Raw genomic sequence first — 57,671 nt, 5'->3', positions numbered from 1 at the left:
TTTCAGCGCACCAAAGCACTAAAAGAGGCCGGTTATTTCTTTAACTTTCACACCGAAATGGATTTAGACCGTATCTGTGAACACGTGCTGGCCTACGTGGAAGTTAAGCTCGAATCCAATACCCCTCAGGCCCGTAAACCCTTTGAACAGGCCATTCAGGATATCCCGGAGTTTATGGATTGTTTGAGAGTAGAAGGAGAATTTCACTACATGATGTTCAGTTGCTTTCCCAATATGCAGGCGTTGAACAAAGTTTGTGATGACGTGGCCGGAAATCCAAAACTAGGTATCAGGGAAATGCGTATCAGAACCATTTTAGAGCGATCTAAGTGGTATCTGGGTTATCCTTTGGAAAAACTCAACTGGTTAGAGTGAGACGTTAACGTCCGGCAGATAATTGCAGGTTGTTGCCGACCTTGTGCGTTTGTTGGGCAAGATAACCGGACCAGAAATCGGCACCTAATTCGTTCATCAGGTTGGCCTCGGCGTTCATCAGCATGGCAACTCCAATACCCAGCTCGCTGCTAAACGAGACTTCGGCGCGATAGCCCTTAACCCAGCCACTGTGATAAGCCACCTGCAGACCGTCGATTTCATAAACTCGCCAGCCCAGGCCGTAGTGAGCATTGTCCAGTAAGTTTCGCCATGCGCGGCGTCTTAATTCGCGGGAGGTCCGGATGTGAGGTTGGGTGATCTCGGTAATGATTTCCGGCTCGATAACATCCGGATATTCCCCCAACATGGCCTGTAACCAGATGCCCATATCGTGACTGTTAGTATTAATCCCTGCCGCCGGGGAAACCCGATAATAGGATTCGTTGAGTCGGGTTTTGGTCCAGTTTCTGGCACGGGTAAGTACATGGGGCTTAGCCCAGTCGGCGGCCTGCATCAGCGGCTCACGACCAACACTGGTGTGATACATGTTCAGCGGTGTCAGCAGCTCCTGCTCCAGCACCCGGCCGTAAGAGGTATTTTGTTGCTGAAAGTGGTATTCCAGTACGCCAAACAGGGCATTCTGATAGGTGTAACATTTGCCAGGCTGACACAAGGGGTCCAGATCTTTGAGCTGATCGATAATCTTGGGCAAGGGATATTCGGCTTCAATCAGATTGTCGTAGGCATTGCGCATTAAGCCACTACTTTGACTGAGCAGGTGCTCCAGAGTAATGGTGCGATTGTTATCGCTAAAGGAAAAATCAGGGGCCAGCTCCTGCAACGGTTGTTGCCAGTTCAGTTGCCCTTTGTGCACCAGTTTTGCTGTCAGCCCTCCGGTGAATGTTTTTGATACCGACGCCAGTCGAAACAGGGTTTGTTCGTTAACTGGCTGACCGCCCTTTTCGGTTAATCCGGTATTGAAATAACGCGGTGCATGGTCCTTTTCGATAAATACCATGCTAAACCCGGGGATCTTTTGGCCGCGAATTTTGGAACGGGTGTCCTGCCAAAATTCATCAATAAAATGTTCATCGGCTAATGCAGAAAAGCACATAGCAGACAGCAGGGCAACAATAGACAGACGCAAAAAAATCAACCAAAACTCCGGTAAAAATAACAACTTATGATTGCACACCTGAACCTGTTGGCAGCGTACAACCGCGCTATTATCGCGATTAAGGGCTGTGCTTGCAATGCCACACCGCTCAACAATTAGTCTGATAGTCAGAAATTAACGCAACATTCAGTTCCGGTTTCATCGCATCCGCTACAAAAAATAACGTAAACTGGCGTTAATTCCTTGCTCAAACCCGGAGCCAAATAATGAATTCACAGCAATGGCAACAAGCCAGAATGAGTCGTGATCGACGCTTTGACGGTCGATTTTTTGTGGCTGTGAAAACCACCGGTATTTTTTGTCGCAATATTTGTCCGGCCAATCTGCCCAAAGAAGAAAATGTCGAATACTACCCCCATGCGGCGCAGGCGTTGCATCAGGGCTACCGGCCCTGTTTGCGTTGTCGACCCGACAGTGCCCCCAGCTCCTTTGCCTGGATGGGCGTTGAAACCACCGTGGCACGTGCAATGCGCCTGCTTCGGGAAAACCCGGAATCCGATTTACAACATATAGCGCACAGGCTGGGCATCTCCGATGGCTATCTGCGCAAGCTGTTTCGCCAGCATTTAGGGGTATCACCGAAACAATTCCAGCTGACCGAACAATTGCTGTTCGCTAAAAAGTTGCTGCACGAAACCAACTTAACCGTTGAGCAGGTAGCCGCCACGGCGGGCTTTCAGTCAGCCAGACGATTGCAACAGAATATGAAACAGGCCATGCAACTGACTCCTTCGCAAATTCGCCTGAAGCAAGCTGAGTCTGGTGGGCAATTGCAACTGTATCTCGCTTACACGCCGGAGTATTGCTGGCGTCAGGTACGGGATTTTTGGCAAGTGCGGGCCGTGCCCGGTATGGAAGAGGTTACCGAAACCAGCTATGCCCGAAGCTTCAACTGGCAAGGTCAGAAGGGCTTTTTTAAAGCCGAGATAGAACCTGAGCGGTTTCGTTTTCGGGTTACCCTGAATATGGCCAGTTACGGTGAGTTGCGGGGTATTTTGCAAAATATTAAGCGCATTCTGGACCTGGAAGCGGATCACAGCCTGGTGCAGCAGGCACTACTCAATACCGGTTTAGCTGAGCAGCAATTAACTGTGGGTATACGTATTCCGGGAGTCTGGTCCCTATTTGAAGCAGGATGCCGGGCGGTATTGGGTCAACAAGTGTCAGTTAAAGCGGCAGTGAATAAAGTGGCGCAGCTCACCGAAGTATTGGGCGAAGCTATTACCGTTGATGCGGATTCAGATGACGTTAGGGTTAGTCGCCTATTCCCTACGCCGGAGGCGGTTGCCAACAGTGACCTGGAATTTTTCAGGATGCCACAGGCCCGAAAAAATGCACTCAAGTCGCTGGCGCAGTTTGTGTATGAGCAAGGCGAACATACTTCGCCCGATGAATGGTTGAATATTAAAGGGATTGGACCCTGGACCATCGCCTACGCCAAAATGCGCGGACTGTCTGAGCCGGATATCTGGTTGGGCACCGATCTGGTGATAAAAAATCAGATTAAGCAGTATTCTCTGAATACCGATGCCGCTGCTCCCTGGCGCAGTTATCTCACTTTCCAGTTATGGGACAAAGCCTGATGAACAATGCCAGGACTCGCATTTTTGACTATCTGAAAACGCCTTTGGGCTGGCTGGAAATTGCCGCCAGTCAGGGGCATTTGCAACATATACTGTTTGTGGATGAACCCGTGCATGGTGCATCGTCTGATTCCTTATTAACAGAAGCAAAACAACAGCTTGAGCAGTATTTTGCCGGTAAACGCACCGATTTTGAGCTGCCACTGGCGCCCAAAGGCACTGAATTTCAGATCAAGGTTTGGCAGGCGCTGTTAACCGTGCCTTATGGCGAAACCTGCAGTTATCTGGATATCGCACAAACCCTGGGGGATCACAAAGCGGTGCGGGCTGTCGGGGCTGCCAATGGTAAAAATCCGCTGAGTATTGTGGTGCCCTGTCACCGGGTTATCGGTAAAAACGGCAAATTGACCGGTTATGCAGGGGGATTGTCCAGAAAAGCATGGTTGCTGCAACTAGAATCAGGGCAAAATAGCGCAAAGCAAACCTCTTTCTGGGATGAGTAAAAGGACAGTGATATGCAGGCTAAATCTTATCTGGAACTTTTGATCCTCGGTGCGCTGTGGGGCGCGTCATTTTTGTTTATGCGCACCGCTTCGCCGGAGTTTGGTGCCTTTTCTTTAATCCTGTTTCGGGCGTCGATTGCGGCGGTGTTTTTACTGGTGCTGATGGCCTTTATTCGCCGTCAGGAAATGCAGCAAATTCGCACTCACTGGCGACACCTGGTGGTGCTGGGATTAACCAATACCGCCATGCCTTTTACCTTGTTCGCCTGGGCCACCTTGTCGCTGGAAGCCGGGCTGACCGCCACCCTGAATTCCACCGCGCCCATGTTTGGCGCGCTGGTGGCCTGGCTGTGGTTAAAAGACAAAATAGCGCCTGCCACCATATTTGGTTTGGTGGTGGGCTTCACCGGGGTCTTCATCCTGATGTCAGAGAAGATTTCCGATGACGCGATGTTGCTGCTGCCCATTATGGGGGCCCTGTTTGCTTCTACCTGTTATGGCTTTGCCGCCTGCTATTCCAAGCTCTATGCCGCGGGCATGAAGCCGCTGGCGGTGGCTACCGGCAGTCAGGTTTATGCCGCTTTGCTGTTGATTGTTCCAGGCATTATCACCTGGCCAGAGGCGATGCCGTCGGTCAGTGCCTGGCGGGATGTGATTTGCCTGGGCATTGCCTGTACCGGTGTGGCCTATATTCTGTATTTTCGCATTTTATCCCGCGAAGGTGTCAGCAAGGCCTTATCGGTAACCTATCTGGTGCCACTGTTTGCCTTTATCTGGGGCTGGTGGTTCCTCGATGAGCAGGTTACCCAGAGCATCTTACTGGGTGCAGCGACAATTTTATTGGGTGTGGCACTTACCACCGGTGTGTTTAAGCTGCCGTCGAAATTCTGGTTTGCTAAGCCGGAAACTAAATAATAATCCGTGTGTAACCAAAACTTCTGAAAATCCATATTGACACAGCGCCTGGCGCTACAGTAATTTAAAAGGGAAATTGATACTTCTTGTCGGAGTGCCAGATTCTTCGGTGGTGGGTGATACCCACCGTTGAATTATTCTGGCTGAGATCGCAGTTGCGGGATCCGTGAACCTGACCAAGTTAATACTTGCGTAGGAAACAAGAAAGCAAGCTTCAAAACCCAGGAATAATCCAGTTCGGGCACTATCCAGGGCGTTTGTGGCGGCTTCCTGTCCAGCTTCTTCTTATTTCTGACAAGACCGATTTAACACAAAGAGGTCTTATCATGACAACCAATACAAAAAATGCGCGTCAGCGCCGCGCTGAAGCCGAAGAGTTTATTCAACAACTACGCGGCTATGATTATCCCAATTCCAAAAAGGTTTATGTAACCGGTACCCAACCTGATGTGCGCGTGGGTATGCGGGAAATTCATCTGGCCGACAGCCTGATTGGCGGCAGCGAAGAAAATCCACAATATGAGTCGAATGCACCAGTGCGGGTTTACGATACTTCCGGTGCCTACGGTGAACCTGATGTCGAAATTGATGTGCGCCTCGGCTTGCCAAGGCTCAGGGAAGGCTGGATTGCCCAGCGTCAGGACTGCGAAACTTTACCTGCACCCAGCGCCGGATTCTCTCAGCAAAGGCTGGCGGATGAAGGGCTGGATCACATTCGTTTCGAGCATTTACCCGCTATTCGCAGAGCCAGAACCGGGGCGAATGTCACTCAGATGCACTATGCCAGAAAGGGCATCATTACCCCGGAAATGGAATACGTAGCGATTCGGGAAAACATGGGCAGAGCCAAACTGGCCGATGAGATACGTGCCGCTCAGCAAAAAGGCGAGTCTTTTGGTGCCAGTATTCCCGAACAGATCACCCCGGAGTTTGTGCGACAGGAAATCGCCCGCGGGCGGGCCGTACTGCCCTGTAATATCAATCACCCGGAAAGCGAGCCGATGATCATTGGCCGGAACTTTCTGGTAAAGGTGAACGCCAATATTGGAAATTCCTCAGTGACCTCTTCTATCGAAGAAGAAGTGGAAAAACTGGTGTGGTCAACCCGTTGGGGGGCAGATACCGTGATGGATTTGTCCACCGGTCGTTATATTCACGAAACCCGCGAGTGGATTATTCGCAACAGCCCGGTGCCTATTGGCACAGTTCCCCTGTATCAGGCACTGGAAAAAGTGAATGGTGTTGCTGAGGATCTCACCTGGGAAATCTATCGGGATACCCTGATTGAGCAGGCCGAGCAAGGGGTTGATTATTTTACTATTCACGCCGGTGTTTTGCTCAGATACGTGCCCTTAACGGCAAAACGGGTGACCGGCATAGTATCCCGTGGTGGCTCTATTATGGCGAAATGGTGCCTGGCCCATCACAAAGAAAACTTTCTCTACACCCATTTTGAAGACATTTGTCAGATCATGCAGCAGTACGACGTCAGCTTTTCCCTGGGGGACGGCTTGCGTCCTGGCTCCATTGCCGATGCCAATGATGCAGCCCAAATGGGGGAATTATCCACGTTAGGTGAACTGACTAAAATTGCCTGGCAATACGATGTGCAGACGATTGTGGAAGGGCCGGGGCATGTACCCATGCAATTGATTAAGCACAACATGGAAGAACAACTTAATTTGTGTCACGAAGCGCCGTTTTACACCCTTGGCCCACTCACCACCGATATTGCGCCCGGCTACGATCACATCACCTCTGCTATCGGTGCAGCACAAATTGGTTGGTATGGCACTGCTATGCTGTGTTACGTGACACCCAAGGAGCATCTGGGCTTACCCGATAAACAGGATGTAAAAGAAGGGCTGATCACCTACAAGATTGCTGCTCATGCCGCCGATCTGGCGAAAGGCCACCCCGGAGCGCAGGTTCGCGATGATGCCTTGTCTAAAGCGCGTTTTGAGTTTCGCTGGCACGATCAATTTAATCTCAGTTTAGATCCGGAACGGGCACGGGAATACCACGATCAGACCTTGCCGCAGGAGTCTGGCAAGGTAGCGCACTTTTGCTCTATGTGTGGCCCTAAATTCTGTTCCATGAAGATCTCGCAGGATGTACGCGATTATGCCGCCGGATTGGGTGATGAAGTGATAGAGATCCAGATGCTGGATATTGAGGCTGAAATGCAACAAAAATCCGCGGAATTTAAATCCTCAGGCAGTGAGCTTTATCACCCGGTGAAATAAACCATGCAGATTGCAATATTAGGGTTTGGCTTGTTGGGGCGTTTGTGCGCCCTGCAACTCATGGGGCGGGCCAATCTAACCGTGTTCAGTGCTGATGATCCGGACATGCCGCAAGGGGCAGGTGCGGTAGCGGCGGCCATGTTGGCACCACTGGCTGAAGCGGTGCATTGTGCCGAGCCGCAATTGTTATCCCTGGGAAGGGAGTCGATGGCGCTCTGGCCGATGTTGCTGGCCAATCTGCCCAAACCGGTGTGGCTGCAACAGTCTGGTACGCTGGTGGTGTCCCATCATGCTGATGATGCGCTGTTGGCGGAGTTTCAGCAGCGTACATCCCGGTATCAGGACCAGGCCAACCCCTGGCTGAATCGGCCGGAAATTGCGCAGCTGGAACCTGACCTGCCGGGGCATTTCCGACGCGCCTTGTGGTTGTCGGGAGAGGGACAGTTAGACAATCGCAGCTTTTATCGCGCCAGTTTGCAGGCCTGCCAGCAAGCCGGGGTCACACTGTATTGGCAAACGGCGATGGATAACTTGTCCGCTCAGCAGTGGGCTTCGGAATGGACCAGGGGGCGTCTGGCCGGTCAGGCCTTTGATGCGGTGCTGGATTGTCGTGGTCTGGGGGCGCGCAAAACACTGGCCTTAAGGCCGGCAGTGGCCGTGGCGCATCAGGGCGAGTCACCACAGGTGCAACGAAATTTGCGAGGTGTGCGTGGCGAGATCATTCGCGTTTTTGCGCCAGATGTACAGCTTACCCGTCCGGTGCGTTTTATGCACCCGCGTTACCCGTTGTACATTGCCCCAAAGCCAGAGCAGCAGTTTGTGATTGGTGCCACGGAAATCGACAGTCAGGATGACTCGCCCATCAGTTTGCAATCCAGTATGGCGTTGTTATCAGCAGTCTATGCTCTGCACCCGGGCTTTGCCGAAGCCCGTATCCTCAACGCCCGCACAGGGTTGCGCCCGGCATTTAGCCATCATTTGCCGGTCATTTATCGCCATGGTCGGTACTTTAGTGTCAATGGCTTATTTCGACATGGTTATCTGCTGGGGCCGCTGTTCAGTAAGGCGTTAACTGCCATGGTTCTCGGTCATACCATACCGGAGTCCGTGGCACCATTTATCACCGATTGCAATCAGGAGTCATGATGCAAATTCGATTTAACGGTGAACTAATTCACACTGAGCATCACAGTCTTGATGCGTTTTTAGTCTCTATGGTAGACACCAAACAGGCCTTTGCCGTGTCAGTAAACGGCGATTTTGTGGCGAAACACAACTATCAGCACACTACTCTGCATGAGGGGAGCCAGATCGATGTGCTGTCACCCATGCAAGGCGGATAACAATGCTAAATGGCCACAATGACACCATCAAAAATAAGATTGAATCGTCAGAAATGTCTTACCCGCAATCACTTTTTAAGAACAGTCGCCTGCTTTTAGGCACGGCACAATATCCGTCTCCGAAACTGATGCAACAGGCAATCAATACGGCGCAACCTGCCATGGTGACAGTGTCTTTACGTCGTCAGGGCAGTATTGCCGGCGGGGCTGAGTTTTGGGATTTGGTAAAACAAACCGGGGTTCCGGTATTGCCTAATACGGCGGGCTGTCGCACCGCCAAAGAAGCCATTACGGTGGCGCAAATGAGTCGCGAGGTGTTTGCCACAGAACTGGTTAAGCTGGAGGTCACCGGCGATGATTACAATCTGCAACCGGACCCTTTTGCTTTGCTGGAAGCGACAACAGAGCTTATCAACCAGGGATTTAAGGTATTGCCCTACAGCACTGATGACCTGGTGTTGTGCCAGCGTCTGGTTGAGGCAGGGTGTCAGGTTGTGATGCCCTGGGGAGCGCCCATCGGCAGCGGCAAAGGTTTACTCAATCCCTATGCACTTAAAACCCTGCGGGCCCGATTGCCGGATGTGCATCTGATTGTCGATGCCGGCATAGGGAGTCCGTCGCATGCCTGTCAGGCTATGGAGCTGGGGTTTGATGCGGTGTTGTTAAATACCGCTGTGTCTCAGGCAGCTGATCCGGTGCGGATGGCGGGTGCATTTCGACAGGCAGTACAAGCCGGGCGAGACGCTTATCTGGCAGGACAAATGCAATCCCGGGAAACTGCCAGTCCATCCACTCCGGTATTGGGTACACCCTTTTGGCAACAATCATGAAAAGTGACAACAAACAGGCTTTTATCTGGGCTATTGGTGGTTCTGATTGTAACGCGGGCGCCGGTATTCAGGCGGACATCAAGGCGGCGCAGAAACTGGCAGTGTACTGCAGTACGGTTGTCACGGCGGTAACGGTACAAAACAGTCAGGGCGTGTCAGCCATTAATCCGGTGGCGATGGAGATATTCAGCGGCCAGATACAGGCGTTGGCACAGGATGGTTTGCCACAGGTTATCAAGATTGGTTTGTTGGCCAGCACAGAGCAGGTGTTGTGGTTGAGTGACTGGCTGCAGACGCTTGAGCAGCAAAATAAAAAACCGCAGGTGGTATTCGATCCCGTGGTGGTGGCCGGTGGCGGTGAACGTCTTACTCAACAGGATACCCGCCAGGCGTTGACTCAATTCCTGTTGCACCGCGTGGATGTATTAACCGCCAACTGGCACGAAGCACTTTGGCTGACGGATAGCCAGGGCAACCCGGATAGTGAAACCCTGTTAGGCAGGTTGCAGCAACTACCGGTAAACCGGGTGTTGTTAAAAGGCGGCCATGGGCCGAATTCTGGGCAAAGCATCGACTGGTTGCTGGACAAAAGCGACGTGTTGGCATTGAGCACTAAGCGCATAACAGGCGTCGATGCTCACGGCACGGGATGCACTATGGCCAGTGCACTGGCGGCTGCCTTGGTAAAAGGACTCCCGCTAAAAGAGGCGTTTGTGCTGGCCAAAGCACTGGTTTTTCAGGGGATACAAAACCATTTGTCCATAGGGGACGGCGCGCCAAAGTTGGGCCTGCAAGCGCTGCGTTTTTCTGTTGAAAGCTTTCCGCAATATTATCCAGTACAAGAGGCGATACTACCAACCGCCGCTTTTGCCCGTTGCAACACAAAACAATTGGGGCTGTATCCTGTGGTGGATTCGCTGGTATGGGTCGAACGACTGTTAAATTATGGCGTTAAAACTTTGCAGCTGCGCATCAAAACCGGGGATATGCAATTTATCTCTGAGCAAATCCGCAAGGCCAATCAACTGGCCCGTGCTCACCAGGCCAGATTGTTTATCAATGACTACTGGCAGCTTGCCATTGAACATCATTGTTACGGCGTACATCTGGGTCAGGAAGACCTGGACTCGGCTGATTTAACCGCTATTCAAAAAGCGGGGTTACGTCTGGGTATTTCTACTCACGGCTATTATGAAATATTGCGGGCCATGTCGTTACGGCCCAGCTATATTGCCATCGGCGCGATATTTGCCACAAACACCAAAGATATGTCGGGACAGATTCAGGGGACAGAAAAACTGCATCATCTGGTGCAATTAGCGAAAGACTATTCGCTGGTGGCAATAGGGGGCATTAATCTGGCAAGAGCGCCTGAAGTATTGTCTACGGGAGTTGGCTCTGTCGCCGTGGTCAGCGCCATTACTCAGGCGCACGATCCGCAAGAAAGCGTTCGCCAGTTCCGGTCACTGTTGCAACAACAGGGTATCGCAAATGAGCCAGAGCAGTACTGATAAACGTTACGTGCGGCAAATGGTGTTGCCGCAAATTGAGCCGGAGGGACAGGCATTGATTGCAGCCAGTCATGTGCTGGTGGTAGGCGCAGGTGGCCTGGGGTGTGCGGCATTGAGTTTTCTGGTGGCTGCCGGAGTGGGGCAGATCTCCATCTGGGATGCGGATACTGTCAGTGCAACCAATCTGCCCAGACAACTCTTGTATCGCGCCGAAGATATTGGCCGTTTTAAGGTGGAGGCGGCAAAAACCCAATTACAGGGAATCAACCCCGATTGTCTGATTCAGGTGCAAAACCGGGCTTTTACGCCAGACGCTGACATAGTCGTCAAACCTCAGTTAGTACTGGATTGCTCGGACAATTTTAAAACCCGCTTTGACATTAACCAATGGTGTTTCCGAAATCAGGTGAACCTGGTGGGGGCGGCAGCATCGCAGCTGAGCGGGCAGCTGTGGTTGTGCCATCATGCTCAGCAACAATCCCGGCGAGGATGTTATCAATGCTTGTTTGGCGAGGGTGAATTGCCGGTCGAAAATTGCCTCAACCAGGGAATTTTAGGGCCCGTTGTGGGTACGATGGGCACAATGCAGGCCACGCAGGCGTTGTTAATCCTGGCCGGAAATAAATCAGAAAACCAATTTGTGCAGGTAAACTGGCAAACTCTGCAATGGCAAAACATGCATATTCATCAAAATACGCAGTGCTCCCTCTGTGCTTAGTTCTCCGGATTCATCAGCACTTACACGGGGTAACATAAAACTGTGGTTTCGGGAATGGCGGTTTGCTTCTAAAATCAGTATAGACCCAACACCTGAGGATTCTGTCGCGGCAGAACTGTTTTCTGACGCACTATTACATGAGCAACCAGCTTTATCAGAAGTTTACTATTGCCAGTGAACGCGCCTGGATCGTGGGGGATATCCACGGCCAGTACGAACTGCTGATTAAGCGTCTCGCGCAATTGGGGTTTGATCCACAACAGGGGGATCGCTTGTTTAGTGTTGGTGATCTTATCGATCGTGGACCTGACTCACTGAAAACCCTGCAGCTTCTGAACAAACCCTGGTTTTATGCGGTAATGGGCAATCACGAACAAATGTTGCTCAAAGGACTGGATGCCATGGCAGGCAAAGGCAATATTGCTGATATTCTCAACTGGCAAACCTTCAATGGTGGCGACTGGTACCATCCTAAATCCGATATGGCACTCAAAGTGGCTGCCATGTTGGAGAAAGTAAAATCCCTGCCCATGGCTATCGAGCTGGAAACCGAGTCAGGACGCATTGGTATCGTGCATGCGGCTGTGCCGGGAAATCAGTGGCTCAGACAGGACAGTTTAGCCGCTGCAGATATTCAAAAGCACCTGCTATGGTACCGCGACAATGCGTTACTGGCACGCCAGTATCAGCAGCCGGAAGTGACTTCCAGTCCGCAGCAACGGGAAGCTCATCAGGTGTCCGGTATCGACAAAGTGGTGGTGGGGCACACTATTATGACAGGCGGCAATCCGGTGTATCTGGGTAATACTTTGTATCTGGATGTGGGGGCCGCTAATGGCACTACACCGGCGGTGATGTCAGCCCAAAAAGTGCTGCAAATCCACACTCAGGGTTCGGTTACTCTCTCCTGAAAAGTAAGCGAAGGCCGCAAAGCATACCTTATCTGCCAAATTGGCGACGGCTTTTCATTGCAGGGTGAGTTGCATTCGTTACAATAAGCACAATTTTTTGCAAAGGATGAGTTATGTCAGTTTCTGCCGTTGTTTTGGCTGCCGGTAAAGGCACCCGTATGAAGTCAGAGTTACCCAAAGTGTTACATCCCATCGCGGGCAAGCCCATGGTGCAACACATTATTGATACTCTGGGCGAAGTGGGCGCAGCACAAATCAACCTCATTTATGGTCATGGCGCAGAGCAACTGCAATCCGCATTAGCGCATAACAGCCTAAACTGGTGTTTACAGGCAGAACAATTGGGTACGGGCCATGCAGTTATGCAGGCTGTCCCGCATATTCAGGATGACGACGATGTCTTGATTCTGGTGGGCGATGCGCCCCTGATCAAAGCCGAGACCTTGCAGTCGTTGATAGCCACTAAAGCAGAAGCAGATTTGGTGTTGTTAACCGTAGTGCTGGATGACCCGACCGGCATGGGGCGCATTGTGCGTGATGGTGATCAGGTAAAAGCCATTGTTGAGCACAAAGATGCCAGTGCAGCACAACGACAAATACAGGAAATTAACACCGGTATCATGATCATGGGTGGTGCTGATCTGAAGCGCTGGCTGGGCCAACTGGAAAACAACAACGCGCAGCAGGAATATTACCTCACTGACGTCATTGCTATGGCCGCAGAAGAAAACAAGGTGATAAAAGCCACGCAGGCCAGCTCGGCAGTAGAAGTAGAGGGCATTAACAATCGGGTGCAACTGGCCAAGATTGAGCGGGCTTATCAATGGCAACAGGCGCAAACATTGATGCTTAATGGTGTTAGCCTGGCCGATCCTAACCGCATCGACATTCGCGGTGACGTGAGTACCGGCACAGATGTCAGCATCGACGTGAACGTAGTGTTGGAAGGCAAGGTTGTCTTAGGTAATAAGGTAAAAATCGGTGCGAATTGTATTCTCAAAGACTGTGAGATTGCTGATGGTACGGTAATCGAGGCCTTTTCCAGTATTGAACAGGCAGTGGTTGGTACCGACTGTAACGTCGGACCATACGCACGCCTGCGCCCCGGTTCAGTGATGAAGGCCAAAGCCAAAGTGGGCAACTTTGTGGAGATGAAAAAAACCGAGTTGGGTGAGGGCGCCAAGGCCAATCACCTGACTTATTTAGGCGATGCCACTGTGGGCGCGGGCGCGAATATCGGGGCCGGCACCATTACCTGCAACTATGACGGCGTTAATAAATTCAAAACCGACATTGGCGAAGGGGCTTTTATCGGCTCCAACAGTTCGCTGGTGGCTCCGGTGACTATTGGCAAAGATGCGACAGTAGGTGCCGGCTCGGTTATTACCAAGACCGTCGAAAGTGAACAACTGGCCATTGCCCGCGGTAAGCAGCGCAATGTCACTGGCTGGGCGCGCCCGGTCAAAAAATAAGTGCTACACCTTTCAGGTATCAGGCCGGGCTTTTTCAGTCCGGCCTTTTTTAGTGCTTTTCTCACCAGGATGAGAGCATGAATACTTGTTTTATGACCACAAAGTCCAGAAACTAAATATTCCTTTTTTAAAGTAAAGCCAAAGTGACTCTTATATGGATTCAGTAAGGTCAGCGTTTGTTCGAAGTACAAAACCCTATTCCCCTTTACGCGTAGTCGGCGCCCCGACAATGATATTAATTAAATGGTAGTGCTTTAAATTAGACGCCGGCGTCGAAAAAAGCCTATCTACCATTAAACTCAACTAAGAAATCTTAGGGCTGGTTGGTAGTCCCGCCTCAAAATTTCTGGGCAAATCCAAATTAATTAGCTTTTGGCTCTGATTAGAGCTGGCAATGTTCGAATGTTGCTCAAAAAAGTTTTCCAAGTTAACCCCTGTTTTACCTGCCAGTTCGGCTATTTTTGCTTGCATTAAGTTTCGTTTTGAATAATATGTTTCGAAACGAAACTTAAGGTGCTTGTTTTGAAACGTAATACCCAGCAACGTCGTCGCCAGATTGTCTCTGCATTGGAGCAGCGAGGTGAACTCAGCGTTGAACAAATGGCCAGAGAATTTGCCACTTCAGAAGTAACCATTCGAAAGGATTTAGCAGCTCTGGAGCAAAGTGGTTTGGTATTGCGTCGTCACGGCGGCGCGATCCTTTCTCCGGGTGAAAGCAAAGAAGTAATTGAAGAAGTTTCAAAGCGAAAGATAGCGATTGCTAAAGCTGCGGCTGAGTTGATTCAGGATCACGATCGCATATTGATTGATTCCGGTACCACCACTCATGCCCTTGTGCCTTTTTTAAAGAACAAACGCGGCCTGGTGGTGATGACTAACTCCATGAATACCGCACAGGAAGTACTGGAGCTGGAGCCGGAGCCTACGCTATTGATGACAGGCGGTACCTGGGATGTGCAAAGCCAGTCGTTTCAGGGCGCGATGGCAGAACAAATGGTGACCTCCTACAACTTTGATGTGGCATTTGTAGGGGCTTCGGGTGTGGATCTGGCCAGAGGCACCACCACCTTTAACGAGTTTACGCAACTGACCCTCGCCATGACGCGGGTAGCAAAAACCGTGGTGGTGTTAGCGGAATCAGAAAAGTTTGAGCGCAAGATGCCTAATTTAGAGTTGCCGTGGCAGCAAATCTCGCAACTTATAACCGACGATCAACTGGGCGATGATGCGGTGAGTCAGCTACAAAGCAATCATGTAGCGGTAACCCGCGTCGCCGTTTAACGAACAAAATTAACAACGAGAGAAATACTATGTGTGGAATAGTGGGGGCAATTGCAGAACGGAATGTCGTGCCTATTTTGGTGGAAGGTCTGCGCAGGCTGGAATATCGCGGTTATGATTCCGCCGGTGTCGCGGTCATTACCGAAAACAACAGCCTGCAACGGGTACGCCGGGTGGGTAAGGTAAAAGCCCTGCAAGATGCCATCAAAGAGTCTCCGGTAAAAGGTGCGATTGGTATTGCCCATACCCGTTGGGCTACTCATGGCGGTGTGACGGAAAGCAACGCCCACCCTCATTTTTCAACTGACCGAATTGCTGTAGTACACAACGGTATTATCGAAAACTACGAGCCACTCAGTAGCAGGCTGAGCAGTGAGGGTTACACCTACGAAAGCCAGACCGATACCGAAACTATTGCTCATACCATTCACCACAAAATGCAAACCAGCAGCGATTTGCTCAAAGCCGTGCAGGAGAGTGTAGACGGTTTTCACGGTGCTTACGGTACCGTGGTTATGGACCTGGAAGATCCTGAAAAGCTGGTGGTTGCGCGCTCCGGTAGTCCACTGGTTATTGGCCTGGGTATTGGCGAAAACTTTATCGCCTCCGATCAGTTGGCGCTGTTGCCGGTAACCCGCCGTTTTATCTTTTTAGAAGAAGGCGATGTGGCCGAAGTAACCCGTACCGAAGTACGTATCTTTGATAAAGGTGGCGAAGCTGTTACCCGCGAAATCCACGATTCAGAAGTGGAGCACGACGCCGGTGATAAAGCGGGCTACCGCCACTACATGATGAAAGAGATCTACGAGCAACCCATTGTTACCCGCAATGCTCTGGAAGGTCGTTTGTCAGACAATGATTTATCTACTGATTTATTCGGGCGACATTCGGAAGAACTGCTGAGTCAGGTACAACACGTGCAAATCGTCGCCTGTGGTACCAGTTACCATGCTGGCCTGGTGGCGCGTTACTGGTTGGAAGAACTGGCTAATGTCTCCTGTAACGTGGAAATTGCCTCCGAGTTTCGCTACCGCAAATCCCATGTACACAGTAACAGTCTGCTGCTGACCATTTCTCAGTCCGGTGAAACCGCAGATACCCTTGCAGCACTGCGCTTATCTAAAGAGTTGGGTTATCTCACCAGCTTAACTATCTGTAACGTACCGGGTTCTTCTATGGTACGTGAATCGGATCTGGCCTACATGACCAAAGCCGGTGCGGAAATTGGTGTTGCTTCTACCAAAGCCTTTACCACTCAGCTGACAGCCTTGTTGTTGTTTACTCTGAAACTGGGTCAACTGAACGGTTTGGCTAAAGAGAAGCAGCAAAAGATTATTCATGCCCTGCACACCTTGCCCAGCAAGTTAGAAGAAGTGTTAAACCTGAATAGCACCATCGAAAAGCTGGCACCGGAATTTGCTAATAAGCATCACTCACTGTTTCTCGGCCGTGGCGAGCATTATCCCATTGCAATGGAAGGGGCGTTAAAGCTTAAAGAAATCTCCTACATCCACGCGGAAGCCTACGCCTCTGGCGAATTAAAACACGGTCCGCTGGCACTGATCGACGATGAAATGCCGGTGATCGTGGTTGCTCCTAACGACCAGTTACTGGAAAAACTGAAGTCCAACGTGGCCGAAGTACGCGCCCGTGGTGGCATCATGTATGTGTTTGCCGACAAAGACGCCAACTTCCAGAGCGACGACACCATGCGGGTGATTAACGTCCCTCACGTTGACGACATCATTGCTCCCATGGTGTACACAGTACCGCTGCAACTATTGTCCTACCATGTCGCCATCATTAAAGGCACCGACGTAGATCAACCTCGTAACCTGGCTAAGAGCGTGACAGTGGAGTAGAAAAAAAGGCCGAAAGGCCTTTTTTGTTCCAGAGGGCTAAAGGGGGTGATACGATCACCCCAAGATTAAAACACTTTAATCAAGATTCAGGGTTAAACACATTATTATTCAACACTTAGGGGGCAACTGCTCTATGGGTACCGGGCGTATTATTGCCTGTGAAGAATAATTCTTCACAGGCAGGTTCTGCTGGGAGTCCATTGTTATTTCTTCATTTAAACGTTCGTAAGAAACCATGTCGGGAACACAACTATCAACTCCTTTTGCTGGTTAGGTTCTGAAATTCACCTCATTGTTGGTTTTGTCCATCTGTTTTTTGTCTTTGATTTTTGCCACTGGATAAAACGGAATATAACAGTATAATTATTTTAACTTGTACAAAAATTTGGATAATTATGAGTGGTAAGGCATTTTCTCATGCACAAGAATTTAAAGGCGCTTTTCTTGCTCACATGGCAGCACGGCTTGACACGCTGATCTGTGAGCAATGTAAAGTATTATTCGAGGATGCCGGTATTAAAGCACCCGTAACTTCGATGTCTATCTTTGTGTTTTTGATGAAGTATGGAGAGGGGTCTATTAGTGACATTTGCAAAATAGGTGGTCAGTCACATCAGCTTACGGCGAGTCGAATAAAGGCCCTGATCCAACTTGATATGGTGGAACTCAAAAAGGACGAAACAGACAAGCGTAAACAGTTAGTTGCCTTTACGCAGAAGGGTTTGAACGAAGTGGACGCAATCGCAGAGGCTTTGAAATCCGTTTCTTTGGTATTCGAAGATTTAAACCGCGAATTGGGTGTTGATTTGCTTTTAAAGCTTGAAGAAGCTGAAAGATCTCTAACCAGGTTTCCACTAAACGAGCGTATTCAGGAGCTGGAGACAGGTTTATGACTATAGCACGCAACTTATTTGCATTGCTTTTGTCACTGTCAATGAACAATCTGGCACTCAGCAATGAGACCAGTGACTGCCCTACGGGAATATACAAAGGTGACCATACCTTCACCGTGAAATACTTAAAGCAGGTGACTAAAACTAAAATGCACCCAGCATTTGTTTTCCCTGACGGTCAGCGAGGATTGGTTGACCCTGCCACTAATACAGTGTGTACAAACAAACTGATAACGTTTGGCGATGGTGAACACTACGAGTATACGCAACTTGAAGAGAAGGACATTTGGTTTTTTAGTCAACAGACCAGGTTGCGTGGCCGTCTACTTTTAGTCGATGACAATCCGTCGGTACCATTGGTGGTTATCGTCCATGGCTCCGAATCGTCAGGTATGGTTGGTAGCTCCTACATGCCTTATATGTTAGCCGCACAGGGGCTGAATGTGTTTTTCTATGACAAAAGGGGGACAGGCTACTCAGACGGAGAATATACCCAAGATTTTGAACTCTTGGCTGCGGATGCAAGTACAGCAATGTCACAGGCTAAACTTTTGCTCAATAATGTCCCTCAAAGCGCAGGATTTATCGGATTTAGCCAGGGGGGCTGGGTAGCACCTATGGCGGCCAGATTGGCTAATGCAGACTTTATCACAGTAGCTTATGGGCTTATGTTATCTCCCGTAGAAGAAGACGCTGAACAGGTTTATAAAGAGTTAATTGAATATGGATTTAGTGGCCCGGAATTATCTCACGCAAGGTTGCTCACTGATGCTGCGGCAAAGTTGGTCTCCTCCAGATTTACAGAAGGTCAAACTGAGCTTATATCACTACGTAAGAAATATTCGGCGGAGCCGTGGTACAAAGTCATCGAAGGTGAATTCACCGGTGAGATACTCAGAGCATCCAATAATGCACTGGAAACAGGCAATGTCGGTGATTTGAAACATGCACAAATTAACTGGCTGCACGATCCGGTTTCCGTGCTAAAAACCCTTGATGTCAGGCAGGTTTGGTTGCTGGCCGGTGAGGATAGAGAAGCGCCAGTGGAGTTAACAAGAAAACGCTTGCTCAATGTTAAAAAGCAAGGGAAGGATTTGACCTTGTTCGAGTTTCCAGATACCGACCATGGAATGATAGAGTTTACCGAGAATGCACAGAAACAGAGGGTATACACTAACTATGCAAGTGGATATTTCAAATTGCTTGCTGATAGTGCGAAAGGCACTTTCTCCGGTCAATACGGTAATGCGAGACGTTGGGATTAATTTGAACAGGTCAGTATCCGATTTCTTTCATCTAAAGCAGTAGCTTAAGTTCCCTGTAGGGATACGCGGACTGTTCACTATTACCACCTCTTAGCGATTGGTGGCAGGTAATTGGATCTTCATTAAGAAAACAACTCGAAAATGTTATATCAACAGTGCCTGGCTGGCTTCCTGAGATGGACGTTTACCAGACACTGTTAGGAGTATCGGCCCCTGTTACAGGGACTCTTCGCTCCTGTCGGTTGCGATTGGTGGGCTTTCTACAAAACTTGTAATCTGTTGATACTCTAATTCTGACAAGTTAATTTTGGTGGCACCCAGCACCGCTTCAAGTTGCGCCGTATTTTTGGCCCCCAAAAGGGGAGCGGTAACTGCCGGGTTGTTAATAACCCAGGCAATTGCCAGAGCTTCAGGGCTACAACTAGCATCCTTAGCGAAAGCGGTAAATCTTTTAACTTGTTCAAGATACTTCAAATCCTCATAGCGAGCACGATACATAGGATCATTTACTAATCTACCATCTTGTGGATTAACTCTGTCTAAATACTTGCCTGTTAGCATTCCTCCTGCGAGTGGACCATAGGTAATTACGCCCAACCCTTCATGTAACGCCATTGGCATTAACTCTACTTCGCATTGACGCTTTAAAAGATTATACATAGGCTGAATACAGGCTATCTGTATGTGGTTATATTTGGACGCGATAGCTAATGCCTTCATGACTTGCCAGGATGCAAAGTTACTGATACCGACATAAAGTATTTTCCCTTGTTGCGTAAAAAGATCTAATGTCGATATTGTTTCTTCCAATGGCGTTTCGCTGTCAAATGCATGCATGTAGAAAATATCTATGTAGTCGGTTTGTAGCCTCCGCAATGAGTTGTGGAGTTCGTTTCTCAGATTCAATCTGCTTAGGCCACGTTCATTTGGGAGTTCGCTGGTGGGGTAATATGCCTTGGTACTCAGGATAATCTCGTGTCGATGTGAATTTATCAGCCGTCCCAGGATGCTTTCGGATTCACCATTGGCGTATACGTTTGCGCAGTCAAAATGGTTGATACCAGAGTTTCGTGCCATTGCATAAATTTCGCGGCTCTCTTGCTCACTGGCACCATCCCCGAAAGTCATAGTTCCCATGGCTAAAGAAGAGACTTTAAGCCCACTATTACCAAGGTATTTATATTTCATATTTCGATCCTCTCTGGTATTTGATGTTATGAATCATAGGTCGGTTTGTGTAAAAAGATAGCCAGCGCGATCAGAGCGAGTCCGGCGATCTCAAGGGGTGTAGGTATTTGATACAGAACTACTGCCCCAACGAGCGCAGCCACAAATGGTAAAATTGACAGGTAGATGCTGATACTTTCCCGAGGAAGTCGCTGAAGAATCAATTGATCCAGTAAATAAGGAATGAGCGAAGATGCAAGTCCAATTGCGATACACACTAAAATTAACCAGAGTGACACTTCTACTTTGCTGAGGTCGCCGATGCTGAAAGGTAAAATGATTAAGCTGCTAAAACAAAACGACATTGTGAGTAAATGAATATCTGGCATTTTTCGGGAGAGGGAAATGTTTTTAACTATTGATATGTACAGGCCGAAACTAATGGCGTTGGCAATCGCCCAGAAGATGCCTTCAATGTTAGTTTGATATTGCCCCTTAAAAAGGAAATTGACACCAAGCACTGATAAAACAATAGCGATAAAGTTAATGGGCTTTTTAGTCGCGCAGACTGTCAGCAAAACAGGGGCCAGAAACTCAATTGCGGCCACCGTACTTAGTGAAAGGCGATCAATTGCTTTGTAAAAGGAAATATTCATGATTGCTAAACTTGCACCTAAGTAAAGTGCTGAAGACAAAGTTGCCCGGTCTTTTGAGAATACTTTTCGTTTGAAAGTAAATAACAGAAACAACAAGACCAGAGCAGAGGAAAGGTTTCGTATTAAAGCCATACCCATTGTGCCAACCTGGCTAAACAACAAATATGCCAGGCCAGGAGCAACATAATGGAAAAGTGCGCTTATCGTTAAGCATGCGAAGACGCTGTAGTTGGTTATCAACACCGAATAGTGATCCTAAACAAAAACGGTAAATCATTATCTACCAGTGTCTTTAGTCAAAACATTGAGTATCTGTACTTTATTGAGTTTAATGGCTTATTTTGAAAGGCAATTTATAGCATTTCCCTAACCTTACTTTTTTGCTCTAAATGAGCCTGAACAGGTAAAAATTATTGCGTTGCAGGGTAATTTCCTAAGCAGGAAAAAGAGCGAAACATCATCCAAACAGTGGGGGTAACCTCGCCTGGAATGGCGATGCCTGAACTACGGAAGTATGAGTTTTTGCGATAGGGAGTAAGCTATCAATTAGTGATTCCAAATCCTTAATTTCCTTGAAGTGGGCTTTGGCCACAAAGCAGTCGTCGCCTGTTACTCGCTCACACTCGGTAATATTCGGCGATTTTTCGAGAACTTCTACGACCTTGTTTAACAGTCCTGGCAAAGGGTTAATACGTATCCAGACCGAGAACATAAAACCCAGGCACGTTGGGTCTACGGTGATTGTGTAGCGATTGATAACGCCTGCATCTTCCAGTTTTAAAATTCGCTCGGTAGCGCTTGGAGAAGACATTTTGAGTCGTCGTGCTATTTCCGCGGTGGGGGTCCGGGCGTTTTCGACCAGGATATTGAGTATCTGTACATCAACAAAATCAAGCTGTGAAACTACCTTTTTAATTTTCTTCATACTCTTCTCAACTATATGAGCAATCACTTTAAATCAATTTACACAATATAATATACAAATAGTTGTACAAATAAAAATATTTATGCCAACATTTCTATGAAACGAAAGTGCTCAGTTGAAAACAATTGAGGTGTTCATTTGTGATGCTTAGAGAACAAATCCTTATTAACTGACTCAATTCAAATTAGGATAAAAGAGATTGAACTACGACAATTCATTCAAGCCTTTTGAGGTCAGTTATCTTCAGGTTTCAGAGCTTCATACTGTTCGATATCAACTGTACGGCAATCCAAAGGGACAACCTATTTTGTTTCTTCATGGAGGGCCCGGACTGGGCATTTTGCCAGACCACGCGCGATTCTTTGATCCATGTGCTTATTGTGTTGTACTACCGGATCAGCGTGGTGCAGGACTCAGCAAGCCAGTTGCATCATTGGAGTCAAACACTACCTGGGACCTGGTTGAGGATATTGAACGCCTAAGATTACACCTGGGAATTGAGTCCTGGGTGGTTTCCGGAGGAAGTTGGGGTAGCTTACTCGGTCTTGTTTATGCCATAAATTTTCCTGATTCTGTCGTTGGATTGATCCTGCGTGGCGTCTTTCTTGGTCGTCAAGAGGACACCGACTGGCTTTACAGCGGAGGTGGTGCTGCAAAAATTTTTCCTGAAGCCTGGGCGCAATTCAGAGCAATTGTGAAGGAAAATGAAGAATCTCAGACTATTGAGGCGTATCACAAACTGTTGAACCATTCAGATAGCTATATCGCTATGAGGGCAGCAAAAAGCTGGGTTCAATATGCTAATAACACAATGAATATGCTGCCTGATGAAGAAGGCTTAAATAGCACATTAACTGAACATCAAGCTTTAGCCTTGGCGCGAATAGAATGTTGGTATCATAAGAATCACTTTTTTTTACCTACCGGAAACTACGTTTTAGAAAACATCAATAATCTAAATAAGATACGATGCCACATAGTGCATGGGCGATATGACGTTGTATGTAACCTCGGCCAGGCATATCTGCTGCATAACAAGTATTCGGGTTCAACACTCTCAATTGTTCCGAATGGTGGTCACTCGCCATTCGAGAAACCAATGCTTGATGCTTTGACCGGGGCGACGAACGATTTCAGGTTTCAACATTAACCTGTAGTCCCAATTTTTTATTAATTTATGGAATAGCGATGAGCACAATAAGAATAGTTACACCAAATGACCTCGAACTTTTAACATGCTTTTCTTTGATGTCACAGTTACGACCGGGATTGTCTCAGAGCGACTATCTGACAACGGTTAAGAGCATGTATGCAGAAACTAATTATTTATTGATAGCGCTATACGACAATGATGAGGTCGTGTCTGTTGCGGGCTTTAGAGTTTCGCATTGGTTGCACACAGGGAAATATTTGGAAATTGAGGACTTCATCACCTCTGAGCAGCATCGTTCAAAGTCTTATGGAAGTCAGGTTTTTGAGTGGTGTAAGAATTACGCGATACAGCAAAACTGTCGTCAGATACGACTTGTATCTGGAGTCACCAGGGAAAAAGCCCACAAGTTTTATCGCAACAAAGGTATGGAGTTCGAGGCTAAGTACTTCTCCCTCAATTTACAATCTTAGACTCATTGAGATGCAATTGATTTTTATCAGCCAGGAAAAGCTGTTAAACATCAATGTGTTAAATTAAATGTAATTACAATCAATCGCTATTAGCCCTGGCCAGTCATACTGGCAAATGCTTAAAGCCACGGGCTGTTGAAACAAGTGAAACGCAAAATAGCCTGCTTTCCAATGTCAAACCGGCAATGAAAATTACACGCAGCTGTTAATCGGACAAGATTATAGCTCGTTGAACTCGCGCTCTTTGTCTTTCATCCAGATTTCAACGGCTCCCGGTTTAGTCATCAGGTCCTGCATAGACTGCATCGCCTCAATGTGAGGGTTATCACCAGACTTGATTTTCTCGACACAGTGCTCTTTACTCATTTGAGCCAGTTCGGCAAATGAATTTGCAGAAAAAAGCTCGTCGCAAGCTCCGCCTAGTTGTTTACATGTCATTGATTTCATTGTTTTAATCCCAAAGTGTCGTGAGGTAAATACGCGAAACACTGTATCTTAATTTGCGACCAATAAGAGCTAAAAATATGAGTCTAATCTGAAAAATAAACTAATTTTTTTAGGTCATATCTGAAGCATTGAAGTTCTTCCATTGTCCACACGTGTCTTTTCCCGCATTCCCTTATTTTGAATTCAGGGATAGCAACGCCAAACAAGCCTTTATCCGCTAAGTATCTATTTGGGTAAGCAAAAACCCGTGTTAATACTGTCGTGCAAGTTATCCTGAAAATCAGGCTTTTTAACTTATTTGGGAAAATTTTTCTGATTGGTTGGTCGCTGTTGCCTGCGTCAGGTGATATGCTGTTGCCCATATTTCAACGTCAATTGTGTTTTATTTTCTGTGCGCCCATTAGTGATTAGTTTGTTGATCTTGTCTGTATTGTGTCAGTCGCTGTTGGCGGTGGCACAGTCGGTGGATTTGCATACCTATGATGCAGAACACGTGCAAACCTCTCATGATCACAGCCAGGATACCAAGCCATCTGTTGATCAGCATGGTGCTGAAGATAGTGAACACAATGTGGCGGATTGTCATCATTGTGGGCATTGTACCGGCACTCACCTGAACTGGTTATCCGGCACCCTGGATACGCCATTGATCTGTTTTTCTGCCTCTCAGGCAACGGAAATCCCACTTCATAATCTGCCCCTGCGATGGCAGGAGTTTTTGCGCCCTCCTATCTCTTAAACCGTCCTTCAAAACACATACGCAGCGTTACAGCCGCTGCACAACGGTTTTTATTAAGAGAGTTAAATTATGACATTTTCCATTAAAACGATGGCGATCACGCTATGTGCTGCCTGTTTTAGTCTTCAGGCTTTGGCCAACCAGGCGCATCATCATCAGGACGCTGAGTCAGAACATAATCCCGAGGTTTTACCGGCAGATACCCATGACAATCATGGCGATCATCAAACCGATACCCAAAGTATTCAACTAACCGCGCAACAGATGGCAATGGCGCAGATTAGTGTCAATGCAATTTACCCACAGGTGTACGCCTTTGAGGTGTATGCTCCCGCTGAAATCCGGGCCAATGGTTACAGTTCATATCTGATCTCCCCGAGAGTGGACTCGGTGGTGATGAAACGCCATGTTTCGCTGGGTGAACAGGTAGAAAAACAACAGCCGTTAGTGACCCTGTTCAGTGAAACCGTGGCACAGGCGCAGGCCGACTATCGTTTAGATTATGCTGAGTGGCAACGGGTTCGTCATATGCAAACGGCCACGGTAAGCCAAAAACAGCTCAGCGAAGCGCAAACCCGATTTGTGGCGGCCCGGGCTAAATTACTGGCGTTTGGTTTAGACGAACAAGCCCTGACGGAGTTAACCAAAGACAACGCTTCGCCGCTGGGGGAATATACCCTTTATGCCGCTCAGGCCGGTTCGGTTTTAAACGATGATTTTCAACAGGGGCAGCGGGTTCAGGCTGGTGAAGCGCTGCTGACCTTGGCAGATGAAAGCAATTTGTGGGTGGAAGCCCGGTTATCTGCGAATTCCAGATTAGACATTCCGCCGGGAGCCCGGGCCAGGATCAGCATTCAGGGAAAATCCTATGCCGCAAATGTCATTCAGGAAGCGCATACCGTTGACCAGGTAACGCGCACCCGAGTTGTTCGTTTGCTAGTTAGCAATGAAGCACATGAACTGCATTCCGGAATGTTTGCTGATTGCTTTTTTCAGTTTGCAACGCAGCAGGCCGTTATGGCCGTGCCCGATTCGGCACTGTGGCGCAATGCAGAGGGACACTGGACGCTGTTCCTGCAAGAAGCGCCCGGCGAGTTTGTGGCCACGGAAGTAAAACCGGGGCGGCGTTTTGGTGAATACCGGGAAGTCTCAGGCCTGGCAGAAGGTACAAAGGTGGTGACTGAAGGGGCCTTTTTTGTGGCCTCTGAGCAAGCTAAATCGGGTTTCGAACCGCACAATCACTAACGGCAAAGGGAGTTTGTTATGTTACGTACATTGATAATCAGTGCGGTGAAATTCCGGCTGCTGGTGGTACTGGGGTTACTGGTGGTTATTCTGATGGCAGTCAAATTACTGCCCAAGATCAATCTGGATGCGTTTCCGGATGTGACCAACGTACAGGTCACCATCAATACTGAAGCCCCCGGACTGGCGTCTGAAGAAGTTGAACAGTTAATTACCTATCCAATAGAGGCCGTTATGTACGCGCTGCCGGATGTGGTGGAAGTTCGCTCGGTATCAAAAACCGGGCTTTCCGGGATCACTGTGGTGTTTGCCGATGATGTCGATATTTATTTCGCCCGGCAATTGGTGTTTGAGCGGCTGCAAACGGCACAAACCCTGATCCCGGAGGGAGTAGGTGTGCCACAAATGGGGCCCAATACCTCGGGGCTGGGGCAGGTGTTTCAGTATTTATTGTTATCCGAATCGGAAGCCGAAATCAGCAGTGCACAATTGCGCAGTTTAAATGATTGGGTGGTAAAGCTATTGCTGATGCCAGTGGATGGCATTACGGATGTGTTGTCTTTTGGCGGAGCCGTGCAGCAATATCAGGTCAACCTTAACCCCACCCGGTTGTTGTCATATGGATTGCAACAAAGCGATGTGGTGGCGGCACTATCGCGAAATAATAGCCAGACAGGGGGCTGGTACATGAACCGCGGTCAGGAGCAACTGGTCATTCGCGGCACGGGATGGCTTAGCCATGGCGCCGAGGGTTTGGCGCAAATTGCTCAGATCCCGGTAGCCACCATTGAAGGCGTGGTGATCAGGGTTGCCGATGTCGCTGCTGTACAAATGGGCAGTGAAATCCGTCAGGGCGCAGTGTCCATGACACGCCGAACTGCCGACGGCCAATCACAGCCGTTAGGGGAGGTGGTTTCGGGTATCGTGCTAAAACGCATGGGAGCCAATACCAAAACAACCATAGATGCTATCGAGCAGCGCCTGGCACTGATTCAACGCGCATTGCCGGAGGGCGTTACTATCCAGCCGTTTTACGACCAACGCTCGCTCATTGAAGCCGCGGTCAACACTGTGGTCGAAGCCCTGGCCATGGCATTCGTATTGATATTGGTGGTGCTGTTTTTGTTTCTGTTAAATCTTAGCGCTACGCTGCTGGTGATTATATCAATTCCGTTGGCATTGGCGATTGCATTGATGTTGATGAGTTATTATGGCATCTCAGCCAACTTAATGTCGCTAGGCGGGCTGGCTGTTGCGATTGGCATGCTGGTGGATAGCTCGGTGGTGGTGGTGGAAAATATTTTCAGGCGATTGCAACACCAGGAAACGCCCTCGATACAACAGCAGGGGGTGATCAGTCAGCGGGTACGCGACGCGGTGGTTGAGGTGGCTAAGCCGGTACTGTTTGCCACCAGTATTATCATTTTGGTTTTTATGCCGCTGTTTAGTTTTGAGGGCGTGGAAGCGAAATTGTTCGAGCCGATGGCGGTGAGTATTATTTTGGCGCTGTTGGCCGCGGTATTTATCGCTTTGTTGGTGTTACCGGCGCTGGCAACCTTGCTATTCAGACAAGGCGTGAGTGCAAGGCAGACTCCGGTATTGTCTGCGCTGGAGCTGGGTTACCGCAGGGCGGTACAACAGGTTATGCGCGTTCGCGGCTGGTTGTTGGCTGCCGTGCTAATGCTGGTTGTGCTGTCAGCGGGATTACTGACTCAGATTGGCAGCGAGTTTGCTCCGGAGCTGGAAGAAGGCACGATAAACCTGCGGGTGACTCTGGCACCTTCAGCAAATCTGGAAACGGCGTTGGATGTGGCTGCGAAATTGGAGGCACAGTTGCTGACGTTTCCTGAGGTCAGTTATGCGCTAAGTCGCATAGGTCGGGCTGAACTGGGCGGCGATCCGGAACCGGTCAACAATATCGAAATTTACATCGGTTTGTTACCTGTCACGCAGTGGACTTCTGCCCGGACGCGCTCCGAATTACAAGTATTGATGGCCCAAAAACTCAGTGTATTTCCCGGCTTGCTACTGAATTTTTCGCAACCCATTGCTACCAGAGTGGATGAATTACTGTCGGGGGTAAAAGCACAACTGGCGGTTAAACTTATGGGCCCGGACTTATCCCTGTTGGCAACTAAAGGGCAACAAATGGAACAATTGGTATCCGCCATTCCCGGTACCTCGGATGTGGCACTGGAACAAATTCAGGGGGAAGCGCAACTGGTGGTGCAGCCAGACAGGCGTCAGTTGTCCCGTTACGGTATTGCTGTGGCTGATCTGATGGCGGTGGTCAGAGATGGATTAGGCGGTCAGGTGGCCGGACAGATCATCAAAGCGAACGAGCGCTACGATATTTATGTGCGCATCGATGCCCGATACCGGCAATCTCCGGAAGATATCGAAGCGTTGCGACTGCTTTCACCGGGTGGCGCCTGGGTGCAGGTGGGGGATGTTGCATCCGTGCAGATTCAGTCGGGGCCACCGCAAATTCGTCGTGATGATGTACAACGGCGAGTGGTCGTGCAGGCGAATGTCAAAGGCCGGGACATGGGCAGCGTTGTTCAGGATATTCAGGATACCCTGACAACCGGGTTGTCATTACCGCCGGGTTATTCATTCTCCATCGGTGGTCAGTTTGAAAACCAGCAACGGGCTCAGGCAAAACTGTTGCAGATTATTCCCATTTCGTTGTTGCTCATCACCTTGTTGTTGTATTTTGCCTTCAATTCAATGCGCCTGGCCGGTATTGTTCTGCTGAATGTCCCGTTGGCAGCAATAGGGGGGATTTGGGCCCTGTACCTGAGCGGTCAGTATTTATCTGTGCCCGCCAGCGTTGGATTTATCACCCTATTTGGCCTGGCAGTACTCAACGGCGTGATGATGGTGGACAGGATCCAGCGGTTTATAGGAGATGGTCAACCCCTGAATGAGGCAATATTAAATGGCGCGGTGTCGCGATTAAGGCCGGTGTTAATGACAGCCCTGACCTCTACATTGGGATTGATACCCATTGTGCTGAGCCAGGGGGGGGGGGCAGAAATTCAGCGGCCGCTGGCAACGGTGATCTTAGGCGGTATGTTTAGCGCAACCCTGCTGACATTGTTCATCCTGCCGGTAGTTTACGCCATGCTGCCCGGGCAAGGTGGTAAGCTATCATCCTGATAACGTCAGGGAACGGAGCCTTATGGGCTCCACTTTTTCGAAGTGGTCTGTTCCCGGTATTTTATAATCGGGTTTACAGCGCTTATTTTTTGGTGAAAACTGCCATATTGTCATCGCTATTTTTAAAGGAACACCATGAAAACAGGATGGAAAATTGCCATTGGGCTAATGAGTTTTTACGCGCTGTTTGTGTCAGCGACACCGGCCCCTCTGTTGGCGTCAGCTCAGCATCAGGCCTTCTGGCAGAAGGTGTCTGCGTTATGCGGACAGGCGTATGAAGGTAAAATAGTCAAAGATACCGATGGTGATACCTTCGTTGGCAAAAAATTGATAATGCATGTGCGCAAATGTTCCGGACGGGAAATTCAGATCCCGTTTCACATTGGCGAAGACGCGTCCCGTACCTGGATTCTCACCAACACCGGGGCCGGTATTATGTTGAAGCATGATCACCGCAATCCCGATGGCAGCTATCATCCCACCACGATGTACGGTGGTCATACCGTTGCTGCTGGTTGGCCGCAAATGCAGTCGTTTCCGGCGGACCCTTATTCACAGCAGCTCTTTATGACACAGGGACTGCCCGGTTCCGTGGACAATGTCTGGCAGATGCTGATTTACCCCACCGTTTTTAGTTATCGTCTGGTCAGAGCAGCCCGTGAATTTCAGGTAGACTTTGACCTCAGCCAGCCGGTAAGCCCACCCGAAGCGCCCTGGGGCTATGAAAACTAAAGAATACTGTCGTATTCTGTCAGTGTGATTCGTTACTATAGTTAACACAATGGTAACACCAGGTTACAGAATGCTTTTCACTTCGCTACAGTGGCGGCGTAGAATTCGCTTTCTGACAACAGCTGTCACCTGAACAAGACTCAATTTCGCAACGCACTTACAAGGAGAATCAGCGTGAGGAAGTCGATTGCCAATGCTATGGCCAGCGTCGCCATAGCCAGCACCCTCATAGTAACCAGTATGGTTTCATACGCACAATTTGGCCCCACGCCGGTAAATGTGGAGGCAGCACAAATGCGTATGTTGGCCCCGGTAAGTTCCGTATCCGGGGCGATAGTCAGCCAGAACGATTCACAGGTGGCGGCACGGGTGTCAGGGCAACTGGTGCAGGTGGCTAAGGTGGGCACAAGGGTGCAGGTGGGCGAAACTTTTGCCGTTATTCGCGATCCCTCTTTGGTGTTTCGTCACGCTGAACAACTGGCCCGTGTGAAATCCTCCGAATCCAATCTCACATTTCAGAACAGTGAAGTGAACCGGTTGCGCTCACTGGCCGAGAGAGATTTAAGCTCAAAAACCGAATTGGACAGAACATTAGCCGCGCGAGATCAGGCGCAGGCTGAAGTGCAAGAGAATAAGGCGTTGCTGGATCAGATTGAACTGAGCCAGTCCTACCAAAATATGCAGGCGCCTTTCGACGGCGTCATCATGGAGCGGCTGGCAGATGTGGGCGAGCTGGTGGCGCCTGGTACAGCGGTAGTACGTCTGGTGCAAACCACGGATCTGGAAGTCAGCGCTCGTGTTCCGGTGGCGTCTTTAGCCTATGTTACGCCCGGTAAAACCATCAGTTTCAGTTCTTCTGTGGGCAATGGTCAGGCGGTGGTACGCACCACAGTGCCTGTGGCCGATAATCGTTCCCGACTGGTGGAAGTGCGGGCCGATGTTACCGACGATAAATGGCCCGTTGGCCTGGACATCACTGCCAAAGTGCCTTCCGGTGCGGAAAAGCAGGTGCTGGCAGTACACAGAGACGCATTGGTTTTACGTCGTGACGGGGCCCGTGTGTTTCGTATCAATGGTGAAAACAAAGCTGAGCAGGTGATGGTAGAAACCGGAATTGCCACCGAGCGGTGGATTGAAGTCAGTGGTGATATTCAGGAAGGCGATAAAATCGTCATTCGTGGGGCGGAACGTCTGCAACCGGGTCAGCAGGTGATGATCCGCGAAAACAATGAGAGTCTGATAAGTCAATGAAACTAACGGCAGCCTCTTTAAATAATCCAACGGCGGTAGTGGTTGGGATTTTACTGATATTGTTATTCGGGATATTGAGTTTAACCCGTTTACCAGTGCAACTTACGCCAGATGTGGAACAGCCACAAATTGTCATCAGTACCAGTTGGCGGGCGTCAGCGCCGGAGGAAATTGAATCGGAAATCATCGAGCCTCAGGAAGATGTATTAAAGAGTCTTCAGGGGGTTGTGACCATGGAGTCCAGTGCCTCCCAGGGCAGTGGCAGCATCGTTTTGCGCTACAAAACGGGCACCGATCTTAACCGCGCCCTGATTGATGTGATGAACGCCCTGAATCAGGTGCCTTTTTATCCACCTGATGCCAATGAGCCGATACTGGCCGTGGGTGGCGATTCGGTATTTGATGCCATTGCCTGGTTCGGTTTGCATACCTTGCCCGGGAATGACAAACCCATCGAAAGCTACCAGGATTTTGTGGAAGACGTTATACAGTCCCGGCTGGAACGGGTACCGGGTGTCTCACAAACCAATGCCTTTGGCGGACTACCCACAGAAGTACGGGTTACCTTCGACCCATACAAAGTTGCCGCGCTGGGTTTAAATATTCCGGAAATTGCCGCCAAAGTGGGGGGTAATACCGACTCGTCCGGTGGCTTTAAAAATATTGGGCGACGCAAGTATACGCTGCGCTTTGACGGTAAATATGACATTCCGGATCTGGAAGGTATGATCCTCGAATGGCGGGACGATACACCTATTTTACTGCGTGATGTGGCCCGTGTAGAAGCGGTTTTAGGCGAACGCTTTGGGGTACTGACCCTGGACGGCGTGCCGGCCATAGCCATGAATGCTCAGGCGGAAGTGGGTGTTAACGTCATGGACGTTGACGAAGGTCTGAAGCAGGTGGTTAAAGAGCTGAACGAAGGACCGCTGGCTCGCGCCGGACTTGAAATAATTCAAATGTACGACCAGACCATCTACATTGAAGATTCGATGGCGCTGGTGCGCAACAATCTGCTGCTGGGTTTTATCCTGGCGGTCTCTATTTTGTGGTGGTTCTTGCGCAAGTTTAAGGCCACGCTGGCGGTGGCCTTGTCCATTCCGATTTCCCTGACGGTAACGTTTGTGGCGCTGGATTTAATGGGGCGCAGCCTTAATATTATTTCTATGGCAGGCCTGGCGTTTGCGGTTGGTATGGTGCTGGATGCGGCGATTGTGGTGCTGGAAAACATCGTGCGAATGCGGGAGCACGGTGCCAAAACCGGTGATGCTGCATTCCGGGGTACAACCCAGGTGTGGGGCGCGTTACTGGCGTCCACTACGACCACAGTCGCGATATTCCTGCCGATTGCTTTTTTAGAAGATGTGGCCGGGCAACTGTTTGCTGATTTGGCCATAGCCATCTCTGTGGCCGTGGTGGCATCGCTGCTAGTGGCTGTGTCGGTGATCCCGGCGGCATCTACGCGGCTGTTAAAAACCATTAATTCGGAAGATCCTCATGATCACTGGTGGGACAATATCACCCGCGGCATTATGCGGATCACCGGCAGCAATAAAAAGCGCTTCGCCTGGGTGTTCGGCTTGTTTGGTTTTGCCGTGTTCGCCAGTTATTTGTTGTTTCCGCAAAAGGATTATCTGCCCAAGGGGAACGAAAACCAGTTTGGCGCCTTTATGTTGCCACCGCCAGGACTGAGTATTGACGCCGGCAGACACGAAATGATTGATGTCATTAATCAGCGCATGGAGCCTTACCTCAGCGGTGAAAAGCAACCAAAAGTGGCGCACGACTGGCTGGGCATTTTTGGTACCTTTGGCTTTATGGGTGGCCGCGCGGAAGACGCCGATGATATTCAGGCGCTGCTGGGTATTTTGAATTCGGAAATTTTATCCGGTTTTCCGGATACCATCGCATTTGCACAACAATCTCAAATTTTTCAGGGATTAGGCGGTGGTCGCCGCATTGATATTGATATTCAGGCCAATGATGAAGAACAGTTACTCAATGCCGCACGCGTGGGGTTTGGCGCTGTTATGGAAGCGTTGCCAAACGCACAAACCCAGCCGGTGCCCGGACTGAATCTGGCGGAACCTGAACTGCGCTTAATTCCCTACGAGCGCAAACTTGCCGAATCCGGCTGGACCCGCAAGGAAATGTCTCAAATCAGTCGGGCGCTGGGCAATGGTTTGTATGTGGGTGATTATTTCGACGGGCAAAAGCGTTTAGACGTGATTTTGCGCTCAGAAGAATGGCGCACACCTGAAGAGCTGGAGTCTACGCCCTTATATACGCCTGACGGCGGCGTACAACCGGTCAGTGCCCTGGCAGAAGTCAGTCGCACTTCCGGACCCGGAGAAATTCGCCGGGTAGACCGCAAACGTACCATTACATTGCAGGTTACCCCGCCCGATAACCTCTCGCTGGAAGCGGCCATAGCGACCCTGAAAGAATCGGTGGATGACAAAGTCCTGGCGTTGTTGGGGGATGAAGGTGCCGTTACCTACCGGGGGACGGCCGAAGCCCTCACAGAAGCCATCACTAATATGAGTCAGAGTTTCATACTGGCGCTGATCATATTGTATTTGCTGATGTCGGCGCTGTTCCGCTCCTTCAAAGACAGTTTGCTGGTGGTGGCCACGATCCCGCTGGCTACCGTCGGAGGCATTGCCTCATTGCGCTTAACGGATCTGCTTACCGGCTTCCAGCCGTTGGATCTGTTGACCATGATTGGCTTTATCATTTTGCTGGGGCTGGTGGTAAACAACGCTATCTTGCTGGTGTATCAGACCCGTATGGCTGAACGCGAAGGCATGGCCCGGGTGGACGCAGTGGAACAGGCGGTCAGATTGCGTTTGCGACCCATTCTGATGAGTACACTAACCAGCTTATTTGGGATGTTGCCTTTGCTACTTATCCCCGGCGCCGGTGCAGAGCTGTATCGCGGCATCGCCGCTGTTATCGTGGGTGGCATGAGTGTCAGTACCTTCTTCACCCTGATTTTCCTGCCCAGTTTGTTGCAGTTAGGACAAAGCAAAGCCGAACAACAGCAGGATGTGTCTGACGGCGAACCGGTAACGGTATCCTGATATCTGTAATGACTCACCGGCACTCCCGCCGGTGAGTCATCATTCCCGGTTTAATAATTCTGTTTAAAATTCAGTACTTTTTCCAGGTATCGGCGGCTTTCGGCGCGGGGATGTCTGGTTGTCAGGCTATCGTAAACTTGCTTAGCTGAGAGTCGATTAATGTTACTAATGGCCCGTTCGCGGTTGCTGTTGAAGGTTTTAAACACATTGCCCGCGCCGCCGTTGTACGCCGAAATGGTGGCATATTCCCGGCTTTGCGCCTGTTTGATGTTTTTCAGATAAACATCATCCAGCAGATGTAAATAGGCCGTGCCGATATCAATGTTGTCCTGTGGCCGGAATAACACCGATTGCGTGGGCTGATCGCTGCGGCCTTTAATGCGTTGGTACACGTCCTTACCCGCAGAGGCCGGGATTATCTGCATCAAGCCGTAGGCATTTGAAGTACTTACCGCGAAGGGGTTGAAGCTACTTTCGGTTTCGATAATGGCGTAGATCAGGCTGGCCGACACCTGATAACGAGCAGAAGAAGCCAGTACGTATTGCGCGTACTGCTTTTTACGCAGTTCGTGATGATTGCTCACCAGCGGAAAGTTCACAGAATGGCGGGTACCGGCTTCGGTGCTATGGATTTTGAGTTGGGTTGCCATCAGGTATTCAGCAAAGCGACCTGCACGCCACTGGAACCGCACCGCAACACCATCCTGATCCCGAACCTGTCCGTACAGAAAGGGTTCGCCATTAAACTGCGGAGTGTCGGCATTAAAAATGTCAGTCGCGGTTGGATCGGCGGTCGTCAGTAAGGTGGTGACAATAGCTTCTCTGAGCTGAGTTTTATAATCTTCGGCATTGATGGTTTCGACCCTTACCTGCCCCAGTGAAAAATCCACAATGGCTCTGGCCCGATAATCCTGGGTGTATTTTACATAGGTATCGTTGTCAGGTAGCTCGGTTTGTTGTTCTCCCCATTGGTCTGCCGCGTTTTCTTTCAGTGCCTCCAGCAGCTCTTTGAGGTTTTTTAAGTCGTATATTAAAGCACCGGGATTATTTTGATACTGAACCGCTTTTTGTTTGGCAAAGGATTCCAGTATTTGCCCGGCATCACCGGATTTAGCGGCCTGCGCCAACATGACGCGATCGGTATGTGTACAGGAACCAATAAGCAGGGACAAACAAAAACAGAACAGCGGACGAATGAGTTGCGGCATGAAATTCAGGCATTGTGTTTTTCTGCTATTAGAGCAATAAAAAAGGCGTCAGATCAAATGCGAAAATCTGACGCCTCTTTGCTTCCTCATACCCAACATGAGAAACCTTTAAAATTCAGTAAGTCATGACCTGACAGATAACATGAACGATACTGAGTCATTGCTGTGCTGAACCCGGTGTAGCCGTGAGGCCACGGAACAGCTCAATCAATGACTGTGCAAATAATGTTATAACATCACAAAAAGGTCAAGTGATTTTTTTATCTGCGAAGTCGCTGCGCCGGGCGGCGCTTGCACAGACCATATTGAATAGACGAAAAGGCGAATATATGTGATAGTTCATCACACTTTTGACACATAAGAAAAACGACATTGTCTTCTACCTCTCAGGCGCAACTCAGCGATATTGCACTCATCAGTAAATTACTGGAAAGCTACGATCAAAAACAACTGGCTGGCTATCTCAACCAGTATTCTCCGGGCAAGTGGGCCAGAGAAACCATCAATCGGTGGTTGAAGGGCAAAGCCACGCCTACATTGACCCATCATGAATATCTGCATTTACAGGCATTATTACCGCAATCCAAAGTCACCTCAGAGAATGCCCAATTTCGCTTTATCGATTTGTTTGCCGGTATCGGGGGTATCCGAAAAGGCTTTGAGGATATTGGTGGATTGTGTGTGTTTACCAGCGAGTGGAATAAGTTTGCACAACGAACCTACAAAGCAAATCATCACTGCGATCCAGACAATCACGTTTTCAATGACGATATTCGCTCAGTGACTTTATCCCGGCGGGATGATGTTAGTGAGCAGGATGCTTACCGGCACATCGATGAGCAGATCCCGCAACACAATGTGTTGTTGGCGGGATTCCCCTGCCAGCCCTTTTCACTGGCGGGTGTTTCCAAGAAAAATGCCCTGGGCAAGGCTCATGGTTTTGAGTGTCAGACTCAGGGGACTTTGTTTTTCGATGTAGCCAGAATCATCGCGGCAAAACAACCGGCGGCTTTTGTGCTGGAAAATGTGAAAAACCTGAAAAGTCACGATAAAGGCAAGACCTTTAAAATTATCCTGCAAACGCTGGATGAACTGGGCTATGAAGTGGCGGATAAGGCGTTTTCCGGCAAAGATCCGAAAATCATCGACGCCAGACACTTTCTGCCGCAACACCGGGAACGGATCGTATTGGTGGGTTTTCGCCGCGACCTTAATTTGCATCAGGACTTTAGCCTAGCAGGCATAAACCAGTTTTTCCCGGACACCCAGATTAGCCTTGGGCAGTTGCTGGATAAAGATGTTGATAGTAAATACATACTCACTCCAAAGCTATGGGAATACTTGTACCAATATGCACAAAAACACAAAGCCAAAGGCAATGGTTTTGGCTTTGGTCTGGTGAATGAGCACAGTGTGGCCAGAACCCTGTCAGCCCGTTATTATAAGGACGGCTCTGAGATTCTGGTGGACCGAGGTTGGGATCTGAACCGATCATTTGAAGCACAACTCATGGGAAATACTCGCCCTCGCAGATTAACCCCGGTAGAATGCGCCCGCCTGATGGGATTTTCTGCTCCCGGTAAAGATGAGTTCAGAATCCCGGTTTCTGATACTCAGGCATATAAACAGTTTGGCAATTCTGTGGTGGTTCCGGTTTTTGCTGCGGTAGCTAAGCTGATGGCGTCGCGCATTAAACTCGCCACTGCCTGCCAGGATATTCAATCAGTGGCATAATTTTTAGGAACCATAGGAATATTAATGGACTGGAAAATCTTCTTCACGATTTTTGCTTCGGTGTTTATTGCGGAGCTGGGGGATAAAACCCAGTTGGCGACTATGTTGTTTGCCGCAGACAAGGCCGTGAGTAAATACACCGTGTTTCTGGCAGCTTCAGCGGCGTTGATTGTGGCTTCCGCCATAGGTGTTTTGGCCGGTACACTGTTGAGTGAATACCTCAATCCCAAATATCTGCAATATATCGCGGGTGTAGGTTTTATATTAATTGGTCTGTACACCCTTTACACTGCCTGAAGGTTATTGCCCGGCGGTTGAGGTAAAGGGGTACTCTGAGCGCACCCCATGCTTGTGATACAGGGCTTCCAACTGACCGTTTTGCTTCAGATCACGCAGTGCTTCGTCCCAAATTGTCATCAATTGGGCAAAATGTATGTTTTGCTTACTAAAGGCAGGATACAGCGGAAGATCCCCGAACTTTTGCCAACTAAAGCCGGTATTTTGAATGTTTTCTGCGGCCATGAGTTGCTGCATTTCAGAGTTATCCCCCAAAATAAAGCGCACCTTTTCGGCTTTTAGCAACCTGAATGCGGTAGTCGCGTCATTCACTTCATAACCCTGCAATCGATATTGTGGGAAGTAGCGGTCGTATAAATAATCGGTTAACCAGGCGGCGGGGGCGTCAAAAAAATCCGGTCCCCGGGCCTGGTACCTGGCGCTGAGGTAGATAGCGTAGATAAAGTCGGCATCCATGGCCTCTTGCGGTGTACTGATGTACTGCTCTTCGTTTTTATAGGCACCCAACCAGATATCGGCACTGCCATTAACGACCATGGCTTTGGTGCGGGCGTAATCGGCATACACAAAACGCATCTCGAAGTCCGGAAAGACCCGCCTGAGTAATTCCTCATATAAGCCATCACTTTGCTCGGAGGTATATTTGGGCCAGATATCGGTAGCCACGATGAGCTGCTGCGCATGGCAAAACAGCGAAAATGGCAAGATTAAAAGCAGTAACTTTCTCACGGATAACTCCCGACGGTCTGACTACAGTGTCGTACAGAGCGATAAAAATGCCAGTTTTATTATCCGGATTTTTCCCTGCTATTGATTCAGACCAGAGTGCAGTGCCCGCCGGTAAGCCCCGATAGCCGGAATACAGGCCACGATACTGGTGGCGATTACAACCATAAGAGCGATAAGCATTGCGTCCTGAGTTAATAAGTCGGTGCTGATGAATAAACCGTAATAGGTACTCAGCCATTCGTTGCTTACCACCAGGGTGAGCCACACCAATAAAAACGACAGCAGTGTGGCAACTGCGGACACCAACAGAGCCTCAGCCTGAATAAGCACAAACAGCAAGCCAGGCCCCGCGCCTATGGCCCGAAGTACGGCAATTTCCCGGTGACGCTCACGCATTGAGGCTAATAACATCGTCGCTAAGCCGAACAAAGAGGAAATTAAAATTAACACCGAGATAACCCGCAGCAGGTTTTCCACCGTTCCCAGCATTTGCCACAATTCAGCCAGGGCAACACCGGGTAAAATGGCCAGTAAAGGTTCACCCCGATAGTTATTGATGCTGCGTTGCACACCAAAGGTGGCAAATTTTGAGTTTAAGCCCAAAAAGAAGGCCGTAATGGTTTTAGGTTGCAACGGATTTTGGTTCAGTGCGGCTTGTGGATCGCTGACATACCTGGCGATATGAGCGGCGGGCAAATGCACCAGTTCCAGCGATTCCAGACTGACGTGTACCGTTTGATCTACCGGTGTTCCGGTGGCTTTTAGTATTCCGGTAACCACAAACGGGGCTTCATCGTGATTACTAAAGCTGACGCCGCCCACACCATGAGACAGGGTGATGCTATCGCCAACCTGATATCCCAGCTTTTGCGCCACTTCTGCGCCTATCACCGTTTGCAGAATGTCACCGAAGGCTTCACCCTGCTGAAAGTCCAGCAGCTGCTTTTGACCATAACGGAAATGCTTAAAATAATCGCTACTGGTACCCATCACCCGGTAACCTTTGTGGGAATCCCCCAGCGAAACCGGAATGGCCCATTTTACCTGCTCGTCAGCCTGTATTTTTTCAAAGGTGGCCCAGTCTATATTGTTGGTGGCATTGCCCACCCGAAATACCGAATAGAGCAACAAATTAAGTTGCCCGGTTCTCGCGCCCACGATTAAGTCTACCCCCGATACCGTGCGCCCAAAGCTGTCTTTTGCTTCGCTGCGGATGTGCTCCACACTCAGCAGCAGACTGATACTCACCACCAGGGAGATTATGGTCAGAATGACGGAGCTTTTTCGGCTTTTCAGGCTTCCGCTTGCAATACTCAGGATCATTGTTCCGCCTTGGCTGGTATGGCCTGATTGAGACTGGCCAGTGATACCCGCTCGTCAAAATACTGACTGAGGCTTTGGTCATGGCTGACAAAAACCAACGTGCTGTTTGCCTGCTCGCAAACCTGCAGTAACAGCTGCATAAAACTGTCTCTGGCATCTGAATCCAGTGCCGATGTGGGTTCATCCACGATCATTAATCTGGGGTTGTTGATCAATGCACGGGCTATCGCTACCCGCTGTTGTTGCCCGACACTCAGCTGCGAAGCCTGTTGTGCCAGTATGGTTGTCGGCAGTTGTAACTGACTGACGGTTTGGGCAATCCGGTGGCTGAGATCGGCGCGGGTATTGCCTGCCAACCAGGCGGCTGCCGCGATGTTTTGCGCCACGCTCAGATAAGGAATAAGGTTAAATTGCTGAAAAACCACGCCGATATTTTGAGCTCTGAATTTGTCCCGTTTGCGAGCTGACAACAAGGTGATGTCCTGGTTTAATATCCGGATACTGCCCTGTTGCGGCTTTAACGTACCTGCCAACAGATTGAGCAGGGTACTTTTACCGCTGCCTGAGGGGCCGTATAAAAATACTTTTTGTCCAACGCGCAGATCCCACTGCGCAATTGCCAGCAAGTCCGCCTCGGAAGTGGCCTGATAACGAAAGGTCACATCGCGCATTTGTAACAGGTAGTCGGGGTTGTGTTGTGTCATTAACGCCTAGCTTAAACGAGTTCTTATTGCTTTATTGATGTCCAGGGCAGAGTGCCACACTGAGCTGGCCTTGTCATCTGTATCGGTCCCGCTCTCAGAGGATGCCGGGTAGATAATCTCCAGGCGTGAATCGTCACTTTCACTGAGCTCAATGCAACTTAAAATGCCATCGGTTTTGTTAAAGCCAAAAATGCCGCGTTCTGTGATAAATACCCCTTTGAGCCGTTCCGGATTGATGCCATTGAGGAGTGTAAAAATCTGAGTAAAATCAAAGATGTGACTTTTGTCATAGATCCAGCCTTCGGTGATAAAACCGGAGCGGGTTTGTTGGGTATAGGCACAACCATCCTGTTCCAGTTGGGTTTGCCAGGCGGGTGTCGCCGGCGCGTCTGCGTGATGGTGATGATGGGCTTCTTCGTTAGCCGGTGCGCTATTGCGGTTGGTCTCCAGTAGCGCAACTGGCAAGTTGCCCTGTACTGAAAAGTGCCGGGGTTTGTCCTGCAGCCCCAACTTTTCCAGGGTGTGTAGCATGTCGACTTTATCTTGCTCTGTGTATAAATCCGCCTTAGCGGCTACCAGTATGTCGGCGATTTCCAGTTGTTCGCGAAAGATGTGATGGTCATGGTAACGGGGTTGCACCAGCTTGCGGGCATCAAACATCGTCATTACGGCTTTGAGGTCAATGACTTCGCGGTTGTGGGGCTTCTGCAGTTCGCTGATTACTTCGTTTGGATGACCTAATCCGGTGGGTTCGATGAACAGGCGATCCGGTTTACTTTGGCTGATGAGCATAGCCAGCGCAATTTGCATGGGTAAGCCCGAAGTGCAGCACATACACCCGCCGGGTACCTCTTTGATAAAAATGCCCTTTTGCTGATCTTGTGGGCCGCTGAGTAACTGCCCGTCTATTCCTATTTCGCCAAACTCATTGACCAGTATGGCCCATTTTTCATTCCTGGGTTTGTGTTCCAAAAGATGCTTAATTAAGGTGGTTTTGCCGACACCTAAAAAGCCGGTAATGAGATGGGTGGGAATGGGTGATGAAATTCTGGCAGTCACGGTTCTGGGCGTTTGTGAAATTTGCAGTAATGTTATATTGTAACCGTACATTAAACAATAGTTGTGCCTCCGCGGCGTCGGACGGTTGTCAGGTACGTTGATCAGTAACCTTTGTTGGCAACATTCATCAGAAACATATATCAGAAATATTGGTCAGGTTTTTTCAATAAATACAGCTTTATGTCTTTAAATCTAACCTCCCTGAAAAGGGCTAAATTCAGCCGCCACATCACACTGCTGGTGGTGATCGTGTGTTTCGCTGCGACGGGTTATGGGTTATCAAACATGGCATTCAGGTTGTGGTTTCACCATGATGCTGTTCTGTATCATGTAGAGAACTCCTTGCAGCCCACCGCTATCGGCTGGCAGGACCTGATGGGCGAAGAAGATAAATTCTTGCTGCAGCAGCTACAACGCAATACCGCGGCTTTGTTAACGCCGGGTCAAACCGAATCTTCCGGCATCAGCGAAGAGCAGCGCCTGCTGGCATCGGTACTCAAAGCACAAACCTGGCAGGGACTGGATGGCTATCAAATCAATCGGGCAATGGCGCAACAGAATGTGAGTATTCCGGGTTTTTTGGTGCCGCTGGAAGTCGACGGGCAGCAAGTCAGGAGCTTTTTTGTGGTGCCTTACTTTGGTGCCTGTCTGCACTTTCCACCACCGCCACCCAATCAGATGTTTTATGTTCAACTGCCCAACGCTATTGCGTTACCGGCGTTGGACAAGCCCTATTTATTCTCAGGCACCCTGAACGCCGAGTTGTTTGAAGATCCACTGGGAACTTCCGCCTGGAGTATGGAAGTTATGACTATTAATCCGTATGCTGAACAGGCCGACGATGCCAGAGAGCATCGTTTTTGACACACCTGAGCCGATCTCAGCGAAGTACAGAGAGCAGATAAGAACCACTTTATGCATATTCAATATGAAATTAACGAAAACGTTAAGCCGGAAGATTTTCGCCAATTACTGCATGACTCTACGCTGGCGGAACGCCGTCCGGTGGAAGATTATGCCTGCCTGAAAGGGATGCTGGAAAACAGCAATCTGATCATCAGCGCCTGGCATGAGCAAAAACTGGTTGGTATTGCCCGCTCTGTAACTGATTTTCACTATTGTTGTTATTTGTCGGATTTAGCGGTGCACAAATCATTTCAGGGTGAAGGCATAGGGCTGAAGTTGCAACAGTTGACGCAGCAACGCCTGGGACCCAAATGCAAAATCATTCTGCTGGCCGCACCAGCGGCCAAAGACTATTACCAGCACATAGGTTATCAACACAACGAACGCTGCTGGGTACTGGATAGGGAGCAGCGTTTAGGGGCTGACTAAACGCTGATGTGCTCCAGTTTGTACTGCAGGATGGGGCGGTACAGGTCGACACATTCTTCCCCGATTTTTATCAGGGCTTCAGCCTTGTCAAAATCCATAATGCCGTAGTCCGACAGCTTTGGTTGGATCACCAGATCCGGGGGATCGCCCGCCAATTGTGAGCGGGTGATGCGATCCTGCATAATATCGATACACCCCGACATCACAGCGAATACATCGGGGGTACGGGCTTTTACCTGTTTGCGTTCTTTCAGTTGCTGCAGGTAGTTTTTGCCCGACAACAACAGTTTGTCAAAGTGATTTCTGTCCGAACCCGGCTTGGCCACGTAATCCAGCGGTTTTTCCGGTTCGCTGGGCAACTCTTCGGCTTCGGCCTGAGGGAGTACTTTTTCCTGATTTTTCGCTCCCAGATTGGACTTGTCTGAATTTAAATCTACCGCTATTACAAAATCCGCGCCCATGGCTTTACACAGTGAAACGGGTACCGGATTAACCGTGGCACCATCGACCATCCAGCGCCCCTCATATTCGTACGGCGCCAGGATACCCGGAATGGCGCAGGAGCAGCGCAGGGCATGTTTTAGCGAACCCTGAGTTAACCAGGTTTCCCGTCCGGTAAATAAGTCAGTCGCTACCGCGCCAAAAGGCAAGTTTAAATCCTCGAAGTTTACGTCGCCGATGGTTTCTGTAACCTTTTCGAAAACCTTTTCGCCACTGATCAGGCCGCCCTGACCAAGACCCCAGTCCAGCAGGCTAAATACCTGCCAGTTATCCAGACTTTTAACCCATTCCTGCAGCTCTGCCAGCTTTCCGCTGGCCAGTGCTGCGCCAACCAGTGCGCCAATGGAACTGCCGGTTACAATGTGAGGCTCAAAACCAATTTCTTTCAGGCGGTTGATTATGCCGATATGTGCCCAGCCTCTGGCTGCACCACTACCTAAAACTAAGCCTAACTTCATTGCACTACTCCCGATTTAACACTACTCATCATTGCGGTTTTTGTGGCGATTTTAAAGGTTTTTTTACGAAATTTTGTTGTACCCGGACCCGCTTTGACGCAGTATGTAGCCTGCTTTTATTAGGTCCATTTAGCTTGAGGATTAACGATGAAAAAACAAGCACTTATTTCGCTATTTATGTTGTTGGCTCTGGCCTCCTGCAGCAAAAATGATGAAACTGCAGCGACCAGGGAAACTCCCGTAACCACTGAACAGCCGTTGCTCAAAAAAGCGGCGCCTGACGGTATAAAAGTAGGTAAGGATTATCACTCCCTGGCCAACCCCGAAGAGATCAAAGTCTCGCATATTTCACTGGATTTAACCGTCGACTTTGAACGCAAAGTACTGGCCGGTACCGCTGAGCTGGAAATCACACGGGTTAATCCGGAAAAGAAACGATTAATTTTAGATACCCGCGATCTCACCATATTGTCAGTGACTGCAGATGGCAAAGACGTGCCCTATATCCTGATGGAACCCGATCCTCATCTGGGTACCGGGTTATTGATCACCGTCCCGAAAAAAGCCCGGAAGATTACCGTAGCTTATGAAACCTCACCAGACGCCTCAGGCGTGCAATGGTTAACGCCGCAGCAAACCGCCGGTAAACAACAGCCATTTTTGTTCACCCAGGCACAGGCGATTCATGCGCGTAGCTTTATTCCGTTACAGGACACGCCCAAAGCCAGAGTGACCTACGATGCAATTATTCGCACCCCCAAAGAGTTGTTGGCTGTTATGAGTGCTGCCAATGATCCGAATACTGAAAGGGACGGCGTGTATGAATTCACTATGCCGCAACCTATCCCCTCTTATCTGATAGCACTGGCGGTGGGTGATTTACAGTTTAAAGCCATGGGAGAGCGCACCGGCGTTTATGCCGAGGCCAGTTGGCTGGAGCGTGCGGCAAACGAGTTTGAAGACACCGAAAACATGCTGATAGAGACGGAAAAACGCTATGGCGACTATAGCTGGGGGCGATATGACCTGCTGATCCTGCCTCCGTCTTTCCCGTTTGGTGGCATGGAAAATCCCAGATTGTCATTCATTACCCCGACGGTGATTGCAGGTGATAAATCCCTGGTGGCGCTGATTGCCCATGAGTTAGCCCATTCCTGGTCGGGTAATACCATTACCAATGCCACCTGGCGGGACCTCTGGTTAAATGAAGGTTTTACCACCTATCTAACCTACCGCATTATGGAATTTATATACGGCACTGACCGCTACAACATGGAACTGGTGTTAGGCGCGCAGGATTTAGCCGCTGACATCGCCAGTTTACCGGAGAAAGATCAAATTTTAGCTATCGACTTACGCGGTCGTGATGCCGATGACGTGTTTAGCAACATTCCCTATGAAAAGGGCGCTTTGTTCCTCAGGGAACTGGAGACTAAAATCGGCCGTGAGAACTTTGATGCTTTTCTGCTGGGCTATTTCGAACACTTTGCTTTCCAGAGCATCACCACAGAGCAGTTTATTGATTATCTGGATGACACTCTGTTAGCTCAGTATCCGCAGGAACTCAATAAAGAGCGTATTCTGCAATGGATTTTCCAGCCTGGTATTCCAGAAGGCGCACCCGGTGCCAGCTCTGATGCCTTTGCCATTGTGGATGAAGCCCGCGATGCCTGGTTGCAGGGCGAGTTGAGAGCCGGAGACATCGACACCAAAAACTGGAACTACCATCAGTGGAAGTATTTTGTAGATAAGCTGCCCGCTATGAGCATAGAACAAATGTCGGAACTGGATGCGGCGTTCAATTTTACCGGCCATCAGAACAACGAAATCGCCCACAGTTGGTTGCTGCACGCGATCAACAACGATTACAAAGTGGCCTGGGACAGATTATACGATTACCTCACCAGCATCGGGCGCAATAAGTTGGTAAAGCCCCTTTACAAAGCCTTGGCAGAAACACCGGAAGGTAAAGCCTTTGCGAAAAAGGCCTTTGATGTGGCCAAAGCGGGCTACCACCCGCTCACCGTAAAAGCCAACGAAGCTTACGTGCAGTAAGTTTCAGGAAATAATTTCAGGGGCGGAGTTGCTGAAACGCTTTCAGGCACTCTGACCCCTTGAGATTATGCCCCTTTGAAATGACTACCCCTTGATATCAGGTGTTTCTCATGTGGTGAGCTAGTTGCGTGATGGGTTGGCGGATGGCTTCCCGCACCTGGTCGTCACTGACTACCTCTTTTAGCGCTTTGTTGAAGCAGTACAACCATTGTTCAATCATTTGCTCTGTGACGGCAAATGGCAGATGTCTGGCGCGTAGTCGCGGATGACCATATTGAGACTCGTACAGTGGCGGTCCACCCAGCCAGCCGGTTAAATATTCAAAAAATTTCTGCCGAAGCTTATCCATTGGCTTAGGGTGCAATGCCAGTAACTCGGCTGCGACGGGATCTGACTCCATAATATCGTAAAACCGGTTTGCAAGTTGCCGTGTGCCCTGTTCTCCGCCTATGGCTTGATAAGCGCTGACTGGCTTTTTTTTGAATAATTTGTTGAGCAAATTTAAGCTCCTGAGGCTGAAACTGGCGGCATTATAGCGCCGAATTAAACTGACGCGGAAATAAACACGGGATGGGCACTGTCAGAGTTTGGGGTATTTGGGTTGTCTGCAGAACGTAACTTAACTGACAGGCAATCCCAAAGATGACCAGTCGTAAAGGGTTTCCACCGCAGGAGTATCGGGAAAATCCCGGTAAAACTGGGCAATGGCCTGGCGTTCATGGGCGTAAAGGGTATTCCGCGACGGTTCAGTGATCACTGTTTCTGAAGGTTTGCAGATGATGTCGATGTGAGGACTAAAATGTCGAAGCCATAAAAAGCCTCGCTGGATGTGGAAATCAGAAGTCACCAGGTACACTTTTTTGACGTTAAACAGGCGTATCGCCTGAGCGCAGAGTTTACCGTCTTCGTAGGTATTTCGACTGGCGGCATAAGGCAGAAACTGTGTAGCCGGGGCACCTTGTTGCTGCATCCAGCGTTGCACATGGCTGGCGTGAGCGCAGGGGTGCTGATTGAACTTTTCTCCCCAACCACCGGTACACAGGATGGGAGTGTTAAATTGCTGTGCAATTCGCAGAGCCTGTTTGGCTCGTTGTTGCATAACAGGCAGTAGCTCACCCTGGGCGGTGTTTTTGTAACCTAATACCAGGGTGATAACATCGCTCTGAAAATGGTGCAATTCAGGTTGATGCTGGGTCATTGCCATTAATTCGCAGGGTGAGTTTTGGCCATTGTGTTAACCAGGCTTTGGCGGTAACACGGTCTTTAAACAGTGACAGAGGGCGTTTGTCATTCCAGGTGATACAGGCGTCAAATAACAATGCCAGACCCCAGGGAGCCACAAACTCAGGCTGCTGATTTTTATTCAGTCGCACCGCAATGGCGGTTTCTTTTTCCGGCCAGTTGGACATCGCCTCAGCACATCCTGAATAGGGAGCGTGGCCGTGTTTTTTATGCATTCTGGCCTGATTTTTTACATCCCACTCCATCTGCACAAACTGCTTTTGTAAATGCATTTTCGCCTGACTCTCACTGAAACTGTGGTCAGTATCAAAATAAATAATGTCAATATCATTAAGGGCTGAAAAACTTTTTTGATGCAACCGATCCCAAACCAGGTTGCGCAAGAACCCCGCAGCAATATAAGCCTGTGGTAGCGCTAATTCCCGCACAGCCTCAAGCACCTGCATTCTGAATTTGTCCTGCAATAGCCACCGGCTGATTGTCTCCTGCGCTTCAGTTTCCGTCATACTCTATGCGGTGCTTTTGAGTAGTGCATTCACCAGTGCGAAACTGGCCGACAGAGAACACAAGGTCAACAGAATCGGCCTGAAACTGTTATCTACAAAGCGCTGCAGGTGTTTGCCCGTCCAGAAACCCAGTAACGCAAAAGGCACCATAGTGAGGCTGATTAGCCAGGTAGTTGTCGTCATCAGGCCGGTAACCTGATAACCCACCAGACTGATCACACAACTGTAGACAAAGAAGATCGATAAATTTGCCCTAATGGTTCTGGCATCACCGTGTTGCATTACCAGCGCCATGGGTGGACCGCCAATGCTGGTGGTGGTACCTGCCACACCCGATACAAAACCCGCAATCCCCAAATTTTTGGCATTGGCGGGAAAGGGTTTCAACCACAGGGATACAACCACAGTCAGTAACACCATAGTGGCTACCGTAATTTGCAGTGTCGCGACAGACATTACTATTAATAACCAGGTACCCAATACCGTACCTGGGATCCGGCTGATAAACGGTGCTGTCATAGTACGCCATTGAATGGCGTTTCTCTGTTGCCAGGCATTACTGGCACTGACAACCAGCGCGGTTACGGTCAGAATGTAAGGCACCCATTGGGGTTGCATGACCACCAGTATAGGTGCCGCAACAATGGCCATGCCAAAGCCAATAGCGGCCTGAACAACACAACCTAAAAACAGTGCCAGCGCACAAATCAGCCAGATGTAATCGAATTCCAGGGGCATAAGTTATTCTTTAGAAGGGAAGCGGAGAATGCATTGATCTTACGCTTTTTCAGTTACATTATGGATACCTGTCTCAAAATTTTTTCGTTTATGTTAAACACTCAGGCCGAAGATTTAGCCATCTCAGCAGCATTGCCAACCCCGGCGGAGTTTAACGCGCTGCGAGAAATGATTGGCTGGCGTTGCATGACAGAAGTGCAAACACAAAGCTCGCTGGATCAGTCTCTGTTTGCCATCAGCGTTCGCCATCAACATCGCCTGGTGGGCTTTGCCCGCGTTATAGGTGACGGTGTTATGTATTTTTATGTTCAGGATGTGATGGTGCACCCTGGTTTTCAAAATCAGGGTATAGGGCAGCGAATGATGCAGCAAATAGAAAGCTGGCTGGACAAAAACACACAACCAGGTAGCACTGTCGGTTTACTATCCGCAGAGGGCAAAGAGGGCTTTTATCAACCTTTTGGTTATCAGTGCCGACCTGCCAAAGGGATCGGCGCTGGTATGTCGCGATTTGTATCTTCAGGCAGGCGGAACAAACCATGAATGACTCAATAAGTAACCGGTTTAATGGTTTGGTACTGGCTGGTGGACGCTCGTCCCGTATGGGCCAGGATAAAGCGCAGTTAACTCTCCCCGGAAGAATCACTTTGCTGGAACATGCCCGACAGCAGTTGTTGTCCGCTGGTGCAGGTGAGGTTTACCTCAACCACAGTTCGGTGTCCGGAGCACAGAAACTGGTCGAACCCTTCCCGGATCGTGGGCCGTTATCGGGTATTCACGCCGCGTTGTGCAATAACAGCCATTTACCACTGTTGATCCTGCCGGTGGATATGCCCCTGATGACGCCTGTATATCTTCGGCAACTGGTGCAATACGGCCAGCAAAAACAACATAGTTGTTATTTTCATGAACAATGCCTGCCTTTATTTGTATTCCAAAGTGACCAGGCGAAGCAGTTAATCTCTGCATGGTTAAGTGCTGACGAATCGCCTTCAATATGGCGGCTCCTACAGGCTTTGCAGGCTGTACCGCAGAATATAGAGGATGCCAATGCCTGTAAAAATGCCAATGATCCTGAGCAATGGCGCGAGTGTTTAAAATCGCTTGGCGCAAACTGATGGGCTGACCTGTGACAGCTTTTTTGCTCCATATTGGTGCATTTGATGTCAAAGTCAGGGTGGCGGTCTATTGCTAACCTTATGATATCTATTGAAAAAACTATCTGGCGTGGGAGTTGCTAATAATCACCTTAGTGCAATTAACCCGTAGCAAGTACCCATTTTTCCATGGCTCAAGACGATCATTCACAACCTCTATGTGTGTTGCTTATTGATGACGACCCACAGCGGGCAACGGAGCTCTCTGCTGCGCTGGACAAGTCCCGTTATCAGGTCAAACACATGCTCGGTGCTGAGGTATCCTTGTTAAAGCAGGTGGATACCCTGCAACCGGATGTCATTATCATTGATATCGAATCCCCCAGTCGGGATATCCTGGATTCATTACATACTCTGAATAGTTTTAATCCTAAGCCCATTGTGATGTTTTCCGAGCAGGAAGATACCAACACCATTAACCAGTCGGTACACAGTGGTGTCAGTGCTTATGTGGCACGAGATGTCAGTACGACAAGGGTACGGGCCATTATGGATGCAGCGGTGGCGCGTTTTCAGCAAATGCAGTCGTTGCGCAATCAATTGCAGGAAACCCAACAGGAATTAGCATCCCGAAAAATCATCGAAAAAGCCAAAGGCTTGTTAATGGAGAATCGTAATTTGAGTGAGAAAGAGGCCTACCAGGTTATACGCAAAATGGCCATGGACAATGGTTTACGTATGGACCAGGTCGCGAAAAACATGATTGATATCATTACGACGTTGTCGGTATAAGGCGGGGATATGTTCACACCAGAAAAAACAGATATCAGCATTGGTTTTATGCCGTTAAGCGATTGTGCCCCCCTGGTGGTGGCAGAAAAACTGGGATTTTTTCAACAAAATAATCTCAATGTGCAGTTAGTCAGACAAAATTCCTGGGCAACCCTGCGGGACAAACTCCTGGCCGGTTATCTGGATATGGCGCAAATGCTGGCACCTATGCCGCTGGCTATGCATCTTGGTTTGGGGAGCAGCGCTCAGGACATGACAGTACCGATGATCCTGAGTTACAACGGCAACGGGATCACCTTGTCCAATGCCTTATTTGCTGAAGTACAGCAAGCCGGAGATGAGAGTGCGGCGCAATTGTTATCGGAACCTCTGAGCGCCCAACGGCTTAGCATTATCGCCAAAGAACGGCGTAGTAAGGGGCAGAAAAAACTCTGTTTCGCGGCCGTTTTCCCATACAGCTGTCATTACTATCAACTGGTTTCCTGGTTGCAGCAGGGCGGATTATCCGCTGACGATGTGGATATTCGCATTATCCCGCCTTCGGGGATGGTGCAGGCCTTAGCAGAAAATGAAATTGACGGATTTTGTGTGGGTAGTCCCTGGAATGCGGCGGCAGTCAGGGCGGGCATAGGGGCAACGGTAATCGCATCCTGTGAAATATGGCACAACACACCGGAAAAAGTACTGGGGCTTACCAGAGCATGGCAGGCACAGCATCCGCAAACCCTTTTCGCGGTGATTGATGCACTGAAAAAGGCCTGTCAGTGGTTAGCTACGAAACCTAATCGCTTTGAAGCCGCCCGTTGGTTGGCTGAACCCGAATACGTAGGTAGCAGTCTGGACAGTGTAGCACCGGCATTGCTGGACAGCTGTCTGACCACCGAGGGCGTGGATTGCCGTGAGATCAAGGGCCACACCTTGTTTCAGGTGCCGCAAAAACTCAATCAACCCACACCGGAACAAGGAATATGGTTATTGCAGCAAATGCAGCGTAGCCAGCATTTACCCAGGGATACGGATCTGCACCAGGTGATCCGTCAGGTGTATACCACCGAACGTTATGATGATGCACCGAGGTAGTGCCCAAATGCACTAAAAGGATCTCTGAATAACGCGGCTGAATGAATCGCAAAAATGTAAGTACTTGAAATATAACAGTTATAAATTTTGGCATTAAGAATGCAAAGCTAAAGTCAGAGTGATAAGAATAATAACAATCCACTCCTAAAATATCGCAAACAGCTATTCCAGGTGTGAATCGCTGTTTGCCAGGCAAAGTAGCCCGCAGAACGAATTTCTTTGAGAAATTCGCGCTGTGGGTTTTTTTTTGGCTAAAAAAAGAGGACACGAGATGTTAAGCACACATTGGATAAAGAAATTTAAACGCTCGATATGCGTTGCAATGTCTTCCGTAACATTGCTGTCGACTGCGGTTTTTGCAGATGGGGATTGGCCGGAAAAAGAAGAGTTGAAGTTTGGCTTTATCAAATTGACCGATATGGCACCGCTGGCCATTGCCTATGAAAAGGGTTATTTCGAAGATGAAGGTCTTTACGTTACCCTGGAAGCGCAGGCCAACTGGAAAGTGTTACTGGACCGGGTGATAGACGGTCAGCTGGACGGTGCGCATATGCTGGCCGGTCAGCCGTTAGGTGCCACCATTGGTTTTGGTACCCAGTCTCATATAGTGACGGCCTTCAGCATGGATCTCAATGGCAACGGTATTACGGTGTCTAACGATATCTGGGCGCAGATGAAGCAGCACATTCCCCATGAGAATGGCAAACCTGTTCACCCCATTAAAGCCGATGCCCTGAAACCTGTGGTGGATTCTTATATTGCCAAAGGTAAACCTTTCAATATGGGCATGGTATTTCCGGTATCTACTCACAATTACGAGCTGAGATACTGGCTGGCAGCCGGCAATATCCATCCGGGTTTTTACGCGCCACACAAAGGCGACATCAGTGGTCAGATCGATGCTCAGGCGTTGTTGTCAGTTACTCCACCACCGCAAATGCCCGCCACGATGGAAGCCGGCACCATTTATGGTTACTGCGTTGGCGAACCCTGGAACCAGCAGGCGGTATTTAAAGGTATCGGCGTACCGGTGATCACCGATTATCAAATCTGGAAAGACAACCCGGAAAAAGTGTTTGGCGTCAGTAAAGAATGGGCTGAACAAAACCCCAATACCCATAAGCGTGTGGTAAAAGCGTTGATCCGTGCCGCAATGTGGCTGGATGAAAACAACAACGCCAACCGTCCTGAAGCGGTAAAAATACTGGCGAAACCGCAATACGTAGGCGCTGATGCCGACGTCATTGCCAACAGTATGACCGGCACCTTTGAATTTGAGAAAGGCGACAAGCGCGAGATCCCGGATTTCAATGTGTTCTTCCGCTATCACGCGACTTACCCCTATTACTCAGATGCCATCTGGTATCTCACGCAAATGCGCCGCTGGGGCCAGATCAGTGAGCAAAAACCGGATCAGTGGTACTTCGATATCGCCGAGCAGGTCTATCGTCCTGACATTTATGAAGCCGCGGCCAAAGATCTGATCAAGGAAGGATATGCCACACCGGCAGGATTCCCGGACTTTGCAACCGAAGATGGTTTCCGCGACCCGCAAACTCACTTTATCGACAACATTACATACGACGGTAAAGCGCCCAATGCCTACCTACAGAAGTTTGCCATTGGCCTGAAAGCGGACGACAAAATTTGACCCCGACTTCGTGTCTCGAAAAAGAGCATGTGGTTGTTTTTGGACCTTAAGTACAGGGAAGTACATTTTTTACAGAACTATTGAGAACGACTAGTAACCCGGACAGATATGGATTCTGTTTTTTGATTAACCCGTAAACTTACACCCCGGAGTATTGTCATGAACCGAACTGCAGCATTGCAAAAAGTGACATTCCTGAAATTACCTGCGCCACTGGCCAATAGTGCCTGGCTGGCCGCTTTAAGAAGCGCGATGTTGCCGTTGATCGGCCTGACCTTGTTTCTGGTTTTCTGGAACATCGCCGCTAAAAATATTGATACCTCACTGGGCCAGTTTCCCGGCCCGGTGCAGGTTTACCAACAGAGCGTGAATCTCTGGCAAGAGCATCAGGCCGAACAGCAAAAAGCGGAAGCCTTTTATGAGCGCCAGGAAGAACGCAACGCCCGGCGTGTCGCGGCAGACCCTGATTATCAGCCCAAAATCAGACCTTATACCGGTGCCCCGACTTTTTTCGAGCAAATCTGGACCAGCTTATACACTGTGTCTGTGGGCTTTTTTATCGCTTCGTTGGTAGCGGTTCCGGTGGGTATCTTATGCGGTTTAAGTAAATCCGCTTATGCCGCCATCAACCCGTTAATTCAGCTGTTTAAACCGGTATCACCACTGGCCTGGTTGCCGCTGGTGACGATGGTGGTGAGCGCGGTGTACGTTAGCGATGACCCGCTGTTTTCAAAGTCTTTTTTAACCTCCGCTTTCACGGTCGCCCTGTGCTGTTTGTGGCCCACCCTGATCAACACCGCGGTAGGTGTATCGGGTATTCCTGGTGATCTGGTAAACGTCAGCAAAGTGTTGCGTCTGAACGCCTTGTCGCATGTCGTGAAAATTGTTTTACCTGCTTCTATTCCTATGATTTTTACCGGTTTACGCCTGTCTCTGGGCATTGGCTGGATGGTGTTGATTGCCGCAGAAATGCTGGCGCAAAACCCGGGCCTTGGCAAGTTCGTCTGGGATGAGTTCCAGAACGGCAGCTCTGATTCATTAGCCCGCATTATGGTGGCTGTGCTGGTTATCGGGGCTATCGGCTTTTTCCTGGATCGACTGATGCTGATGTTGCAGCGCAAGGTCAGCTGGGACAAGTCCATCAATCTGAGATAACACCTGGTAGCGCGGTAGCCAGAACAAACAAACGCTGCTGCCTGCAAAATTTAACGCTAAACAGCGGAGCAAAATCATGAGAAAGCATTTAGAACTAACCCAGGTGGGCATCGAGTTTCCAACGCCTAAGGGGCCATTTGTGGCACTGCAGGATGTCAACCTGACCATCGCCAAAGGCGAATTTATCTCCCTCATCGGTCATTCCGGTTGTGGTAAATCCACGGTACTGAATATCGTGGCGGGCCTGTATCAGGCCACCACAGGTGGTGCAATTTTAGAAGGCAAAGAAGTCAATGAACCCGGCCCAGAAAGAGCAGTAGTGTTCCAGAATCACTCCTTATTGCCCTGGTTGACGGCTTATCAAAATGTGGAGCTGGCGGTAAAACAAACCTGCAAGCACATGGATAAGGCGCAAAAGCACGAGTGGATTTTACACAATCTGGAATTGGTGCATATGACTCATGCTAAAGACAAACTTCCCGGCGAAATCTCCGGTGGTATGAAGCAGCGTGTGGGTATTGCCCGCGCCCTGTCAATGGAGCCGCAGGTGTTGTTGATGGATGAACCTTTCGGTGCCCTGGATGCACTGACACGGGCCCACTTGCAGGATTCCTTGATGGAGATCCACGCCGAATTAGGCAATACCGTGATCATGATCACCCATGATGTGGATGAAGCGGTGCTGCTCTCAGATCGCATCGTCATGATGACCAACGGCCCGGAAGCCACAATCGGTGAGATTCTGGATATTTCATTAGAGCGGCCACGCAACCGTATCGAGTTAGCGGATGACAAACAATACAACCACTATCGCCATGAAGTGCTGAGCTTCCTGTATGAAAAACAACGCAAGGTTGAGCCTGTGGCAGTGAAAAAGTCGCAACAGCAAGCCGCAGCAAAGCCCGATGCGGCCTGATTGGGGGAGAACAGTATGACTAAGCAAATGACAACAGCACAACCGCGCATTGTCGTGGTGGGTAACGGCATGGTGGGCCATCATTTTGTTGAACAAATGGTGGAGGCATTGCCACAAGCACATATCATTGTGTTAAGCGGTGAACCACGACTGGCTTATGATCGGGTGCATTTATCCGAATATTTCACTGGTAAAACGGCCGCTGAGCTGGCTTTAACCGATGAAGCCCGTTATCAGTCTCTGGGAGTGGAATTCCACGTTAACGCCAAAGTGGTGGATATCAATAATTCGGAAAAAACCGTGACCACCGAAAGCGGTGCTACCTACAGCTGGGACAAATTAGTGCTGGCCACCGGCTCTTTTCCTTTTGTACCGCCCATTCCCGGTCACGACCAGGAACACTGCCTGGTGTATCGCACCATCGAAGATCTGGAGGCCATCCAGCATTCTGCCAGTCAGAGCAAAGTTGGCGTCGTGGTGGGCGGTGGTCTGTTGGGCCTTGAAGCGGCTAACGCGCTAAAACAAGCCGGCCTGGAAACCCATGTGGTGGAGTTCGCTCCGCAACTGATGGGGGTGCAACTGGACGAAGGTGGCGGCGCGCTGCTCAAGCGCAAAATTGAAGAGTTGGGCGTGCAGGTGCACACCAGCAAAGCCACAGAAATTATCGAAGCAGGCGACAACAATCGCTATCAACTGCGCTTTAAAGACGGAGAAGTACTGGGTACAGACATGGTGTTGTTCTCTGCTGGTATTCGCCCGCAGGATGCACTGGCCAGAGAATTTGATATCGAAATTGGTCCGCGCGGCGGTATTGTGGTGAACAACCAGTGTCAGACTTCAGCACAAGACATTTACGCCATCGGCGAATGTGCGCTGTGGAATAATTTTATTTTTGGTTTAGTGGCACCCGGTTATCAAATGGCTCGGGTAGCAGCAAGTCATATCGCAGGAGGCGATTTGGCGTTTACTGGTGCAGATATGAGTACCAAACTTAAACTCCTGGGTGTGGAGGTTGGGTCTATTGGCGACGCTCATGCCAGAACACCGGGTGCCCTTACCTACATATTTGAAAATCAGCCGAAGCAGGTTTACAAGAAAATCGTGGTGGATGCCAAACAGGAACTGCTGTTGGGTGCCGTGCTGGTGGGTGATACCGGCGAATACGATACCTTGTTGCAGTTTGCGCTGAACGGCATGACATTACCGGAAAATCCGGAATCCCTGATTTTACCTGCCTCTGACGGTGCTGCTCCGGCTATTGGCGCAGGCGCTTTGCCGGATACCGCGACGGTGTGTTCCTGTCACAACGTGTCTAAAGGCGACATTATTTCGGCGATGGACGGCGGTGCTTGCGATTTGGGCAGTGTTAAAAGTTGCACCAAAGCCAGCACTGGCTGTGGTGGCTGTACTGCCTTGCTGAAAACCGTCGTAGAAACCGAGCTGGAAGCGCGCGGTGTGGAAGTGAAAAAAGACATCTGCGAACACTTTGCTTACAGCCGCCAGGAGCTGTACCACATGATTCGGGTAGAGCAAATTCACTCCTTCGATGAATTACTGGACAAACATGGCTCCGGCCATGGCTGTGACGTGTGCAAACCCACGGTGGCTTCAATCCTCGCCACTGCCTGGAATGACTATGTGCTGAAGAAGCCCCACATTGGTTTGCAGGATACTAATGATCGCTACCTGGGCAACATGCAAAAAGATGGCACCTATTCCGTGGTGCCGCGTATCGCCGGTGGTGAAGTGACCCCCGATAAATTGATTGTGCTGGGTGAAGTGGCCAAAGAATACAACCTGTACTGCAAAATCACCGGGGGGCAACGCATCGATTTATTTGGTGCCCGACTGGAAGAGTTACCGGCCATCTGGCGCAAGCTCATTGATGCCGGATTTGAAACCGGTCACGCCTATGGCAAATCCTTGCGTACCGTTAAATCCTGTGTGGGCAGCACCTGGTGTCGCTATGGCGTGCAGGATAGCGTGGGCACCGCCATCAATATTGAAGATCGCTATAAAGGTTTGCGCTCACCGCACAAAATCAAAATGGCGGTCTCCGGTTGTACCCGTGAGTGCGCCGAAGCACAGAGTAAAGACGTGGGTGTCATCGCCACTGAAAATGGCTGGAACCTCTACGTCTGTGGTAATGGCGGAATGAAACCTCGTCATGCCGACCTGTTTGCTACCGACCTGGATACCGAAACCCTGGTGAAGTACATCGACCGCTTTTTAATGTTCTACTGTAAAACCGCAGATCGTCTGCAGCGCACGTCCGTGTGGTTAGAGAATCTGGAAGGTGGCCTGGAGTATCTCAAGCAGGTAGTGATTGAAGACAGCCTTGGCATCGCTGAGGAACTGGAAGCACAAATGGCCGCAGTAGTGGGCACTTACCAGTGTGAGTGGAAAACCACGGTGGAAGATCCCGAAGCCCTGAAACGCTTCCGTCAGTTTGTGAACAGCCCGGAACAGGATGAAAACGTCGTGTTTGTGCAGGAGCGTACCCAAATTCGCCCGGCCACCAGTGAGGAAAAACAAGCCTACTGGTCACAACAGAAAATCGCGGTGCTGGATGCCACGCATTCCGAAACGGCACCTCACACCGAACCGGCTTAACAGGAGCAAGATCATGAACTGGCAACCCGTATGTCAACTGGATGATTTGATTGATAACGCTGGCGTGTGCGCCAAACTGAATCAACTACAAATCGCGCTGTTTAAATTTATTGTGCAGGGCGAAGCGCAATACTTCGCTACCGGAAACTGGGATCCCATTGGCGAGGCCAATGTCATGAGCCGGGGCATTCTCGGCTCTGTGCAGGACGAGCTGGTGGTGGCATCACCACTGTATAAGCAGCATTATTCGCTGACCTCAGGCAAATGTCTGGAAGATGATTCCAGATCAATCCCGGTGTATCCGGTGCGCCTGGTGGGTGAACAACTGGAAATCCAGGCCTGAACTCAGGCCTAAAGTGAGTAACAGCAATGAACCTACCGGCCAATAACAAACATATGCTGGAGGCGTTTCCCAGCCTTCGACGCACGACTTGCCCCTATTGTGGTGTAGGTTGTGGCGTTGATGCCAAAATGGCTTTTGCGACGGATGATGCCGGTAAAATGTGCAGTCAGCTGGTGGCTGTCAGCGGTACACCCGAGCATCCGGCCAATCACGGTCGTCT

Annotated in this window: 54 protein-coding genes and 1 riboswitch (2 of these 55 cut by a window edge); of the genes, 39 read left to right on the top strand and 15 right to left on the bottom strand. The window is 49.5% G+C overall.

What is annotated here, in order from left to right; genetic code table 11:
• Positions 1 to 375 carry the 3' portion of an Lrp/AsnC family transcriptional regulator gene (locus AC0J20_RS03650; RefSeq protein WP_229530398.1) on the top strand. Its footprint begins 123 nt before the window's first position, so the window shows 375 of its 498 coding nt (coding positions 124-498); its start codon lies off the left edge, out of view; it ends in the stop codon at positions 373 to 375.
• A 4-nt stretch (positions 376 to 379) separates the two neighbouring features.
• Here the strand turns inward: AC0J20_RS03650 and AC0J20_RS03645 are convergent, their stop codons facing one another.
• Entirely contained in the window at positions 380 to 1,531 is a 1,152-nt protein-coding gene (locus AC0J20_RS03645; protein WP_229530397.1) for a serine hydrolase domain-containing protein, read from the bottom strand.
• A 227-nt stretch (positions 1,532 to 1,758) separates the two neighbouring features.
• On the opposite strand from AC0J20_RS03645, the gene AC0J20_RS03640 reads away from it, so the two are divergent.
• From AC0J20_RS03640 to AC0J20_RS03570, 15 genes are all read left to right on the top strand, one after another.
• Complete coding sequence (locus tag AC0J20_RS03640; RefSeq protein ID WP_473020654.1) at positions 1,759 to 3,135, top strand: Ada metal-binding domain-containing protein; 1,377 nt, start codon at positions 1,759 to 1,761, stop codon at positions 3,133 to 3,135.
• On the top strand, positions 3,135 to 3,638 hold the full coding sequence (locus tag AC0J20_RS03635; RefSeq protein ID WP_473020653.1) for a methylated-DNA--[protein]-cysteine S-methyltransferase: 504 nt from the start codon (positions 3,135 to 3,137) through the stop codon (positions 3,636 to 3,638). Before AC0J20_RS03640 ends, AC0J20_RS03635 begins: the two co-directional genes overlap by 1 nt.
• Positions 3,639 to 3,650: 12 nt before the next feature.
• Positions 3,651 to 4,553 carry a DMT family transporter gene (locus AC0J20_RS03630; RefSeq protein WP_473020652.1) on the top strand — a complete coding sequence of 301 codons (903 nt, stop codon included), beginning with the start codon at positions 3,651 to 3,653 and terminating at the stop codon, positions 4,551 to 4,553.
• Positions 4,554 to 4,633: 80 nt separating this feature from the next.
• A riboswitch (TPP riboswitch) is annotated at positions 4,634 to 4,769 on the top strand.
• Between the two features lie 110 nt (positions 4,770 to 4,879).
• The gene (gene thiC, locus AC0J20_RS03625; RefSeq protein ID WP_473020651.1) at positions 4,880 to 6,799 is read left to right on the top strand and encodes a phosphomethylpyrimidine synthase ThiC; all 1,920 of its coding nucleotides are present in this window, start codon (positions 4,880 to 4,882) and stop codon (positions 6,797 to 6,799) included.
• A 3-nt stretch (positions 6,800 to 6,802) separates the two neighbouring features.
• A complete protein-coding gene (locus AC0J20_RS03620) occupies positions 6,803 to 7,945 on the top strand; it encodes an FAD-dependent oxidoreductase (RefSeq protein ID WP_473020650.1) in 1,143 nt (380 codons plus the stop codon).
• Positions 7,945 to 8,142 (top strand): sulfur carrier protein ThiS, encoded by a 198-nt coding sequence (gene thiS / locus AC0J20_RS03615; RefSeq protein WP_473020649.1) that lies wholly within the window; start codon positions 7,945 to 7,947, stop codon positions 8,140 to 8,142. The genes AC0J20_RS03620 and thiS overlap by 1 nt, the downstream gene beginning before the upstream one ends.
• A gap of 53 nt (positions 8,143 to 8,195) precedes the next feature.
• Positions 8,196 to 8,972 (top strand): thiazole synthase, encoded by a 777-nt coding sequence (locus AC0J20_RS03610; protein ID WP_473020694.1) that lies wholly within the window; start codon positions 8,196 to 8,198, stop codon positions 8,970 to 8,972.
• Positions 8,969 to 10,483 (top strand): thiamine phosphate synthase, encoded by a 1,515-nt coding sequence (gene thiE, locus AC0J20_RS03605; protein ID WP_473020648.1) that lies wholly within the window; start codon positions 8,969 to 8,971, stop codon positions 10,481 to 10,483. Before AC0J20_RS03610 ends, thiE begins: the two co-directional genes overlap by 4 nt.
• Complete coding sequence (locus AC0J20_RS03600; RefSeq protein WP_473020647.1) at positions 10,464 to 11,201, top strand: HesA/MoeB/ThiF family protein; 738 nt, start codon at positions 10,464 to 10,466, stop codon at positions 11,199 to 11,201. The genes thiE and AC0J20_RS03600 overlap by 20 nt, the downstream gene beginning before the upstream one ends.
• A gap of 137 nt (positions 11,202 to 11,338) precedes the next feature.
• Positions 11,339 to 12,112, top strand: a complete 774-nt coding sequence (locus tag AC0J20_RS03595; RefSeq protein WP_473020646.1) for a metallophosphoesterase — start codon at positions 11,339 to 11,341, stop codon at positions 12,110 to 12,112.
• 113 nt (positions 12,113 to 12,225) lie between these two features.
• The gene (gene glmU / locus AC0J20_RS03590) at positions 12,226 to 13,584 is read left to right on the top strand and encodes a bifunctional UDP-N-acetylglucosamine diphosphorylase/glucosamine-1-phosphate N-acetyltransferase GlmU (RefSeq protein ID WP_473020645.1); all 1,359 of its coding nucleotides are present in this window, start codon (positions 12,226 to 12,228) and stop codon (positions 13,582 to 13,584) included.
• 513 nt (positions 13,585 to 14,097) lie between these two features.
• Positions 14,098 to 14,865: a DeoR/GlpR family DNA-binding transcription regulator gene (locus tag AC0J20_RS03585; protein ID WP_324255631.1), complete on the top strand. Its 768-nt coding sequence runs from the start codon at positions 14,098 to 14,100 to the stop codon at positions 14,863 to 14,865.
• A 29-nt stretch (positions 14,866 to 14,894) separates the two neighbouring features.
• The gene (glmS, locus tag AC0J20_RS03580) at positions 14,895 to 16,727 is read left to right on the top strand and encodes a glutamine--fructose-6-phosphate transaminase (isomerizing) (protein ID WP_229530387.1); all 1,833 of its coding nucleotides are present in this window, start codon (positions 14,895 to 14,897) and stop codon (positions 16,725 to 16,727) included.
• A gap of 395 nt (positions 16,728 to 17,122) precedes the next feature.
• Positions 17,123 to 17,620, top strand: a complete 498-nt coding sequence (locus tag AC0J20_RS03575) for a winged helix DNA-binding protein (RefSeq protein WP_473020644.1) — start codon at positions 17,123 to 17,125, stop codon at positions 17,618 to 17,620.
• Entirely contained in the window at positions 17,617 to 18,885 is a 1,269-nt protein-coding gene (locus AC0J20_RS03570; protein WP_473020643.1) for an alpha/beta fold hydrolase, read from the top strand. The genes AC0J20_RS03575 and AC0J20_RS03570 overlap by 4 nt, the downstream gene beginning before the upstream one ends.
• 216 nt (positions 18,886 to 19,101) lie before the next feature.
• Here AC0J20_RS03570 and AC0J20_RS03565 read toward each other — a convergent pair whose 3' ends face one another.
• From AC0J20_RS03565 to AC0J20_RS03555, 3 genes are all read right to left on the bottom strand, one after another.
• Positions 19,102 to 20,073: an aldo/keto reductase gene (locus AC0J20_RS03565; protein ID WP_473020642.1), complete on the bottom strand. Its 972-nt coding sequence runs from the start codon at positions 20,071 to 20,073 to the stop codon at positions 19,102 to 19,104.
• 26 nt (positions 20,074 to 20,099) lie between these two features.
• The gene (locus AC0J20_RS03560) at positions 20,100 to 20,846 is read right to left on the bottom strand and encodes an EamA family transporter (protein WP_473020641.1); all 747 of its coding nucleotides are present in this window, start codon (positions 20,844 to 20,846) and stop codon (positions 20,100 to 20,102) included.
• Positions 20,847 to 21,165: 319 nt separating this feature from the next.
• Positions 21,166 to 21,633, bottom strand: a complete 468-nt coding sequence (locus AC0J20_RS03555) for an Lrp/AsnC family transcriptional regulator (RefSeq protein WP_473020639.1) — start codon at positions 21,631 to 21,633, stop codon at positions 21,166 to 21,168.
• Positions 21,634 to 21,832: 199 nt separating this feature from the next.
• On the opposite strand from AC0J20_RS03555, the gene pip reads away from it, so the two are divergent.
• On the top strand, positions 21,833 to 22,783 hold the full coding sequence (pip, locus tag AC0J20_RS03550) for a prolyl aminopeptidase (protein WP_473020638.1): 951 nt from the start codon (positions 21,833 to 21,835) through the stop codon (positions 22,781 to 22,783).
• 98 nt (positions 22,784 to 22,881) lie between these two features.
• Positions 22,882 to 23,256, top strand: coding sequence for a GNAT family N-acetyltransferase (locus AC0J20_RS03545; protein WP_473020637.1), 375 nt, complete (start codon positions 22,882 to 22,884; stop codon positions 23,254 to 23,256).
• A 219-nt stretch (positions 23,257 to 23,475) separates the two neighbouring features.
• Here AC0J20_RS03545 and AC0J20_RS03540 read toward each other — a convergent pair whose 3' ends face one another.
• Positions 23,476 to 23,703, bottom strand: a complete 228-nt coding sequence (locus AC0J20_RS03540; RefSeq protein WP_473020636.1) for a hypothetical protein — start codon at positions 23,701 to 23,703, stop codon at positions 23,476 to 23,478.
• Between the two features lie 391 nt (positions 23,704 to 24,094).
• On the opposite strand from AC0J20_RS03540, the gene AC0J20_RS03535 reads away from it, so the two are divergent.
• The 6 genes from AC0J20_RS03535 (at position 24,095) to AC0J20_RS03510 (ending at position 33,915) form a co-directional block, all read left to right on the top strand.
• Complete coding sequence (locus tag AC0J20_RS03535; protein WP_473020635.1) at positions 24,095 to 24,442, top strand: hypothetical protein; 348 nt, start codon at positions 24,095 to 24,097, stop codon at positions 24,440 to 24,442.
• Positions 24,443 to 24,511: 69 nt separating this feature from the next.
• Positions 24,512 to 25,687, top strand: coding sequence for an efflux RND transporter periplasmic adaptor subunit (locus tag AC0J20_RS03530; protein WP_473020633.1), 1,176 nt, complete (start codon positions 24,512 to 24,514; stop codon positions 25,685 to 25,687).
• An 18-nt stretch (positions 25,688 to 25,705) separates the two neighbouring features.
• On the top strand, positions 25,706 to 28,849 hold the full coding sequence (locus tag AC0J20_RS03525; RefSeq protein ID WP_473020632.1) for an efflux RND transporter permease subunit: 3,144 nt from the start codon (positions 25,706 to 25,708) through the stop codon (positions 28,847 to 28,849).
• 135 nt (positions 28,850 to 28,984) lie between these two features.
• A complete protein-coding gene (locus AC0J20_RS03520) occupies positions 28,985 to 29,581 on the top strand; it encodes a hypothetical protein (RefSeq protein ID WP_473020631.1) in 597 nt (198 codons plus the stop codon).
• A gap of 174 nt (positions 29,582 to 29,755) precedes the next feature.
• Positions 29,756 to 30,832, top strand: a complete 1,077-nt coding sequence (locus tag AC0J20_RS03515; RefSeq protein WP_473020630.1) for an efflux RND transporter periplasmic adaptor subunit — start codon at positions 29,756 to 29,758, stop codon at positions 30,830 to 30,832.
• A complete protein-coding gene (locus tag AC0J20_RS03510) occupies positions 30,829 to 33,915 on the top strand; it encodes an efflux RND transporter permease subunit (RefSeq protein WP_473020629.1) in 3,087 nt (1,028 codons plus the stop codon). The genes AC0J20_RS03515 and AC0J20_RS03510 overlap by 4 nt, the downstream gene beginning before the upstream one ends.
• A gap of 50 nt (positions 33,916 to 33,965) precedes the next feature.
• Here AC0J20_RS03510 and AC0J20_RS03505 read toward each other — a convergent pair whose 3' ends face one another.
• The gene (locus AC0J20_RS03505; protein ID WP_473020628.1) at positions 33,966 to 35,123 is read right to left on the bottom strand and encodes a murein transglycosylase domain-containing protein; all 1,158 of its coding nucleotides are present in this window, start codon (positions 35,121 to 35,123) and stop codon (positions 33,966 to 33,968) included.
• A 372-nt stretch (positions 35,124 to 35,495) separates the two neighbouring features.
• Between AC0J20_RS03505 and dcm the strand changes: the two genes are divergently transcribed.
• Positions 35,496 to 36,857 (top strand): DNA (cytosine-5-)-methyltransferase, encoded by a 1,362-nt coding sequence (dcm, locus tag AC0J20_RS03500; RefSeq protein ID WP_473020627.1) that lies wholly within the window; start codon positions 35,496 to 35,498, stop codon positions 36,855 to 36,857.
• 24 nt (positions 36,858 to 36,881) lie between these two features.
• Positions 36,882 to 37,154, top strand: a complete 273-nt coding sequence (locus tag AC0J20_RS03495) for a TMEM165/GDT1 family protein (protein ID WP_229530371.1) — start codon at positions 36,882 to 36,884, stop codon at positions 37,152 to 37,154.
• A gap of 3 nt (positions 37,155 to 37,157) precedes the next feature.
• Here AC0J20_RS03495 and AC0J20_RS03490 read toward each other — a convergent pair whose 3' ends face one another.
• From AC0J20_RS03490 to AC0J20_RS03475, 4 genes are all read right to left on the bottom strand, one after another.
• Positions 37,158 to 37,883: a hypothetical protein gene (locus tag AC0J20_RS03490; RefSeq protein ID WP_473020626.1), complete on the bottom strand. Its 726-nt coding sequence runs from the start codon at positions 37,881 to 37,883 to the stop codon at positions 37,158 to 37,160.
• Positions 37,884 to 37,961: 78 nt separating this feature from the next.
• A complete protein-coding gene (locus tag AC0J20_RS03485; RefSeq protein ID WP_473020625.1) occupies positions 37,962 to 39,206 on the bottom strand; it encodes an ABC transporter permease in 1,245 nt (414 codons plus the stop codon).
• Positions 39,203 to 39,910, bottom strand: coding sequence for an ABC transporter ATP-binding protein (locus AC0J20_RS03480; protein ID WP_473020624.1), 708 nt, complete (start codon positions 39,908 to 39,910; stop codon positions 39,203 to 39,205). Before AC0J20_RS03480 ends, AC0J20_RS03485 begins: the two co-directional genes overlap by 4 nt.
• 6 nt (positions 39,911 to 39,916) lie before the next feature.
• The gene (locus AC0J20_RS03475) at positions 39,917 to 41,020 is read right to left on the bottom strand and encodes a CobW family GTP-binding protein (protein WP_473020623.1); all 1,104 of its coding nucleotides are present in this window, start codon (positions 41,018 to 41,020) and stop codon (positions 39,917 to 39,919) included.
• A gap of 129 nt (positions 41,021 to 41,149) precedes the next feature.
• Here AC0J20_RS03475 and AC0J20_RS03470 point away from each other — a divergent pair, with 129 nt between their 5' ends.
• On the top strand, positions 41,150 to 41,833 hold the full coding sequence (locus AC0J20_RS03470; protein WP_473020622.1) for a DUF3299 domain-containing protein: 684 nt from the start codon (positions 41,150 to 41,152) through the stop codon (positions 41,831 to 41,833).
• 51 nt (positions 41,834 to 41,884) lie between these two features.
• The gene (locus AC0J20_RS03465; RefSeq protein ID WP_473020621.1) at positions 41,885 to 42,304 is read left to right on the top strand and encodes a GNAT family N-acetyltransferase; all 420 of its coding nucleotides are present in this window, start codon (positions 41,885 to 41,887) and stop codon (positions 42,302 to 42,304) included.
• Here AC0J20_RS03465 and rssA read toward each other — a convergent pair.
• A complete protein-coding gene (rssA, locus tag AC0J20_RS03460; protein WP_229530364.1) occupies positions 42,301 to 43,263 on the bottom strand; it encodes a patatin-like phospholipase RssA in 963 nt (320 codons plus the stop codon). The two genes, AC0J20_RS03465 and rssA, sit on opposite strands and share 4 nt — an antisense overlap.
• A 147-nt stretch (positions 43,264 to 43,410) precedes the next feature.
• Here rssA and AC0J20_RS03455 point away from each other — a divergent pair, with 147 nt between their 5' ends.
• Positions 43,411 to 45,318 (top strand): M1 family metallopeptidase, encoded by a 1,908-nt coding sequence (locus AC0J20_RS03455; protein WP_473020620.1) that lies wholly within the window; start codon positions 43,411 to 43,413, stop codon positions 45,316 to 45,318.
• 97 nt (positions 45,319 to 45,415) lie between these two features.
• Here the strand turns inward: AC0J20_RS03455 and AC0J20_RS03450 are convergent, their stop codons facing one another.
• The 4 genes from AC0J20_RS03450 to AC0J20_RS03435 form a co-directional block, all read right to left on the bottom strand.
• Complete coding sequence (locus tag AC0J20_RS03450; protein ID WP_473020619.1) at positions 45,416 to 45,817, bottom strand: group II truncated hemoglobin; 402 nt, start codon at positions 45,815 to 45,817, stop codon at positions 45,416 to 45,418.
• Between the two features lie 120 nt (positions 45,818 to 45,937).
• Entirely contained in the window at positions 45,938 to 46,516 is a 579-nt protein-coding gene (locus AC0J20_RS03445) for a YdcF family protein (RefSeq protein WP_473020618.1), read from the bottom strand.
• Positions 46,497 to 47,066, bottom strand: a complete 570-nt coding sequence (locus tag AC0J20_RS03440) for a nucleotidyltransferase family protein (RefSeq protein WP_473020617.1) — start codon at positions 47,064 to 47,066, stop codon at positions 46,497 to 46,499. Before AC0J20_RS03440 ends, AC0J20_RS03445 begins: the two co-directional genes overlap by 20 nt.
• A 3-nt stretch (positions 47,067 to 47,069) precedes the next feature.
• Positions 47,070 to 47,804: a sulfite exporter TauE/SafE family protein gene (locus AC0J20_RS03435; protein WP_473020616.1), complete on the bottom strand. Its 735-nt coding sequence runs from the start codon at positions 47,802 to 47,804 to the stop codon at positions 47,070 to 47,072.
• 33 nt (positions 47,805 to 47,837) lie between these two features.
• Between AC0J20_RS03435 and AC0J20_RS03430 the strand changes: the two genes are divergently transcribed.
• From AC0J20_RS03430 to AC0J20_RS03385, 10 genes are all read left to right on the top strand, one after another.
• Entirely contained in the window at positions 47,838 to 48,347 is a 510-nt protein-coding gene (locus AC0J20_RS03430; protein ID WP_473020615.1) for a GNAT family N-acetyltransferase, read from the top strand.
• Complete coding sequence (gene mobA / locus AC0J20_RS03425) at positions 48,344 to 48,922, top strand: molybdenum cofactor guanylyltransferase (RefSeq protein ID WP_473020613.1); 579 nt, start codon at positions 48,344 to 48,346, stop codon at positions 48,920 to 48,922. The genes AC0J20_RS03430 and mobA overlap by 4 nt, the downstream gene beginning before the upstream one ends.
• Positions 48,923 to 49,090: 168 nt before the next feature.
• Positions 49,091 to 49,693: an ANTAR domain-containing response regulator gene (locus tag AC0J20_RS03420; protein ID WP_229530356.1), complete on the top strand. Its 603-nt coding sequence runs from the start codon at positions 49,091 to 49,093 to the stop codon at positions 49,691 to 49,693.
• Between the two features lie 9 nt (positions 49,694 to 49,702).
• Entirely contained in the window at positions 49,703 to 50,773 is a 1,071-nt protein-coding gene (locus tag AC0J20_RS03415) for a CmpA/NrtA family ABC transporter substrate-binding protein (RefSeq protein ID WP_473020612.1), read from the top strand.
• A gap of 322 nt (positions 50,774 to 51,095) precedes the next feature.
• Positions 51,096 to 52,424 (top strand): CmpA/NrtA family ABC transporter substrate-binding protein, encoded by a 1,329-nt coding sequence (locus AC0J20_RS03410; RefSeq protein ID WP_473020611.1) that lies wholly within the window; start codon positions 51,096 to 51,098, stop codon positions 52,422 to 52,424.
• Between the two features lie 252 nt (positions 52,425 to 52,676).
• Positions 52,677 to 53,579, top strand: a complete 903-nt coding sequence (locus AC0J20_RS03405; protein WP_229530491.1) for an ABC transporter permease — start codon at positions 52,677 to 52,679, stop codon at positions 53,577 to 53,579.
• Between the two features lie 76 nt (positions 53,580 to 53,655).
• Positions 53,656 to 54,495: an ABC transporter ATP-binding protein gene (locus AC0J20_RS03400; RefSeq protein ID WP_473020610.1), complete on the top strand. Its 840-nt coding sequence runs from the start codon at positions 53,656 to 53,658 to the stop codon at positions 54,493 to 54,495.
• A 27-nt stretch (positions 54,496 to 54,522) separates the two neighbouring features.
• Positions 54,523 to 57,108 carry a nitrite reductase large subunit NirB gene (nirB, locus tag AC0J20_RS03395; RefSeq protein WP_473020693.1) on the top strand — a complete coding sequence of 862 codons (2,586 nt, stop codon included), beginning with the start codon at positions 54,523 to 54,525 and terminating at the stop codon, positions 57,106 to 57,108.
• 13 nt (positions 57,109 to 57,121) lie between these two features.
• Entirely contained in the window at positions 57,122 to 57,451 is a 330-nt protein-coding gene (gene nirD / locus AC0J20_RS03390) for a nitrite reductase small subunit NirD (RefSeq protein ID WP_229530352.1), read from the top strand.
• Positions 57,452 to 57,477: 26 nt separating this feature from the next.
• Positions 57,478 to 57,671, top strand: partial view of a nitrate reductase gene (locus AC0J20_RS03385; RefSeq protein ID WP_473020609.1) — the 5' portion only. It continues 2,602 nt past the right edge of the window; 194 of the gene's 2,796 nt are visible here — the first part of the coding sequence; it begins with the start codon at positions 57,478 to 57,480; its stop codon lies off the right edge, out of view.

The sequence above is a fragment of the Planctobacterium sp. R6 genome, from assembly GCF_055755215.1.
Note: the sequence above shows the minus strand (reverse complement) of the source record. Positions and strands in the feature narration are given on the sequence as shown.

Excerpts from the sequence above, each read along its gene's own strand:
- AC0J20_RS03540 (WP_473020636.1), bottom strand. The coding sequence starts at position 23,703 with ATGAAATCAATGACATGTAAACAACTAGGCGGAGCTTGCGACGAGCTT.
- AC0J20_RS03505 (WP_473020628.1), bottom strand. The coding sequence starts at position 35,123 with ATGCCGCAACTCATTCGTCCGCTGTTCTGTTTTTGTTTGTCCCTGCTT.
- AC0J20_RS03405 (WP_229530491.1), top strand. The coding sequence starts at position 52,677 with ATGTTGCCGTTGATCGGCCTGACCTTGTTTCTGGTTTTCTGGAACATC.
- AC0J20_RS03435 (WP_473020616.1), bottom strand. The coding sequence starts at position 47,804 with ATGCCCCTGGAATTCGATTACATCTGGCTGATTTGTGCGCTGGCACTG.
- nirB (WP_473020693.1), top strand. The coding sequence starts at position 54,523 with ATGACAACAGCACAACCGCGCATTGTCGTGGTGGGTAACGGCATGGTG.
- AC0J20_RS03635 (WP_473020653.1), top strand. The coding sequence starts at position 3,135 with ATGAACAATGCCAGGACTCGCATTTTTGACTATCTGAAAACGCCTTTG.
- AC0J20_RS03525 (WP_473020632.1), top strand. The coding sequence starts at position 25,706 with ATGTTACGTACATTGATAATCAGTGCGGTGAAATTCCGGCTGCTGGTG.
- AC0J20_RS03410 (WP_473020611.1), top strand. The coding sequence starts at position 51,096 with ATGTCTTCCGTAACATTGCTGTCGACTGCGGTTTTTGCAGATGGGGAT.
- AC0J20_RS03470 (WP_473020622.1), top strand. The coding sequence starts at position 41,150 with ATGTCTTTAAATCTAACCTCCCTGAAAAGGGCTAAATTCAGCCGCCAC.
- AC0J20_RS03610 (WP_473020694.1), top strand. The coding sequence starts at position 8,196 with ATGTCTTACCCGCAATCACTTTTTAAGAACAGTCGCCTGCTTTTAGGC.
- AC0J20_RS03545 (WP_473020637.1), top strand. The coding sequence starts at position 22,882 with ATGTCACAGTTACGACCGGGATTGTCTCAGAGCGACTATCTGACAACG.
- rssA (WP_229530364.1), bottom strand. The coding sequence starts at position 43,263 with ATGAAGTTAGGCTTAGTTTTAGGTAGTGGTGCAGCCAGAGGCTGGGCA.
- AC0J20_RS03575 (WP_473020644.1), top strand. The coding sequence starts at position 17,123 with ATGAGTGGTAAGGCATTTTCTCATGCACAAGAATTTAAAGGCGCTTTT.
- glmS (WP_229530387.1), top strand. The coding sequence starts at position 14,895 with ATGTGTGGAATAGTGGGGGCAATTGCAGAACGGAATGTCGTGCCTATT.
- AC0J20_RS03510 (WP_473020629.1), top strand. The coding sequence starts at position 30,829 with ATGAAACTAACGGCAGCCTCTTTAAATAATCCAACGGCGGTAGTGGTT.
- AC0J20_RS03560 (WP_473020641.1), bottom strand. The coding sequence starts at position 20,846 with ATGGGTATGGCTTTAATACGAAACCTTTCCTCTGCTCTGGTCTTGTTG.
- thiS (WP_473020649.1), top strand. The coding sequence starts at position 7,945 with ATGCAAATTCGATTTAACGGTGAACTAATTCACACTGAGCATCACAGT.
- AC0J20_RS03640 (WP_473020654.1), top strand. The coding sequence starts at position 1,759 with ATGAATTCACAGCAATGGCAACAAGCCAGAATGAGTCGTGATCGACGC.
- AC0J20_RS03520 (WP_473020631.1), top strand. The coding sequence starts at position 28,985 with ATGAAAACAGGATGGAAAATTGCCATTGGGCTAATGAGTTTTTACGCG.
- AC0J20_RS03485 (WP_473020625.1), bottom strand. The coding sequence starts at position 39,206 with ATGATCCTGAGTATTGCAAGCGGAAGCCTGAAAAGCCGAAAAAGCTCC.
- AC0J20_RS03440 (WP_473020617.1), bottom strand. The coding sequence starts at position 47,066 with ATGACGGAAACTGAAGCGCAGGAGACAATCAGCCGGTGGCTATTGCAG.
- AC0J20_RS03445 (WP_473020618.1), bottom strand. The coding sequence starts at position 46,516 with ATGACCCAGCATCAACCTGAATTGCACCATTTTCAGAGCGATGTTATC.
- AC0J20_RS03620 (WP_473020650.1), top strand. The coding sequence starts at position 6,803 with ATGCAGATTGCAATATTAGGGTTTGGCTTGTTGGGGCGTTTGTGCGCC.
- AC0J20_RS03420 (WP_229530356.1), top strand. The coding sequence starts at position 49,091 with ATGGCTCAAGACGATCATTCACAACCTCTATGTGTGTTGCTTATTGAT.
- AC0J20_RS03495 (WP_229530371.1), top strand. The coding sequence starts at position 36,882 with ATGGACTGGAAAATCTTCTTCACGATTTTTGCTTCGGTGTTTATTGCG.
- AC0J20_RS03475 (WP_473020623.1), bottom strand. The coding sequence starts at position 41,020 with ATGTACGGTTACAATATAACATTACTGCAAATTTCACAAACGCCCAGA.
- nirD (WP_229530352.1), top strand. The coding sequence starts at position 57,122 with ATGAACTGGCAACCCGTATGTCAACTGGATGATTTGATTGATAACGCT.
- AC0J20_RS03595 (WP_473020646.1), top strand. The coding sequence starts at position 11,339 with ATGAGCAACCAGCTTTATCAGAAGTTTACTATTGCCAGTGAACGCGCC.
- mobA (WP_473020613.1), top strand. The coding sequence starts at position 48,344 with ATGAATGACTCAATAAGTAACCGGTTTAATGGTTTGGTACTGGCTGGT.
- AC0J20_RS03570 (WP_473020643.1), top strand. The coding sequence starts at position 17,617 with ATGACTATAGCACGCAACTTATTTGCATTGCTTTTGTCACTGTCAATG.
- AC0J20_RS03565 (WP_473020642.1), bottom strand. The coding sequence starts at position 20,073 with ATGAAATATAAATACCTTGGTAATAGTGGGCTTAAAGTCTCTTCTTTA.
- glmU (WP_473020645.1), top strand. The coding sequence starts at position 12,226 with ATGTCAGTTTCTGCCGTTGTTTTGGCTGCCGGTAAAGGCACCCGTATG.
- AC0J20_RS03465 (WP_473020621.1), top strand. The coding sequence starts at position 41,885 with ATGCATATTCAATATGAAATTAACGAAAACGTTAAGCCGGAAGATTTT.
- AC0J20_RS03555 (WP_473020639.1), bottom strand. The coding sequence starts at position 21,633 with ATGAAGAAAATTAAAAAGGTAGTTTCACAGCTTGATTTTGTTGATGTA.
- AC0J20_RS03480 (WP_473020624.1), bottom strand. The coding sequence starts at position 39,910 with ATGACACAACACAACCCCGACTACCTGTTACAAATGCGCGATGTGACC.
- AC0J20_RS03415 (WP_473020612.1), top strand. The coding sequence starts at position 49,703 with ATGTTCACACCAGAAAAAACAGATATCAGCATTGGTTTTATGCCGTTA.
- thiC (WP_473020651.1), top strand. The coding sequence starts at position 4,880 with ATGACAACCAATACAAAAAATGCGCGTCAGCGCCGCGCTGAAGCCGAA.
- AC0J20_RS03530 (WP_473020633.1), top strand. The coding sequence starts at position 24,512 with ATGACATTTTCCATTAAAACGATGGCGATCACGCTATGTGCTGCCTGT.
- AC0J20_RS03630 (WP_473020652.1), top strand. The coding sequence starts at position 3,651 with ATGCAGGCTAAATCTTATCTGGAACTTTTGATCCTCGGTGCGCTGTGG.
- AC0J20_RS03455 (WP_473020620.1), top strand. The coding sequence starts at position 43,411 with ATGAAAAAACAAGCACTTATTTCGCTATTTATGTTGTTGGCTCTGGCC.
- AC0J20_RS03400 (WP_473020610.1), top strand. The coding sequence starts at position 53,656 with ATGAGAAAGCATTTAGAACTAACCCAGGTGGGCATCGAGTTTCCAACG.
- thiE (WP_473020648.1), top strand. The coding sequence starts at position 8,969 with ATGAAAAGTGACAACAAACAGGCTTTTATCTGGGCTATTGGTGGTTCT.
- AC0J20_RS03600 (WP_473020647.1), top strand. The coding sequence starts at position 10,464 with ATGAGCCAGAGCAGTACTGATAAACGTTACGTGCGGCAAATGGTGTTG.